Raw genomic sequence first — 57,671 nt, 5'->3', positions numbered from 1 at the left:
ACTGGCGCGGCTACCAGCAGGTCGAGGTCTTCTCCGGCACCAAGTCCAACGCCGCCTCCACCTACTACTGGCTCTACCGCGGCCTGGACGGCGACCGCACCTCCAAGACGGACTCCTCCGCCACCCGCAGCGTCTCGGTCACCGACGGCTACGGCACCTCCTGGACCGACTCCGCCTGGCTGGCCGGCCGGAACCTCGAGTACTCCAAGCGCGACGGCGACGGCAACTCGCACCAGCGCGTCCGCCAGGAGTACTGGGTCCACGACACCGCCCACTACGACGGCCTGCCCGACGCCCGCTTCGTGCGCGAGAGCAAGACCACGACGGACGACCTGACCTCCACGGGCTGGCGCGAGCACGTCGTCAACAACGAGTTCGACGACACCTCCTCCACCAGCACCACCTACGGTCTGCCCCTGCGCACCAACGACTGGGGCGAGGTCAACGTCGACGACAACCGCTGCACGACCTACGGCCGCGCCTACAACACGGCCAACTTCCCCAACTCGGACGTCAAGCGCTGGATGGTCTTCGAGGACGAGGAGCGCCACTACGCGGCGGACTGCGCCTCGCGCGGCTCCGCCAACCAGGACTCGTACAAGGTCACCCTGTACGACGGCTCGACGTCGGTCGCGAACAACGACGCGGCCCTGGTGGACGGCAACCCGACGGAGAAGCAGGTCTACACCGACGCGAGCACCCACCGCTCGACCCGGTACGACTACGACGGCGCCGGCCGCGTCACCGCCTCCTACGACGGAAAGGGCCAGAAGACCACGACGGTCTACTCGCCGAACACGACCTGGCCGACCAGCGGCGTCACCGTCACCACGCCCGACCCGGACGGCAGCGGACCGGGCACCGCCGCGTCCTCGACCACCTACTCCTCCCGGCTGTGGGGCGTCCCGTACCGGATCCTCGACGCCAACGGCCACACCACCCGGATCGTCCTCGACTCCGTGGGCCGCACCAGCCAGGTGTTCAAGGCGACCGAGATCGGCAACTACCCCGACGGCAACCCGTCGATGAAGTTCACCTACACAATCCCCACCGCGACCAACAGCGACGGCGTGCCCGACTCGGTCACCGGCCCGCCGCTGGTGACGTCGAGCGTCCTTCAGTCCGGGACGACGTACGTGAACTCCTACGCGTACTCCGACGGCCTCGGCCGCGCCCGCGAGACCCAGACGACGGCGCCGGACGGCACCGGCCGGGACGTGGTCTCCACCCGCTACGACACCTCCGGCAACGTCACCGGTGTCTCCGGCGCCTTCTACAACTCCAGCGCGGCGGGCTCCGGGATGGTGCTGCCGACGGTGGCCGACCTGCCGTCGTACACCGACCCGATCATCGACTGGGCGGGCCGCACCACGCAGACCGAGATCCTGGTCAACGGCACGGCGCAGGCGACCGGTCACAGCCGTACGTACTACTACGGCGACCACACCACGACCGTGCCCGCCACCGGCGAGCGCAGCGACACCTACACGGACGTCTTCGGCCAGACCACCAAGGTGGTCCAGTACGGGCCGACCGGCCCGAGCAGCACGTCGTACACCTACACGCGCAGCGGCAAGCTGAAGACGATCACGGACGCCAAGGGCAACGTCACCACCTACGGCTACAACTGGGCCGGTGACCGGACCTCGGCGGTCGACCCCGACGCCGGATCGACCTCGACGACCTACGACGAGAACGGCAAGGAGAGCACCCAGACCGACAACGGCACCACGCTCACCTACCAGTACGACAACCTCCAGCGGCAGACGACCCTCTCGCAGGGCACGACCGTCCTGTCCAAGCTGGACTACGACACCGCCCCCGGCGGTGTGGGCCAGCTGGCCGCGTCGACCACGTACGCGAACGGCAAGGCGTACACCGAGAGCATCACCGGCTACGACGCCCGCGGCCGGATCACGGGCCGGAAGTACGTCATCCCGGACGACGGTTCCGGCCTGGCCGGCACCTACACCTTCGGCTACGGCTACGACCTCGCCAACCACATGACGTCCGTCAGCTACCCGCAGATCGGTGACGCGGCGGCCGGGCAGCTGCCCGCGGAGACGGTGACCACGACGTACTCGGCCCAGGGCCTGCCGTCCAAGGTCTCCTCGCCGCTGGCCACCTACCAGTCGAACATCGGCTACGACCGTCTCGGCCGCCTCAACGGCCGCGCGTTCGGCGCCGGCGGCTCGGACGCCACGGTGAACCGCGCCTACGCCTACAACGACACCGACGGCAGCGGCCTGCTGTCCAACATCAAGACCACGGTCACCAGCGGCAGCACCACCAGCACCGCGCAGGACGACACCTTCACGCGCGATCTGGGCGGCCAGGTCACCGGTGTCACGGACGGTGTGGCCAAGCAGAGCGAGTGCTTCACGTACGACGAGCTGAACCGGCTCGGCCACGCGTGGACCACCGAGGCCACCGACGGCTGCACCGGCGCGGCCACGCCCGACCCGAGCAGCAGCCTCGACCCGTACAACCAGTCGTACACCTACGACGAACTGGGCAACCTGATGTCCGTCACGGACACCACGGCGAGCGGGTCGACGACCAAGCAGTACGGCTACCCCGGTTACAGCGCCGACGGCACCACGTACACGGCGGGCCAGGCCCACCCGCACGCGGTGACCAAGGCCGGCTCCGACAGCTTCGGCTACAACGCGGCGGGCCAGATGGAGACCCGCACGGTGAACGGCGTCAGCTCCACCATCGGCTGGGACGCCCAGAAGCGGGTCAGCCAGATCACGGTGCACAAGTCCACCGGCGACCAGGTGTCCGGCTACGTCTACGACCCGGCCGGCAACCTGCTGCTGCGCACCTCGCACGACGAGAACGTCCTGTACCTCGACGGCCATGAGCTGCACAAGGCCGCCGGCCAGGGCGTGAAGGCGACGCGGCTGTACTCCGCGGCCGGCACCACGGTCGCGCTGCGCGAGGGCGACGGCTCGGCGAACGGCAAGCTGACCTGGCTGGCCGACGACGCCCAGGCGTCCACGTCCCTGCTGATCGCCATGGGCGGAGCGGTGATCCGCCGCCGCTACACCCCGTTCGGCAAGCAGCGCAGCGTGGGCGGCACCCTGCCGTCCGACCTCGACCGGGGCTTCCTCGGCAAGCCGGAGGACGACAGCACCTCGCTGTCGATCCTCGGCGCGCGGATGTACGACCCGGCACTGGGCCGGTTCATCAGTCCCGACGAACTGATCAAGCCGTACGACCCCCAGGCGCTGAGCGGCTACAGCTACTCGGGCAACAACCCGGTCAACTACAGCGACCCGTCCGGGCTGATGCACATGCCGGACTTCGATCCCCCGGAGCAGCCCAAGGGCAGCTGGGCCCTGGTGGACACCGGGCCCGACGAGCCGCAGGGCAGCTGGGCCCTGGTGGACACCGGCTCGGTCGCGAAGCAGGACGCCGTCCGCAAGGCCGAGGAGCTGATCAAGAAGATCATCCCGACCATCAACACGTCCGTGCAGAACGCCATCACCCTGTCGCCGGGACAGATGGGCAAGGGCCCGGATCTGCTGGGTGCCATCAAGAAGATCGGCAACTACCTGGGGAGCTACACCAACACCACGGGTATCTGCGGAACCGCCGGTGCCGCGATCGCCTTCGGCAAGTCCCGCAGTATCTGCCTGGTCCGGACCACCTCGGCCAAGGGCAAGACGGCGTGGGCCTTCACCTACACCAAGGAGGACACGGTCGGTCCGAAGGCCGCAGCCGGTCTGAGCCTGAGCGGTCTGTTCAGCAACGCGGACTCCCTCAACGAGCTGCGCGGCATGGGGTCCGGCATCGACGGTCAGTTCGGTCCGTTCAGCGGTGGCTGGCGCGGCACGTACGCGACGAAGAACGCCCGCGGTGACACGGTGAATTCCTTCTCCGGCGGCTGGGGTCTCCAGATGGGACTCGGCGCGAGTTTCGGATCGGGAACCACCGGTATCACCAGAGTCGCCGACATGCCGAAGCTCGTGGGGTCGCTGACCCTCGGAAAGCTCTGGCACGCCCTCTGGTAGCCCTCTGGTAAAGGCATCGGCGGAATTCGCTGATCAATGCGATCCAGCCCCCTGTTCCCCCTGGTCGGGGGGGCAGGGGGCTGGTACGTTGTGCGGGTTCACCACCGGCGGTCAGGGAGGATCCGCATGCCCGAGATCATTCGGATTCTCTGTTCCGCGGTCCCGGCTTTCTTCTTCTTTTTCGTGGCGATCGATTACCGCAACTTCGGGCTCCGGGTCTACGATCGTCTGGAATCCATGACCTCGGCGGTACGGAATCCGAGAATGACACCCGACCGGTTCAGGATCGTCGCGGGAATCGGGTCGCTCATCGGTTTCGGTGCGCTCGTCAACGACCTCGCCCACCTCTGACCGCCGGTCCGCTCAGTGGACCGTCCGGGCACGCTCCGTGCACATCGCGTAGATTGCTACGGCCACGCCCGACGGGACGTGGGCGCGAGGGTGGAGGGAAGCACGTGTCAGCGGCAAGGCATCAGGTCGCCAGGGCCCGCAGGATCGTCGTCAAGGTCGGCTCCTCCTCGCTGACCACCGCCGCCGGCGGCCTCGACGCCGACCGGGTCGACGCGCTCGTCGACGTCCTCGCCAAGAGCCGCAGCGGGGGAGAGCGGGAGATCGTCCTGGTCTCCTCCGGCGCCATCGCCGCCGGTCTCGCCCCCCTCGGGCTGCGCCGCCGGCCCAAGGACCTGGCCCGCCAGCAGGCCGCCGCCAGCGTCGGCCAGGGGCTGCTCGTCGCCCGCTACACCGCCTCCTTCGCCCGTTACGGCGTCCGCGTCGGACAGGTGTTGCTGACCAGCGACGACATGAGCCGCCGCGCCCACCACCGCAACGCCTCCCGCACCCTGGACAAGCTGCTGGCGATGGGCGCCTTCCCGATCGTCAACGAGAACGACACCGTGGCCACGGACGAGATCCGCTTCGGCGACAACGACCGTCTCGCCGCCCTCGTCGCCCACCTCGTCCACGCCGACCTGCTCGTCCTCCTCTCCGACGTCGACGGCGTCTACGACGGCGACCCCGGCAAGCCCGGCACCTCCCGGATCGCCGAGGTGCGCGGGCCCGAGGACCTGGCCGGCGTCGAGATCGGCAGCGCCGGCAAGGCCGGCGTCGGCACCGGCGGCATGGTCACCAAGGTCGAGGCCGCCCGGATCGCGGCCGCCGCCGGCATCCCGGTCGTCCTCACCAGCGCCGTGCACGCGGCCGACGCCCTGGGCGGCGGCGACACCGGCACCTGGTTCCACCCCACCGGCAAGCGCTCCGCCGACCGGCTGCTCTGGCTCCAGCACGCCTCCACCCCGCAGGGCGCGCTCACCCTGGACGACGGCGCGGTGGACGCGGTCGTCAAGCGCCGCAAGTCGCTGCTGCCCGCCGGAATCGCCGCCGTGGAGGGCGAGTTCAGTGCGGGCGACCCCGTCGAGCTGCGTGACGCGGCCGGTCACGCGGTGGCCCGGGGGCTGGTCAGCTTCGACGCCAAGGAGATCCCCCGGCTGCTCGGGCGCTCCACCCGTGAGCTGGCCCGCGAGCTGGGACCGGCGTACGAACGCGAGGTCGTACACAGGGACGACCTGGTGCTGCTGCACTCGTAAACCGGGGCGTAACGACGGCCCCCGGTGGGGGACGTTCCGTAAAACCGCCCCACAAACCCATAGGGCCTGCTCAACTGTGAACTCAGGAACATGTTCCCGAGCGGTTGTGAAGGAGGCCGTCGTGAGACGAGTGCGCCCTGGGCAGGCGGCGTCCCGCGGTGCTCTGACGAGTGTCGCGGCCGGGGACGCCTACGACGAGCCCGTGGACCTGCCCCGCCTGTGGCATGTCACCCTCAGCGTCTCCGGCGAGCAGGTCCCGCTGGCGGAGCTGCGGCGGGCCCTGGAACAGCTCGCCCACGACCACCCCTTCCTGCTGACCAGCAGATACGCGACCGATCACGCGGAGATCCGGTACTGGGAAGAGGCCCGCGACCTGCACGACGCCGCCGCGGTGGCGCTGCGCCTGTGGGGCGAGCACCGGCACAGCGCCGGACTGCCGCCCTGGGAGATCGTCGGCCTGGAGGTCATCGACCGCGAGACCTACCACCAGCGCATCGCCAAGGGCTACGGCCCCGCACCCGCGACCCCGGTGGGCGTGCACCCCTTCTGAGGGGTTTCGTCCCGTCTCGGGGTGTGGGACGGTCCCCGGACCGCCCGGCCCGGCGCACTACCCTTCCCTCATGACCACGCTCTCGCCGTACGACTCGATGTCCCCGGTCACCCAGGCCGCGTACCGGGCCAAGGCCGCCGCCGCCGACCTCGCGCCGCTGCCGCGTGCCGTGAAGGACGACGCGCTGCTCGCGATCGCCGACGCCCTTGAGGTCCGGACCGCCGAGATCGTCGAGGCCAACGCCAAGGACGTGGCCAAGGCGCGGCAGAACGGCACCAGCGAGGCCATCGTCGACCGGCTCACCCTCACCCCCGAGCGGGTCCGCGCCATCGCCGCCGACGTCCGCGACGTCGCCAAGCTGCCCGACCCGGTCGGCGAGGTCGTCCGCGGCTCCACCCTGCCCAACGGCATCGACCTGCGCCAGGTCCGGGTCCCGCTCGGCGTCGTCGGCATCATCTACGAGGCCCGCCCCAACGTCACCGTCGACGCCGCCGTCCTCTGCCTGAAGTCCGGCAACGCGGTCCTGCTGCGCGGCTCCGCCTCCGCCTACGAGTCCAACACCGCCCTCGTCCGGGTGATCCGCGACGCCGTCGGCGGCGCCGGGCTGCCCGCCGACGCCGTCCAGCTGGTGCCCGGCGAGAGCCGCGACTCCGTCCGCGAGCTGATGCGCGCCCGCGGCCTGGTCGACGTGCTGATCCCGCGCGGCGGCGCCTCCCTCATCCAGACGGTGGTGAACGAGTCCACCGTCCCCGTGATCGAGACCGGCACCGGCAACTGCCATGTCTACGTCGACGCCCAGGCCGACATCGACACGGCGATCGAGATCCTGATCAACTCCAAGGCGCAGCGGGTCAGCGTCTGCAACGCCGCCGAGACCCTGCTGGTCCACCAGGACATCGCCGCCGAGTTCCTGCCCCGCGCCCTGGACGCCCTCGCCGAGGCCGGCGTCACCGTCCACGCCGACGAGCGGGTCATGGCCTACGGCAAGGACTCCAAGGCCACCGTGGTGGAGGCCACCACCGAGGACTGGGAGACCGAGTACCTCTCCTACGACATCGCCGCCGCCGTCGTCGACTCCCTGGACAAGGCCGTCGAGCACATCCGGCTGTGGACCTCCGGCCACACCGAGGCGATCGTCACCACCTCGCAGGCGGCCGCCCGCCGCTTCACCCAGCTGGTCGACTCGACCACCGTCGCCGTGAACGCCTCCACCCGGTTCACCGACGGCAGCCAGTTCGGCTTCGGCGCCGAGATCGGCATCTCCACCCAGAAGCTGCACGCCCGCGGCCCGATGGGCCTGCCGGAGCTGACCAGCACCAAGTACATCGTCACCGGCGACGGGCACGTACGCCCCTGAGGTTTCACCCGTTCGGCCGTATGTCCGTAAAAGGCGGCACACGGCCGAAAAGGTGTCTCACCAGTCAGACGAACTTCCATACCGTCTGCCCAAATTGACCCCCCAGGTCTACTCTGGAGCCGTGCCGGAGGACGTGGGGGGCACGCCGTTCCCTGACGGCTGGGAGCCCGACGACGACCACGACCACGGGGTGTCGGACGAAGAGTTCGCCTCCGTGGTCTTCGACGAGGCCTTCGTCCAGGCGGCCACGGTCCATGAGCCGACCGCCGTGGAACGCCTCGTGGCCGCCGCGCAGGCCAGAGCCGAGGCCTCCGAGGCGGAGGCCCGCCGCGCCCGCGCCCGAGGCGAGCGCTACGAGGAGCGGTACGCCCCCGACGGCACCGCCCTCGGCCACGACCCGGACGACGACGACCTGGAGGACACCTTCCTCCTCGACCGTCACTACGCCCCCTTCGGCCACGGCAAGCAGGTCCGCTGGCACCGCCCCGTCGCCTGGGTGCTCGCCGTCGTGATGGGCATCGGCATGGTCGCGCTGGCCTTCGCCGCGGTCTACCGGGGCTCCTCCGGCGGGACCCGCGACCGGGTGCCCGCCCACGCCCCCACCGGCCTGGAACAGGGCGCCGCCGCCACCCCCTCCGTCTCCGCCGACTCCGACCGGCCCGCCATCTCCGCCGTTCCGCGCTCGCCCTGAACCCCGGCCCCGCCGCCCGCGGAGAACCGGCCCTCGGCACCTGTTGAGAACCTGTCAGAAGTTGTCGGTACCAGGGCGTTTACCCGAGGCTCCCGAGACCTACTCTGAAAGTATGGGCGGGCCTGGAGACCCACCGGAGGGGACACCCGAGGGCGGCCCCGGAGGTGCGGAGGACGAATACCGATCCGTCGTCTTCGACGAGTCGTTCGTCCGCGCTGCCCGGCTCCGGGAGTACTCCGCCGAGGAGCGGATGGCCGACCACGCCCCCGCCGTACGCCGCCGCCCGCCGCTGTCCCGCGGACTCACCCGGCAGCTCCTGGTCCTCGTGGTGCTGATCGCCGTCGCCTTCGCCACCGCGGTCTACATGGGCGTCCGCCACCCGTACACCCCCGAGGCCCGGCGCCCGGTGCAACCGCTGCGGATGACGGTCGTCCCGCTCGCCCCCCAGGGCACGGTGCCCGGAGACCCCGACGCCGAGCACCTGTACGCACACAGCCCGGCAGCGCAGTTCGAGATCGGCGCGGAGGGGATACCGCTGCCCGCCTCCCGCGCCACCGCCCACTTCTCCGACAGCCAGATCGTGGCCGCGCTCAGCATCGCCAAGGACTACCTCGTCCGCTCCTCGCTCTACCCCGAGGTGCTCACCGGCCGGCAGACCGGCCCCGCCCGCGCCCTGATCGACCCCGACCAGCTCGACCAGTTCGAACAGAGCTTCGCCCGCCCGGCGGCCGACGGACGGCACGCCCCGACCGGCTGGCTGGTCCGGCTCGACCCCTCCCGCGTCCAGCTGGCCGACGACCGGATCCGCGTCCAGGGCGACCTCACGGCTGTCGAGACCGACTCCGCGACGCTGGAGGTCACCGCCGACCACCTCTTCGTCTACGCCCTGCGCCCCGCCCACGCCGCCGCCGACGCGCCCGCCTCCCTCTTCATGGTCCGCCGCGAGCTGACCTTCCGCTTCGACCGCGACGACCTGCGCACCCGCCAGGCCCAGCTGGTCACGGCCCACACCCAGGCCGGCCCGCTGTCCTGCGCCGACGACTCCACCAGCTACCTGCGGCCCCTGCTGGCCGGCCAGACGGCCAGGGCGGGCGGCCCCGCGGGCACCAACCTCTACGACACGGACAACCCCCCGGCACTGTGCGGAACCCTGGCGCAGAGCACCCGCCCGACCGGCTGAACGGCTACTCGCCGTCCTCCGGCGGAGCGTCCGCGCCCTTGGCCGGGGGCGGGCTGGTGAAGCCGTTGAAACCGCGCCGGAACCGGCCGCCCAGCTCCCCCGCGCCGCCCGCGAGATCCGTGACCAGCTTCATCAGCGGGTCCTTGGAATCCTTCACATCGCTGGCGTAGCTCGCCGCCGACTCCCGGAAGGAGTCGCTGACCGAGGCGTCCGCATCCTCGCTGCGCCGCGGGTAGTGACCGTCCATGAGCCGCTGGTAGTCCCGCGACTCGGACCACTTCTTCAGCTCGGCCGCCCGCACGGTGGTGAACGGATGCGAGCGGGGCAGCATATTGAGGATCTTCAGCACCGAGTCCCGCAGATCGCCCCCGGAGTCGTACTCCTCGGCCTGCTCCAGGAACGCGTCCACGTTCATCTCGTGCAGATGATTGCCGCCCGCGATCTTCATCAGGCCCCGCATCGAGGCCTGGACGTCCTGGCCCACCAGCAGCCCGGCCCGGTCGGCGGACAGCTCCGACTTGCGGAACCACTCCCGCAGCGCCGTGACGATCGCCATGACCGCCAGATTGCCGAGCGGGATCCAGGCGACCCGCACCGCCAGGCTCGTCAGGAACAGCAGGATCGTGCGGTACACCGAGTGGCCGGACAGCGCGTGGCCCACCTCGTGGCCCACGACCGCCCGCATCTCCTCCTCGTCCAGCAGCTCCACGAGCCCGGTCGTCACCACGATGACCGGCTCGTCCAGCCCGATGCACATCGCGTTGGGCTGCGGATCCTGCGTGACGTACATCGGCGGGACCTTCTGGAGGTCCAGGATGTAACAGGCGTCGAGCAGCATGTCGTGCAGGTGCGTGAACTGCCGCTCGGAGACCCGCACCGAGTCGGACAGGAACAGCAGCCTGATGCTCCGCTCCGGCAGCAGCCCGCTGAGCGCCTTGAACACCGTGTCGAACCCGCTCAGCTTGCGCAGCGCGACCAGCGCCGAGCGGTCGGCCGGATGCTCGTACGCACGCGAGGAGATTCCCGGGAAGCGCCTGCGCTGCCGGCTGGGCACCCGCTCGTGCCCCGTCTGCTGGTGGCCGTCGTCGGACATGTCTTCCCCCATGTGCGTGTCAGAACCCGGTGCGCCCCCGAGGCAGGGCCCAGCCTAGGCCGAGTTACGGTGGACGGGCAGTACAGCCGAAGGAGTCCACGTGATGGAGCACCACCCCGCAGCCACCTGGCTGACCGAGGCCGCCGCGAGCGCCGTCCAGCAGCACGGGGCGGGGAATCTGCTCCGCATCGTCCTCGTCGTCATGGTCCTGGGCTGTGCACTGACCGCCTGGTTCCTGCTGCGCGGCTACAAGCGGAAGGACGACTGATCGCCGGGGAAAGTTCCCCGCCGCCGGCCCCGGGACGGGCACCGCTCCTCCCCAACGGCGGAGTCGGCGTGATCGCCTCGGGACCGCCCGCTTACGATGGGCCGACATCTTTATCCCGCCCACACGCGATAGGTCCTGCCGAAGATGAGCCTTCACAGCGCCGCAGCCCAGCTGGTCACCCTCGCCGAGAGCGAGGGCGGCAACCACAACAGCCTCAACCCGGCCGTCACCGGTGGCAGCGCCCTCGTCATCCTGCTGCTTCTGCTGTGGATCACCACCCGCTTCAACCGCGACCGCTGAGCCGCGAGGCCGTCCCCGGCAGGGAGCCCGAGGCCGGGCCGGTAGGGTCTGCACGCATGGGAGAGCAGGACATGCCTACCGGTCCGGCGCACGCGAGCGCCGAGAACGCCGAGACCACGGTCGAGCATCCGCAGTACCGGCAGTACCAGCCGGGCCACGGCCCCGCCCACGAGGGCAAGCGACGCCTGGGCGTCATGGGCGGCACCTTCGACCCGATCCACCACGGGCACCTGGTGGCGGCCAGCGAGGTCGCCGCGCAGTTCCAGCTGGACGAGGTGGTGTTCGTCCCCACCGGCCAGCCCTGGCAGAAGTCCCACCGCAAGGTCTCCCCGGCCGAGGACCGCTATCTGATGACGGTCATCGCCACCGCCGAGAACCCGCAGTTCTCCGTCAGCCGCATCGACATCGACCGCGGCGGTCCCACCTACACCGTGGACACCCTGCGGGACCTGCGCGCCCTCAACCCCGACACCGACCTCTTCTTCATCACCGGTGCCGACGCCCTCGCCCAGCTGCTGACCTGGCGCGACTCGGCGGAACTCTTCTCTCTCGCGCACTTCATCGGCGTCACCCGCCCCGGCCACCACCTCACCGACCCGGGCCTGCCGGAGGGCGGCGTCTCGCTCGTCGAGGTGCCGGCGCTGGCCATCTCCTCCACCGACTGCCGCGCGAGGGTCGCCAAGGGCGAACCCATCTGGTACATGGTGCCGGACGGGGTCGTGCGCTACATCGCCAAGCGCGAGCTGTACCGCGGCGAGTGAGCCGAGAGGGGCACCGGTGAACGAGCGATACGACGCGGGGTACGGGGACGGCCCTTACGAACTCGTCGGCTACGACGAGTACGGACAGCCCGTGTACCGGCAGGTCCCGGCACAGCAGGCACCGCAGCAGACCTACGACCCGTACGCCCAGCAGGGCGGCTACGGCTACGACCCCTACGCCACGGACCAGCAGCAGAACCCGTCGTACGGGTCCGGGCACCAGCCGTACGACCCCTACGGCTCGTCCCCGTACGACCCGTACGCCCCGCACGGCACCGGCGCCGGAACCGCCGCCGGCCCGCAGGGCGCGCCCGGTCACGACCCCTACGGGCAGGCCGCGAGCAGCGGCCAGCAGCCCCGGGTCGCCGAACAGACCCCCTATATCCCGCAGCAGGCCGGCCCCGCGGAGGACCCGCCGGCCCCCGCTCAGACCGGGGACGCCCGCGGTGAACCGGACTACCGCACCGAGCAGTTCGCCTTCGTCGAGGAGCCGGACGGTGACTCCGAGGACGTCATCGACTGGCTGAAGTTCACCGAGAACCGCACCGAACGCCGTGAGGAGGCCCGCCGCCGCGCCCGCAGCCGGATCGTCGCCCTGCTCGTCGTCCTCGCCCTCGTCGCCGTCGGCGGCGTCGGCTACCTCTGGTACGCCGGAAAGCTGCCCGGCCTGTCCTCCTCCGGCGGCACGGCCGGCACCGGCACGCCCGTCGCCGCGCAGAAACGCGACGTGATCGTCGTCCATCTGCACAACACCGGCAAGGGCGGCACCTCCACGGTGCTGCTGGTCGACAACACCACCACCAAGCAGGGCACCACCGTCCTGCTGCCCAACTCCCTCGCCCTGACCGACGGCGACGGCTCCACCACCACCCTCGCCAAGTCCGTGGCCGACGACGGCTCCAGCGGCACCCGCGACCAGCTCGACACCGTCCTCGGCACCAGCATCCAGGGCACCTGGCGACTGGACACCCCCTACCTCCAGAACCTGGTCGAACTGGTCGGCAACATCGACATCGACACCAACACGGACGTGCCCGACCCGGACAGCAAGAAGAAGGGCGCCGAGCCGCTCGTCCACAAGGGCACCGGCCAGACCCTCAGCGGCAAGATGGCCGTCGCCTACGCCACCTACCGCGCGCCCGGCGAGTCCCAGACCGCCCAGCTGGAGCGGTTCGGCCAGGTCGTGCAGGGCGTGCTGCGCAAGATGTCCTCCGACCCCTCCTCGGCCACCACGACCGTGCAGACCCTCGCGCAGATCCTCGACCCCTCGCTCACCGACAAGGACCTCGGCGCCTTCCTCGCCAAGCTCGCCGACCTCGCCAAGACCGGTGCCTACAAGACCGCCCTGCTGCCCGTGCAGGCCGACGGCACGCTGAGCGCCAGGACCAGCGACAGCGTGGTCAAGGACATCCTCGGCGGCGCCGCCAAGAGCCCCGACGCCGGCTCCGCGGTCCGGGTCTCCGTCCAGGACGCCACCGGTGTGAAGGACGACACCCAGAAGGCCCGCGTGGTCCTCCTCAACGGCGGCTTCACCTTCCTGGAGGGCGGCACCGCCGCCGGCACCGAGGCCGCCTCCAAGGTCGTCTACGCGGACGCCGCGGACAAGGACAACGCCGCCGAGGTCGCCAAGACCCTCGGCCTGCCCGCCGCCTCGGTGACCAAGGGTTCCGTCTCCTCCGGCGCCGACGTCTCGGTGGTCCTCGGCCAGGACTACAAGCCGTCCGCGTCCTGAGCACGAGCGGGGGCACCCCGGGTGACGCGGTAATCACCTGGGTGCCCCCGGCGGTCCGTGAGACCCTTGAGGTTCAGTGACCGCCGACGGAAAGCCATGTAGTGACCGCCACCGACCGTTCCCTTGAGCTCATCAACACCGCCGCCCAGGCGGCGGCCGACAAGCTCGCCCACGACGTCATCGCCTACGACGTCAGCGACGTCCTGTCGATCACGGACGCCTTCCTGCTGGCCTCCGCACCCAACGACCGCCAGGTCAAGGCCATCGTCGACGAGATCGAAGAGCGCCTTCAGAAGGAACTCGGCGCCAAGCCGGTACGCCGCGAGGGCGACCGCGAGGCCCGCTGGGTCCTGCTCGACTACGTCGACATCGTCGTCCACGTGCAGCACAGCGAGGAGCGGGTCTTCTACGCCCTGGAGCGGCTGTGGAAGGACTGCCCCGAGATCGAGCTGTCCGCCGACGCCAAGGCCACCCGCGGCAAGGCCGAGGAGCACGCCCGGCTGCAGGCCGCCGAGGCCGACCAGGAGCCGGGCGGGGAGTGGTGATGAGCGCCACAGGTGAGGTGACCGACCGCACCGGCCGCGGCCGCCGCATCATCCTGTGGCGGCACGGCCAGACCTCGTGGAACGTGGAGCGCCGCTTCCAGGGCTCCACGGACGTCGAGCTGACCGAGGCCGGGCTCGGCCAGGCCCGCCGGGCCGCCCGGCTGCTCGCCTCCCTGCGCCCCGACGCGATCGTCTCCTCGGACCTCCAGCGGGCGGCGCGGACCGCCGCCGAGCTGGCGGCCCTCACCGGTCTCGACGTCACCCACGACGAAGGCCTCAGGGAGACGTACGCGGGCGTCTGGCAGGGGCTGACGCACGAGGAGATCCTCGCCCGGTACGGCGAGGAGTACACCGCCTGGAAGCGCGGCGAGCCGGTCCGCCGGGGCGGCGGCGAGCTGGAGACCGAGGTCGCCGACCGGGCGGCCCCCGTCGTCCTGCGGCACACCGAGAAGCTGCCCGAGAACGGCACCCTGGTCGTCGTCAGCCACGGCGGCACCATCCGCACCACCATCGGCCGGCTCCTCGGACTGGAGGCCAAGCACTGGGAGAGCTTCGGCGGCCTCTCCAACTGCTGCTGGTCCGTGCTCGGCGAGGGCGGCCGCGGCTGGCGCCTGCTGGAGCACAACGCGGGCACCCTCCCGGAGCCCGTCCTCGGCGACGACGACTGAGCCTCAGGAGCCTCCCGGACCCCGGATTTCACTTTCTGGCAGGTCGCAGGCTAAAGTTCTTCTTGTTCGCCCCGCCGAGCGGGAAGAACGCAAGGGGCTATAGCTCAGTTGGTAGAGCGCCTGCATGGCATGCAGGAGGTCAGGAGTTCAATTCTCCTTAGCTCCACAGTGAAGAAGATCCCGTCCCTCAGGGGGCGGGATCTTCTGCTGTCCGTGCCTGATTGAGCCGCCCGGGTCCCGTGCCCGTATACCTCCGCGGCGGCGCTCGCGGCGGGCGCCGTGTCCGGACCGGTACTGAGGCGTCGCTGACCGTATTGGCCCGGCCGTGGCAGAATCAAACGGCCGGAAGGGGGCGCGGCCCGACGGGAGGGAGTGGCGATGCCTGCGAGCATCCTTGAGGAGGGCGGCGACCTCCTCGGTGCGGCGTTGATACGGAACACGGCCACCCGGCTCGGCCGCCCTTCCTGGAGCTGATCGATGGGTGCACACAGGCGGAAGTGCGACTGGTGCGGCAGCGGCACGCCCATCGTGCGGGACATGGAGCCGATCAACCCCGACTACCAGTACTGGTGCGAGGAATGCGCGCGGGCGCTGATCATAAAAGGCGACCCCATCGAGACGTACCGGGAGCTGGAGGGCGAGCCGATCTACGGCCGCCTCCTCGAGGAGCACTGCACGCTCAAGAGGTTCTACTCGTTCGTCACGGCCTGACCCGCACGGCCCGGCAAAACGGACATCGGTGGCCTAATGGGGGCGCGGAAGGAACGGATTTGGCGCTGCGCCCCAGGGCCTGTAATGTTTACGACGTCGCCGGGGGAACCGAGAGGGAAACCGGGCGGACAAACTAAACAAGGGGCTATAGCTCAGTTGGTAGAGCGCCTGCATGGCATGCAGGAGGTCAGGAGTTCAATTCTCCTTAGCTCCACAGAAATCGAAGGCGGATCATCCGATGGATGGTCCGCCTTCGGCGTGTTGGGGAGTCGTGGCGTGTCGGGAAATCGTCACGCGCGCGCGTACGACGACGGCGGGCCACCCGATCCGGGTGACCCGCCGTTCGTCGCTCAGCGGCCGAGCGCGCGCCGGCCGCGGCCCTGCGAGAGCACCGGCAGATTGCGCGCCGGCGCCTGCCCACGCGTGTCCTCCTCGATGCGCAGGGCCAGCGCCGGACAGCGGCGCACCGCGCGCAGCGCCTTCGCCTCCGCGTAGCGCGGCACCTGGGCCTGGGCGACGGTCGGGAAGCCGTCGGCGCCGAGTTCGAACACCTCGGGCAGGATGTCGGCGCACAGGCCGTGGCCCCGGCACAGCGTCCAGTCGACGTAGATCTTCTGGCGGCTGGCGCCGGTCTCCTGGGGCTCTCCGCCGCCCGGGATGCCCGTGGGGGCCCTGCCGCCCTCGAAGAGCGGCAGAACGCCCTCCACGGGCCGTCCGCAGCCGTTGCCGAGGACATGGGCGGCCAGGTCGTCGGTGAACGCCTTGATGGTCGACTCCAGGAACATCGCCGAGCCGTCCGGGTGCGAACAGGCGCCGCGCCGCTTGACGTTCTTCGCGACCTGCTTGAGCGCCTCCAGGGCGGCCGGTCCGCCGCCGTTCAGGATGTCCTCCATGCCGCGCGCGGCGGCGGGCAGTCCGAGGTAGCAGGGGCCGCACTGGCCGGCGCTCTCCTCGGCCAGCCACTGCGCCACCCGCAGCGACTCGCCCAGCGGACAGGTCTCCTGGCTGATCGGCAGGATCGCGCCCGCCCCCAGTGAACCGCCCACCTGGTCCAGCGAGTTGCGGGAGACGATCGCCTCGTCGACGGTGGCCGCGTCGATCCACTTGCCGTGGTAGCCGCCGGTCAGCACCCCCTGCGGCACCGGCGGGGCGCCCGCCAGCTGGAGCACGTAGCGCAGCGGCACCCCGGTGGGGACCTCGATCACCATCGGGCGGGCAACCGCGCCGGAGACCGTCAGCATCACGGTGCCCGGTTCGTCGTACAGGCCGGTGTTGCCGTAGCGCTCCGGGCCGATGCGGGCGGCGATGGCGAGCTGGGCGAACGTCTCCGCGTTGGACAGCAGGGTGGGTGCGCCGCCGACGCCGCTCTGCGAGGCGCTGATCTTGCGGCCGGGCGGGATCGCCGGGCCGCCGTCGATCGAGCGGATCAGCGAGGCGGCGGCACCGGTGACCATCCGGACGGGATTGCGCTGCACCCATGCGCGCAGCGCCGATCGGCGGCTGTTGTTCAGACCCCGTTCGGCGAGCGCGGCCTCCATGGAGCGCTGGGTGGACTCCCGGGTGACGCCGATGACGAGGGTGCGCGCGCCCAGCGCCTCGGCGCACAGCAGCGCGCCGTCCAGGATCAGGTGCGGGGCGCGGTTGATCAGCACCGTGTCCTTGCGGCAGGCCGGTTCGTCCTCGCTGCCGTTGACGACCACGACCGGCCGTACCCCGCGCTTGATCGCCGACTCGGCGACCGAGCGCAGCTTCTTGTGGAAGGGGAAGCCCGCGCCGCCGCGGCCCCTGAGGTTGATGCGTTCGGCGAGCTGGGCGAGCTGTTCGCCGCCCAGCGGGTCGAGCGGCCCGTGCACCTTCAGGTGCATGGGCAGGTCGAGCCGTTCCACAAGGTCGAAACCCGATGTGAGCTGGGGAAGTCCGACGACGCGGACTTCGGGGACATCGGGCAGGGCCTCGTTCACTGGAAGCCTCCGGAAGGCGTGTTCCAAGGTTCGCCCGAACCCGGCGCGTCGAAGGACGTGCCGGAGAGTGTTTCGGTGGCGGGACCGCTGTCGTACGTGTTGTCCGCGTTGTACGTGCCGTAGCGGCCGTTTGTCTCACCGGTGTCGTACACATCACGTCCGCCGTATCCGGCAGCGCCCGGATTGCCATAGGCGGGGATGGTGTATCCCGTGTCCTGGAGCGGGTCGTACGCGGACGGCGGGGCCTCCCCGACCGGCGGCGGGGACGGGACCGGCCAGCCGCCCGGGGCGCCGGAGGGCGCGGCCGGCTCCGGCGGCAGATTCATGCGGGCGGTCCGGTCGGCCGCGAAGGACGCTTGCTGAGCCCCGAAGGGCTGCTCGGAGCGGCCGCCGGGAACGGACACCGCGCGGTAGGCCGCCGCGAAGCCGGGGGCGGACCCGGGGGCCGGGGCGACGGGGGTCTGGTAGAGCGGGGAGGCCGCCGTGGCGGCGTCGGACAGACCCGGCTCGCCGCGGCGCGGGAAGCCCGCGGGCGACTGCTCGGCCGCCCGGGACCGGCTCGCCTCCAGCTCCTCGATGCCGGGCGGTTCCGCGCTGCCGAACAGCGCCACCAGCCGGTTGGTGACCTTGCGCTTGAACGGGCGCGGGGCGGCGCGCAGCGCGAGGGCGGCCATGACCACGATCAGGGACAGCGCGTACAGGTAGGTGAAGAGCGGGCTCTTGACCGGGCGGCCCGCGTACAGGCCGTGGACCAGCGCCGCGCACCAGGCCGGGTAGGCCAGCATGTGCATCGCCCGCCAGCGGGCGGCGACCGGGGCGGGGGTGGCGAAGTTGCTGCGCAGGGCGCCGGTGACGCCCACGAAGATCATCAGCAGGCCGGCCAGCGAGCCCAGGCCGATCAGGCCGCCGATCCCGGTGACGCCCAGCGAGAACGGGATGATCGCGCCGATCAGCTGCGTGTGGTCGAGGGCGAGCTTGATGGTGATGTGCAGCAGGAGGAAGGCGATCGAGGCGACCGCGGTCGTGCGGTGCACGGCTTGGCCGATGATCCGCTGCCGGGTGTTCAGGAAGATCCGGTCCTGTGCGAACAGGCCCCAGATCACCGAGCAGCTCAGCGAGACCAGGCACATCACGCCCGCGCCGAAGTTGAGGAAATCGCGGAACTGGCTGCCTCCGACCAGCACGCTCACAGGTATCAGCAGCAGGACGACAGCCGTTGCCACCCCATAGGCCGAGCGGCCCGGTTTGGGGAGGGAGCTGGTACTACGACGAGGGTTCATGGGGGCAACTCCGAGCAGTTTCGGGAAAGCGGTCCCGCTGCCGAACTCTAGGTGGCGCCATACCGATCAGTACGGGGTTTCGGTTATTGCGCTGTTATCAACGGACAATCTGATGGGGTCGGCGTGGATGTATGGCATGTCCACAAGGGATACGGAAGCGCGTCGCGGCTTGCTCAAGGGCTGCGGTACCCTAGCGCCATGCGTGCCGTACGCCTTCTGCTTAGCGGGCCGCGCTGATCAGTACCGACCCCCGGTCGAACCCGTGAGGTCGGCATCGGCGCGGCGTCCCCTCCTGTGCGAGGGGTTTTTTCGTTTCTTGGATGTCGCAGCCGCAGGCAGAGACGATCGATGGAGCTTTGAGGATCATGAGCGAGACGAACCCCGCCGGCACCGCCGAGGTGGCCGCGCCGCACCGCTACACGGCCGCCCTGGCAGCCGAGGTCGAGGCACGCTGGCAGGACTTCTGGGACGCCGACGGCACCTACGCGGCACCGAACCCCAAGGGTGATCTGGCGGGCGACCCGGAGCTGGCCGCCCGGCCCAAGAAGTTCATCATGGACATGTTCCCGTACCCCTCCGGCGCGGGCCTGCACGTCGGCCACCCGCTGGGCTACATCGCCACCGACGTCTTCGCCCGCTTCCAGCGCATGACCGGCCACAACGTCCTGCACACCCTGGGCTTCGACGCCTTCGGCCTGCCCGCCGAGCAGTACGCCGTGCAGACCGGCACGCACCCGCGGGTCTCCACCGAGGCCAACATCGAGAACATGAAGGCCCAGCTGCGCCGGCTGGGCCTGGGCCACGACAAGCGCCGGTCCTTCGCCACGATCGACCCGGACTACTACAAGTGGACCCAGTGGATCTTCCTCCAGATCTTCAACTCCTGGTACGACACGGAGGCCAAGAAGGCCCGCCCGATCTCCGAGCTGGTCGCCCAGTTCGAGTCCGGTGAGCGCGCGATCCCGGGCACCACGCGCGCGTGGGGCGAGCTGACCGCCGCCGAGCGCGCCGACGTCCTGGGCGAGTACCGGCTGGCCTACGCCTCCGACGCGCCGGTCAACTGGTGCCCCGGCCTGGGCACCGTGCTGGCCAACGAGGAGGTCACCGCCGACGGCCGCTCCGAGCGCGGCAACTACCCGGTCTTCAAGTCCAAGCTGCGCCAGTGGAACATGCGCATCACGGCCTACGCCGACCGGCTGCTGGAGGACCTGGAGGAGCTGGACTGGCCCGAGGCCATCAAGCTCCAGCAGCGCAACTGGATCGGCCGCAGCGAGGGCGCCCGGATCGACTTCCCGATCGACGGCGAGCACATCACGGTCTTCACCACCCGCCAGGACACCCTGTTCGGCGCCACCTACATGGTGCTGGCGCCCGAGCACCCGCTGGTCGAGAAGTTCACCCCGGAGGCCTGGCCCGAGGGCACCCACCCGGTGTGGACCGGCGGTCACGCCACCCCGGCCGAGGCCGTCGCCGCCTACCGCGCGCAGGCCGCCGCCAAGTCCGACGTCGAGCGCCAGGCCGAGGCCAAGGACAAGACCGGCGTCTTCACCGGCGCGTACGCGACCAACCCGGTCAACGGCGAGCAGGTCCCCGTCTTCATCGCCGACTACGTCCTGATGGGCTACGGCACCGGCGCGATCATGGCCGTCCCGGCGCACGACACGCGTGACTTCGCCTTCGCGCGCGCTTTCGAGCTGCCGATCCGCTGCGTGGTCGAGCCGAGCGACGGCCGCTCCACCGACCCCTCCACCTGGGACGACGCCTTCGCCTCCTACGACGCGAAGATCGTCAACTCGGCGAGCGACGAGGTGTCCCTGGACGGCCTGGGCGTCGTCGAGGCCAAGGCCCGCATCACCGAGTGGCTCCAGGACAAGGGCATCGGCGAGGGCACCGTCAACTTCCGCCTGCGCGACTGGCTGTTCAGCCGCCAGCGCTACTGGGGCGAGCCCTTCCCGATCGTCTACGACGAGGACGGCGTCGCCCACGCGCTGCCCGAGTCGATGCTGCCGCTGGAGCTGCCCGAGGTCGAGGACTACAGCCCGCGCACCTTCGACCCGGACGACGCGGACACCCAGCCCGAGACGCCGCTGTCGCGCAACGAGGACTGGGTCAACGTCACCCTGGACCTGGGCGACGGCCCGAAGAAGTACCGCCGCGAGACCAACACCATGCCCAACTGGGCCGGCTCCTGCTGGTACGAGTTCCGCTACCTGGACCCGCACAACGCCGGGCAGCTGGTCGACCCCGAGATCGAGCAGTACTGGATGGGCCCGCGCGAGGGCCGGCCGCACGGCGGTGTCGACCTGTACGTCGGCGGCGCCGAGCACGCCGTGCTGCACCTGCTGTACGCGCGCTTCTGGTCCAAGGTCCTCTTCGACCTGGGGCACGTCTCCTCCGCGGAGCCGTTCCACAAGCTGTTCAACCAGGGCATGATCCAGGCCTACGTCTACCGCGACAGCCGGGGCATCGCGGTGCCCGCCGCCGAGGTCGAGGAGCGGGACGGCGCCTACTACCACCAGGGCGAGCAGGTCAGCCGGCTGCTCGGCAAGATGGGCAAGTCCCTGAAGAACGCGGTGACGCCGGACGAGATCTGCGCCGAGTACGGCGCCGACACCCTGCGCCTGTACGAGATGGCCATGGGCCCGCTGGACGTCTCCCGCCCGTGGGACACCCGCGCGGTGGTCGGCCAGTTCCGGCTGCTCCAGCGGCTGTGGCGCAACATCGTCGACGAGAACACCGGCGAGGTGACGGTGGTGGACTCGGCGCCCGACGAGGACACGCTGCGCGCCCTGCACAAGGCGATCGACGGCGTCCGCCAGGACCTGGAGGGCCTGCGCTTCAACACCGCCATCGCGAAGATCACCGAGCTGAACAACCACCTGACCAAGGCGGGTACGGCCGTGCCGCGCGCGGTCGCCGAGCCGCTGGTGCTGATGGTCGCCCCGCTGGCCCCGCACATCGCCGAGGAGCTGTGGCGCAGGCTGGGCCACACCGACTCGGTCGTCCACCAGGACTTCCCGGTCGCCGACCCGGCGTACGTCGTGGACGAGACCGTGACCTGCGTGGTGCAGATCAAGGGCAAGGTCAAGGCGCGGCTGGAGGTGCCGCCGGCCATCTCCGAGGAGGAGCTGGAGAAGGTGGCGCTGGCCGACGAGAAGGTCGTCGCGGCACTGGCCGGCGCGGGCATCCGCAAGGTGATCGTGCGCGCGCCGAAGCTGGTGAACATCGTTCCGGCGTAGCGCAGGGAACGCGGCGGCTCGGGTCTTCCGGAGCGAGACGGAGGGCTCCCGCTCGCTCCGGCCCGGCGTGACGGCCGGGGCGCCGGCCGACTCGGGGTAGTCCCCTACGGGCAGGTTCGGGGTTTTTCTGGAACTCCGGGCCTGCCCGCTGCGTTTACCGTGGAGAGCGCAGCGGCTTGCGTCGTGCCAGCCGTACCGGTCGGAGGAGGAGCGTCATGGAAGCAGTGTTCGCCGTGTTGGCCCTGCTCTTCCTGCTCTTCGTGGGTCTGGGCACGTACGCCACGGTCAAGGCGGTGGGCGCGGCCAAACGCGGAGTGGACAGGACCCTCGCACAGGCCCGCCGCACGGTCGAGGACCACACCCTGCGCGCCAAGTCCTTCGCCCAGATCGGACCGGCCGGCGAGATCGCCCAGCTGCGGCTCGCCCTGCGCACCTCGATGCGCGCCACCCAGGACGCGCTGGCGGCGGGCGTGGCCGAGGACGAGTCGCTGAAGGAGTCCGTGGGCCTCTTCGAGCGGCTCAGCGGACACGGACAGGTCCTGGACGCCGATCTCAAGCGCCTGGAGTCCGAGCCGGACCGGGCCACGCTCGCCGCCCGCCTGCCCGAACTGCGCGCCCGCACCGAGCGCATCACCACCTCCGCGGACTCGCTGCGCTGGGCGGTCCGGGACCGGGCCCGCCGGTTCGCCGAGGACGACCTCGACGCGCTCAGCAGCCAGATCGGCATCGAAGCGGACGCCCTGCGCCACTGGGCGCCGGCCGAGCCCGCGCAGAACTCCACGCCACGGCGCGAGGCGCCCGAGGTCACCCCGCCGACGCCGCGGCCCACCTATCCCTGGCAGAAGAAGCAGCCCCGCCCGGAGAGCACCGCATGAGCGGCCCGCTGCAAAGGCACACGAAAGGGGCCGGGCTGCCGCGTGCCCGCCACGCCAGGTAACCTCCAGCTCATGTCCCGCCATGTCGCGATCGTCACCGATTCAACGGCCTACCTGCCGCCCCGGACGATGGAGCACCATGGCATCACCGCGGTACCCCTGACCGTGGTCCTCGGCGACCAGGCGCTCGAAGAGGGCACCGAGATCTCGACCCGTTCGCTGGCCCAGGCGCTTCAGAAGCGGCGCCCGGTCACCACCTCCCGCCCGGGCCCCGAGGTGTTCGCGGAGACCTACCGCAGGGTCGCCGAGTCCGGCGCGGGCGGCATCGTCTCCCTGCACCTGTCCGCCGAGCTGTCCGGCACCTACGACGCGGCGGTCATCGCGGCCCGGGAGGCGCCGGTGCCCGTGCGGGTCGTTGACACCGGGATGGTCGCGATGGCCCTCGGCTTCTGCGCGCTCGCCGCGGCCGAGGTGGCGGAGTCCGGCGGCACGGTGGACGAGGCCGTCACGGCCGCCGAGAAACGGGCCGCGGGCACCTCCGCCTACTTCTACGTCGACACGCTCGACTATCTGCGCCGCGGCGGCCGCATCGGAACCGCCCAGGCCCTGCTCGGCTCCGCGCTCGCCGTGAAACCCCTGCTCCAGCTGGACGGTGGCCGCATCGACCTGCTGGAAAAGGTCCGTACGGCCTCCAAGGCGATCGCCCGGCTGGAGGAGATCGCCGCGGAGCGGGCGGGCACTGCCGTGGTGGACATCGCCGTCCACCATCTCGCCGCCCCCGACCGCGCCGCCGCCCTCGCCGACCGGCTGCGGGCCCGGGTCCCGGGCCTGGCCGACCTGCATGTCAGCGAGGTCGGTGCGGTGATCGGGGCACACACCGGCCCCGGACTGCTGGGAGCGGTGGTCTCACCTCGCTGATCCCGGTTGCGCACCGGGTTTCCGGCCCGTGTCCGCGGGTTCCGGCCCGTGCCCACGGGTTCCGGTTCACTCGTGCGGGTGGCGGAGTTTTCCACAACGGGGTGGTTTTCCCCGGGAATTGACCGAGATCATCGCGAATCGGCGGGATGACCCATCCTCGTCGCATGGCACTTCGATCACGCTCCCGCAGCACTCGTGCGACCAGCGGTCCCGGCCGCGCTCCCGGCTCCGACGGCCGGCACGGCGACTGTCTCCGCCACCGCCCCGGCACCGACCGACGCCGCTCCCGCCACCGCCCGCCGGCACCGGCCGAGGAACTGCGCCGCCGGGCGGAACTCCTCTTCGACGAACGAGCCGCGCACTGGCGGGAGTCGGGCAACGCACCACCGGACACGGAGGCGCCCGCGCAGCCGGCGGCAGCGACCGCGACGGCCACCGGCTCGGTGTCGGGGATGGGCCGGAAAGGGAAGGTCCTCACGGCTGACGCCGAACAGGTGGGCCCGGAGCCCGGGTTGGCGCCGGAACAACCGCTGCCTGTGCGGCTGCGCGAGCGCCTGGGGCCGGCGGTGCGGGAGCGGATGCCGGTCTGGTTGCAGACGCGGTGCGCGGTGGAGCGCAGGGGAGTCATGGCCCTCGCGGTGGTGCTGGTGGCCGCGGTCGGGTTCGCCGCGCAGCAGTACTGGACGGGGAGGACCGAGACCGTCAGCGCCCCACAGGTGGTGCGCGCCGAGACGCCCTCCACGAGGGGGAGCGACGACGTGAAGCCTGCTCGCGTCACCGGCGTCCCGGCGACGCCGGGCGGGCAGATCGTCGTGGACGTCAGCGGAAAGGTCCGCAAGCCGGGCATCCAGTGGCTGCCGGCGGGCTCCCGGGTGGCCGACGCGCTGCGGGCGGCCGGCGGCGTCCGCCCGGGCACGGACATCGCAGGGCTCAACCGGGCCCGCTTCCTGGTCGACGGCGAACAGGTCGCCGTCGGGGCACCAGCCGCGCCGCCGGTGCCCGCGGGGCCGCCCGGCGGAGCGGCCACGAGCCCGGCGGGCGCGGGACCGGCGACCCCCGTCTCCCTCAACACGGCCACGGCGGACCAGCTCGACACCCTGCCCGGCGTCGGTCCGGTGCTGGCCCGGCACATCCTCGACTACCGCACCCAGCACGGCGGTTTCCGCTCGGTGGACGAGCTGCGAGAGGTCAACGGCATCGGCGACCGCCGCTTCGGCGATCTGCGGAATCTGGTACGGCCGTGATCCGGACGCACAGCTGCGGACCGCCGGACCCCGAGGGGCGGGGCACCGCGGGCGTCGGACAGGGGCGGAGGGCATCGCGGGGCACGGCGGGCGCCGGACATGAGCCAGGCGGGCCGGTGGACGGCGAGCGGGGCGGGCCGGTGGGCGGCGAGAGGTGCGGGCCGGCGGACGGCGATCCGGCGGGCCCCATGGATCTGCGCCTGGTGCCGCCCGCACTCGCGGCCTGGCTGACGGCGGCCCTGACGCTGGACGCGCCGGCGGGCTGGACCGCCGGGATCGTGGCGGGCTGTCTGATCGGCGGAGCCGTGCTGCTGGCGGCGCGGCGCATCGGACACAGGGGAGCCGCCCGGCCCGGCCAGAGGGCCGAAGCGGCGCCGAGGGGACGGGGGCGGCGCGCCTGGGCCCGGACCTCGGCCGCGGCGGTGCTGCTCTGTGCCGCCGCCGCTGCCGCCTCCGCCGGGCTGCACGGGGCGGATGTACGGCGGGGGCCGGTGCCGGAGCTGGCCCGGCGGTTCGCGACCGTGACCGCAGAGGTCGAGGTGAGCGGCGACCCCTGGCTGAGCAGGCCCCGGGTGCGCGGCGACCACACGGCACCGGTCGCGGTGCTGGCCCGGGCCGAGGTGCTGTATGTCGAGGAAAGGGACGGGAGGAGGACACGGACCCGGAGGACACGGACCCGGAGTCCGGTGCTGCTGGTCGTCGACGGAGGTGTCCCGGCACCGACGCGGAGCGGCGGACGGGAGGTGCCGGAAGGAAGAGACGGGCGGAGTTCCGGGTGGCCGGCGGGTCCGGCCGGACCGGGCGTCCAGCGCGGGCGTGCCGGGTGGCTGGGGGTGCTGCCGTCCACGCGGCTGCGGGTGACCGGGCGGCTGGCGCCGGCTCTGGCGGGCGGTGACCGCACCGCGGCCGTGCTGCGGGTGCGCGGCCGGCCGGGGCCACGGATCGTGGCGGGCCCGAGCGGGCCGCAGCGGCTCGCCGGGCGTCTGAGGGCCGGGCTGCGGGAGGCCACGGACGGCCTGCCGGGGGATGCGCGGGCGCTGCTTCCCGGGCTCGTCGTCGGGGACACCTCGCGGATCACGCCGGAGCTGGAGGCGGCCTTCGAGGAGACGGACCTGGCGCACACCCTCGCCGTCTCCGGCAGCAACCTCACCGTCCTGCTCGCCCTGCTCGTCGGGCCGCCCGGCCTGGCCCGGCTGGCCGAGCGCCGCGGTCTGGCCCCGCGGCTCGGCCTCTCCCTGCGGACGACCGCCGTGCTCGCCGGGGGACTCACGCTGGGGTTCGTGATCGTGTGCCGCCCCGACCCCAGCGTGCTGCGGGCCGCCGCCTGCGGGGTGGTCGCCCTGCTGGCCCTGGCCACCGGTCGCCGCAGATCCCTGGTCCCGGCGCTGGCGGCGGCCGTCCTGCTGCTGGTGCTGTACGACCCGTCGCTGGCCCGGAGTTACGGCTTCCTGCTCTCCGTACTGGCCACCGGGGCGCTGCTGGTCCTGGCGCCGGGCTGGTGCGAGGCGTTGCGCCGGCGCCGGGTGCCGCCGCGGCTCGCCGAGGCGCTCGCGGCGGCCGCCGCCGCGCAGATGGTGTGCGCGCCGGTCGTGGCGGTGCTGTCGGCCCGGGTGAGCCTGGTGGCGGTGCCGTGCAATCTGCTGGCCGAGATGGCGGTGGCACCGGCCACGGTGCTGGGGTTCGCGGCGCTCGGCATGGCGCCGGTGGCGATGCCGGTGGCCAAGGCGCTGGCCTGGTGCGCGGGTTGGCCCGCCGGCTGGATCGCCGGGGTGGCGCGCAGCGGAGCGGCGCTTCCGGGCGCCGGGGTGGACTGGCCGGGCAGCTGGGCCGGGGCGCTGTTGCTGGCGGTGGTCTCCGGGGCGGTCGTGCTGGCCGGGCGGCGTCTGCTCCGGCACCCGTGGTGGTGCGGGCTGCTCGGGCTGGTGCTCGTGCTGGTGGTGGTCCGGCCGGTGCCGCTGACCCGGGTGATCACGGGCTGGCCGCCGCCCGGCTGGCGGTTCGCGATGTGCGACGTCGGGCAGGGCGACGCGACGGTGCTGGCGGCGGGCGACGGAGCCGGAGTGGTGGTGGACGCCGGACCCGATCCCGCGGCCGTGGACCGGTGTCTGCGCCGGCTCGGCATCACCCGCATCCCGCTCCTCGTCCTCACCCACTTCCACGCCGACCATGTGACGGGGCTGCCCGGGGTGCTGCGGGGCCGCTCGGTCGCCGCCATCGAGACCACGGGGCTCGCCGAACCCGCGGACGAGGCCGAGTTCGTCCGCAGGGAGGCGGCCGCACGGCACATCCCGGTCACCCGGGCGGCGGCGGGGGAGGAGGGGCGCACCGGCCCGCTCGCCTGGCGGGTCCTGTGGCCTCCGCCGGGCACCGGATCGCCGACAGGCCCATGGCCACCGCCGTCCTGGCCGGGCCCCGTCCCGGAACCGGACGGTCCCAACGACGCCAGCGTGGCGCTGCTCGTCCGCACCGGCGGACTGCGGCTGCTGCTGCTCGGCGACCTCGAACCCCCGGCCCAGCAGGCCCTGCTGAACTCCCCGGAGGCGGCCGAGCTGGCCGGGGTGGACGTCCTGAAAGTGGCCCATCACGGCTCGGCGTACCAGGATCCGCGGCTGCTCCGGCTGGCCGCACCCCGCCTGGCCCTCATCAGCTGCGGAACCGGCAACCCCTACGGCCACCCGGCCCCGTCGACCGTGGCCGCCCTACGGGCCGCTGGAGCGCTGGTGCTGCGCACCGACCAGGACGGCGCACTCGCGGTCGGCGGTCCGTCGGGGGCGGCCGGGGAGGTACGGGTGGTGCGGGGGTGAGACTGGGTGCATGAACTCACGCCAGGTCGATGCCTATCTCCACCGGATCGGTGCCTCCCGCCCGCCGCGGCCCACCGGGGCGGCTCTGCGGGAGCTGCATCTGTGCCATCTGCGGACGGTTCCCTTCGAGAACCTCTCGGTTCACCTCGGTGAGGAGATCGAGCTGGCGGAGGACCGGTTGCTGGAGAAGATCACCGAGAGGCGGCGTGGAGGCTTCTGCTACGAACTGAACGGCGCGTTCGGCGCGTTGCTCACGGCCCTCGGCTACGAGGTCGACCTGCTCGCCGCGCGGGTGTACGACGAGGAGGGGCGGCTCGGGATCCCGTACGACCATCTCGCGCTGCGGGTGCGGACGGCGGACGGCGAGGACTGGCTCGCCGACGTCGGGTTCGGGGCGCACAGCCACTATCCGCTGGCCTATCGGGAGCGCGGCGAACAGACCGACCGAGGAGGGGTGTTCCAGGTGGTGGCGGCCGGTGCGGACGCGGCCGGGACGCGCGGTGATGGTGAGTCGGGGGAGGGCGGTGACCTGGATGTCGTACGCGACGGCAGGGCGCAGTACCGGCTGGAGACGCGGCCCCGGGCGCACGCGGACTTCGCGGCCGGCGCCTGGTGGCACACCACCTCGCCGCTGTCGCACTTCACCCGGTCGCTGGTCTGCTCACGGGTCACCGAGGACGGGGGGAGGATCACGCTCGGCGGACGCACGCTGACGACGACGGCCGCGGACGGTACGCGCACGACACGGGAGTGGGAGACGGACGCGGAGGTGCTGGCGGTGTACCGGGAGCTGTTCGGGATCGAGCTGGACTCTGTGCCGACGGTGAGAAACCGGAACCGTACCTCTTAATTCGGCCCAGGCCCGGCGCATATGCCGGATTCCCACGATGTGGGTCCGTGTTGCCTCGAAAGCCGCATCAGTGATCGAATGAACCTTCGGCAACGGGTGGTGTCGAGGCGTACAGGGGTGTCGTGGATGGTCGGCCGCTGGCTGGGGAACCGGACGAACCGAGTGCAACCGACCGGTCCGCTGGCGGCGGTTCGGACCCCGCCCGACGCCGGGGTGCTCAGCTGCCGGGTGGTCGACCCGGTCAACGAGCCGGTGGTGGGCGCTGAGTTCGCGGTCAGCGACCTCACGGGGCGCACGGTGGTGAGCGGCGGCACGGATCCGTACGGGGCGTTCCTGGTGACGGTTCCGGCGGGGGAGTACCGGCTCGCCGTGTCCGCCGAGGGCTACCTGCCCTACCGCGCCCCCGCGCTGGTCGGCGAGAACTCCCTCGCCTCGCTGGGCGATGTGACCCTCCAGGTCGCGCAGCCGCCCCAGCCCCCGGCGCCGGGCGACTGGGAGATCGAGCCGCTGCACTCCTCGATCGGGTTCACCGCCCGGCACATCGGGCCGGCCCGGATCCACGGGCGGTTCAACTCCTTCGCCGGCGTGGTGCGGATCGGCGACCGGGTGGAGCGGTCGGCGATGCATGTCGTGATCGACGCGGCGTCCATCGACACCGGGGTGCGGATGCGCGACGACCATCTGCGGTCGGCGGACTTCCTGGACGTGGAGCGCTTTCCCACGCTGGAGTTCTACAGCGAGCGGTTCGTCCACAAGGGCGGCAGCCGGTGGGCGGTCGTCGGGGCGCTGTCGCTGCACGGGGTGACCCGGACCGTGACGCTCGACACCGAGTACCTCGGGCTCGGCAGCGGCATGCAGGGCGAGGCGCGGGCCGCCTGCCGCGCCACCACCGAACTGCACCGCGACGACTTCACGGTCAGCTGGCAGGCCATGCTGGCGCGCGGCATCGCGGCGGTCGGTCCGAGCATCCGGGTCGACCTCGACGTGCAGGTTGTGCCCAGGGGCTGACCTGCCCGTTCGCGTCCGGAGCGGTGCCGGAGAATGGGGCGCGTGAACGATGTGCGACATGTGCTGGTGCTGCCCGACCGGGACGCGGCAAAGGAGGTGGCCGAGGCGCTCGGTGAGCGGTTCGGCGTCGACGAGGAACCCCGGATCGTCCGGGACGCCCTGGCCGGGGAGGACGACGCCGAGGACGCCCAGTGGCTGGTCGTGCTGCGGGACGAGGGCGAGCGGCTGGACCCGGAGGAGTTGGACGCGTTCGCCGGCGAGTGGGACGGCTGGCGCGAGGAGCCGTGACCCCGAGACGCGCTCGGGGTGCGCTCCGGGACCGGTCAGGGTGAGCGAGCCGCTTCGATGTCGGTGCCGCGTGGGATGCTGTAGACGATGGCCAGGAAGACTGCGAATGACGACCCTCTCGCCCCGGTGACACTCGCCGTGGGCCAGGAGGACCTCCTGCTCGACCGTGCCGTGCGGGAGGTGGTGGCCGCCGCCAGGGCCGCCGACGCCGACACGGACGTACGCGACCTCACCCCGGACCAGTTGCAGCCCGGCACGCTCGCCGAGCTGACCAGCCCCTCGCTCTTCGCGGAGCGCAAAGTCGTGGTCGTACGCAACGCGCAGGATCTTTCCGCCGACACGATCAAGGATGTGAAGGCGTATCTCGGTTCCCCCGCGGAGGAGATCACCCTCGTGCTGCTGCACGCGGGCGGCGCCAAGGGCAAGGGGCTGCTGGACGCGGCGCGCAAGGCGGGCGCCCGCGAGGTGGCCTGCCCCAAGATGACCAAGCCGGCGGACCGGCTGGCCTTCGTCCGGCAGGAGTTCCGGGCGGCGGGGCGGTCGGCGACGCCGGAGGCCTGCCAGGCGTTGTGCGACGCCATCGGCAGTGATCTGCGGGAGCTGGCCGCGGCGGTCTCCCAGCTGGTCGCCGACGTGGAGGGCACGGTCGACGAGGCGGTCGTCGGGCGCTACTACACCGGGCGGGCCGAGGCGTCCAGCTTCACGGTCGCCGACCGCGCGGTGGAGGGGCGTACGGCGGAGGCCCTGGAGGCGCTGCGCTGGTCGCTGGCCACCGGAGTGGCGCCGGTGATGATCACCAGCGCGCTGGCCCAGGGGGTGCGGGCCATCGGGAAGCTGTCGTCCGCGCGGGGCGGCCGGCCGGCCGATCTCGCCCGGGAGCTGGGCATGCCGCCCTGGAAGATCGACCGGGTGCGGCAGCAGATGCGGGGGTGGACCCCGGACGGCGTCGCCGTGGCGCTCAGAGCCGTCGCCGAGGCCGACGCGGGAGTGAAGGGAGGCGGGGACGACCCCGAGTACGCCCTGGAGAAGGCCGTGGTGACCGTGGCCCGAGCCGCCCGCTCACGGGGCCGCGGATAACCCCTCGGCCGCGGACGGACAGCCGCTCGGCCGCGGACTAGCCCCCCGGCCGCGGACAGCCACTCGGCCGCGGGTACCCACCCGGTCGCCGGGTCGCGGTCGGCCGCGCACCCCGGTGCGCGAGAAGCCGGCCCTGGCAGTCGCCCGGCGCATGCCAATGCCGGACGCACGCCCGCCGAAGCCGCACGCACGCCGAAGGCCCCGGCGCTCGCCCTGGGGAAGGGAGAGTGCCGAGGCCTTGGGCTCAAGCTGATGGATCCGCACCCGCGTGGCGAACGCAGGCCGCGTACGGATCCGGGGTGCCGGACGGGAGCGGATGAGAGAGGGCCCGCTCTGGGTCCTTCCGGCGGTCAGATCAGAAGGAGGCTGAACCTCAGAGAGACGCGACCTTGGAAGCAAGCGCCGACTTCTTGTTGGCGGCCTGGTTCTTGTGGATGACGCCCTTCGAGACGGCCTTGTCGAGCGCACGCGCAGCAGCGCGCTGCAGCTCGGTGGCCTTCTCGACGTCACCCGCGGCAGCGGCCTCGCGGGCCTTGCGGATCGCGGTCTTCAGGGAGGACTTGACGGCCTTGTTGCGCAGCCGAGCCTTCTCGTTGGTCTTGATCCGCTTGATCTGGGACTTGATGTTCGCCACGAAGGAGCCTTTTCAGGTTCAGGCGCGGGGCCGCTCGGGTCCCGAACCGGTGATCCAAAAATTTTCTGACGTGCCTCGCGCTGAGAGGGCATGAGGCACAGCCATCTACAGTACCAGTGGCCCTGCGACCGGCCCAAAACGGCCGCCGGTCCCTTCGCGTGGGACCATGGAGACTACGTATCGATCCGACCCGAGGCATAAGGCGCCTCAAGAGACAGGACCCTGCGTGCCCGCGACCCCTAACCATGTGCCCGAGCCGAGCCGTACCGACCCGGCTCTGATCCGCAACTTCTGCATCATCGCGCACATCGACCACGGCAAGTCCACGCTCGCCGACCGGATGCTCCAGCTGACCGGTGTGGTCGAGCAGCGGCAGATGCGTGCTCAGTACCTCGACCGGATGGACATCGAGCGCGAGCGTGGCATCACGATCAAGTCCCAGGCGGTGCGTCTGCCCTGGGCCCCGACCGAGGGCCCGGACCAGGGCACGACGCACATCCTCAACATGATCGACACCCCGGGGCACGTCGACTTCACCTACGAGGTCTCGCGGTCGCTGGCCGCCTGCGAGGGGACCATCCTCCTGGTCGACGCCGCCCAGGGCATCGAGGCGCAGACCCTCGCCAACCTCTACCTGGCGATGGAGAACGACCTCACGATCATCCCCGTACTGAACAAGATCGACCTTCCCGCGGCCCAGCCGGAGAAGTTCGCGGAGGAGCTGGCCAACCTGGTCGGCTGCGACCCGGACGACGTCCTCAAGGTCTCCGCCAAGACCGGTCTCGGCGTCGACGCGCTGCTGAACAAGGTCGTCAAGGAGATCCCGGCGCCGGTCGGCGTGGCCGACGCGCCCGCCCGCGCGATGATCTTCGACTCGGTCTACGACTCCTACCGCGGTGTCGTGACGTACGTCCGTGTCATCGACGGCCAGCTCAACAAGCGTGAGCGCATCAGGATGATGTCCACCGGCGCCACGCACGAGCTGCTGGAGATCGGCGTCAGCTCGCCCGAGATGCTGCCGGCCGACGGCCTCGGCGTCGGCGAGGTGGGCTATCTCATCACCGGCGTGAAGGACGTCCGTCAGTCCAAGGTCGGTGACACCGTCACCAGCCAGAGCAAGGGGGCGACGGAGGCGCTCGGCGGGTACAAGGACCCGAAGCCGATGGTCTTCTCCGGTCTGTACCCGCTCGACGGCTCCGACTACCCGGAGCTGCGCGAGGCCCTGGACAAGCTCCAGCTCAACGACGCCGCGCTGGTCTACGAACCGGAGACCTCCGCCGCCCTCGGCTTCGGCTTCCGCGTCGGCTTCCTGGGCCTGCTGCACCTGGACGTCATCCGGGAGCGGCTGGAGCGCGAGTTCGGTCTCGACCTCATCGCCACCGCGCCCAACGTGGTCTACCGCGTGGTCATGGAGGACGGCAGCGAGCACACGGTCACCAACCCGAGCGAGTTCCCCGAGGGCAAGATCAACGAGGTCTTCGAACCGGTCGTGCGGGCCACCATCCTCGCGCCCACCGAGTTCATCGGCTCGATCATGGAGCTGTGCCAGACCCGGCGCGGCACCCTGCTCGGCATGGACTACCTGTCGGAGGACCGCGTCGAGATCCGCTACACGCTGCCGCTCGCGGAGATCGTCTTCGACTTCTTCGACCAGCTGAAGTCCAAGACCCGCGGCTACGCCTCGCTGGACTACGAACCCACCGGCGAGCAGACCAGCTCCCTGGTCAAGGTCGACATCCTGCTGCACGGCGACAAGGTGGACGCGTTCTCCGCGATCACCCACAAGGACCAGGCCTACGCGTACGGCGTGCGGCTCGTCGCCAAGCTCAAGGAGCTGATCCCGCGGCAGGCCTTCGAGGTGCCGGTGCAGGCCGCCATCGGCTCCCGGGTGATCGCCCGCGAGACCATCCGCGCCATCCGCAAGGACGTCCTCGCCAAGTGCTACGGCGGTGACATCTCCCGTAAGCGAAAGCTGCTGGAGAAGCAGAAGGAAGGCAAGAAGCGGATGAAGATGGTGGGTTCCGTGGAGGTTCCGCAGGAAGCCTTCATCGCCGTCCTGTCGAGCGATGACAGCGCGGGGTCGGCCAAGGGCAAGAAGTAACCGCTGGTAACACTCGGTTACGCCGAACCGGCTCCGTAAAAAGGGCACAAGGGGGCCCGTCGTGTGAAAGCGCGGCGGGCCCCTGTGCGTGCGTAGCGTTGCTCCGCATGGAAAGTGACAGCCCGATGCCCCTTACGCAGCGGCCGGTCGACCCTTACTCTGATGCCTGCTCGATAGTTACTCGCGAGTTAAACAAGAGCCTGTATCCCCACCGTGAGTAAACCCAGCCGCACCGAGTCAGCCGCACTGTCGCGGGCCCCGGAGGATGTCGTGAGCGACGCACAGACCCTGATCGAGAACCGTCCGCCCTCCGTGGCGGCCCTCTTCCTGGACCGCGTGGCGGCCACACCGGACGCCGAGGCCTACCGCTACCCCGTCCCGCCCGCCTCGGGCGAGGGCCCCGACGACTGGAAGTCGCTGAGCTGGGCCGAGGCGGCCGAGCGGGTCTACGCCATCGCGGCCGGCCTGATCGAACTCGGGCTGGAGCCCGAGCAGCGCGTGGCGCTCGCCTCCTCCACCCGGGTGGAGTGGATCCTCGCCGACCTCGGCATCATGTGCGCCGGCGGGGCGACGACCACGATCTACCCGCAGACCAACGCCGACGAGTCCGCGTTCATCCTCTCCGACTCCGAGAGCCGGGTGCTGATCGCCGAGGACGCCGGCCAGCTCGCCAAGGCGCTGGAGAAGCGCGCCGAGCTGCCCGACCTGATCAAGGTCGTGGTCATCGACCCGGCCGGGGTGGAGACCGGCGACTGGGTGACCACCCTCGACGAGCTCCAGAAGCGCGGCGCCGCCTATTTGGAGACGCACCCCGAGCTGATCAAGGAGCGGGTCGGTGCGCTCACCAAGGAGCAGCTCGCCACCCTCATCTACACCTCCGGCACCACCGGCCGCCCCAAGGGCGTCAGGCTCCCGCACGACAACTGGGCATACATGGCGAAGGCGATCGCCGCGACCGGTCTGATCAGCGACGAGGACGTGCAGTACCTGTGGCTGCCGCTGGCGCACGTCTTCGGCAAGGTGCTCACCTCCGGCCAGATCGAGGTCGGGCACGTCACCGCCGTGGACGGCCGCGTCGACAAGATCATCGAGAATCTGCCGGTGGTGCGGCCGACGTACATGGCGGCCGTGCCGCGGATCTTCGAGAAGGTCTACAACGGCGTCGCGGCCAAGGCCCGCGAGGGCGGACCGGCCAAGTACCGGATCTTCCAGTGGGCGGCCGAGGTCTCCCGCGAGTACGCCAAGGTCAGCCAGGACAACTTCCGCCGCACCGGCAACCGCAGCGTGCCGTTCGGGCTCGCCGCCAAGCACAAGGTCGCCGACACCCTCGTCTTCGCCAAGCTCCGCGAGGCCTTCGGCGGCCGGCTGCGCGCCTGTGTCTCCGGCGCCTCGGCGCTCGCGCCGGAGATCGGCTACTTCTTCGCCGGTGCCGGCATCCACATCCTGGAGGGCTACGGCCTCACCGAGTCCTCCGCCGCCTCCTTCGTCAACCCCGGCGAGGCCTACCGCACCGGCACGGTCGGCAAGCCGCTGCCCGGCACGGAGGTCCGTATCGCCGACGACGGCGAGATCCTGCTGCGCGGCCCCGGTGTCATGCAGGGCTACCACAAGCTGCCCGAGAAGACCGCGGAGGTGCTGGAGTCCGACGGCTGGTTCCACACCGGCGACATCGGCGAGCTGTCGCCCGACGGCTATCTGCGCATCACCGACCGCAAGAAGGACCTGATCAAGACCTCCGGCGGCAAGTACGTCGCACCCGCCGAGGTCGAGGGCCAGTTCAAGGGCATCTGCCCGTACGTCTCCAACATCCTGGTGCACGGCGCCGACCGGAACTACTGCACCGCCCTGATCGCCCTGGACGAGCTGGCGATCCTGGACTGGGCGAAGGAGAACGGCCTGGAGGGCAGGGCGTACGCGGAGATCGTCGCCGCCCCGCAGACGGTCGAGATGGTCGACGGCTATGTGCAGCAGCTCAACGCCGGGCTCCAGAAGTGGCAGACGATCAAGAAGTTCCGGCTGCTGCCGCGGGACCTCGATGTGGAGCACGGCGAGATCACGCCGAGTCTGAAGCTGAAGCGGCCCGTGGTCGAGCGGGAGTACAAGCACCTGATCGACGAGATGTACGCCGGGACCCGGGAGAAGTAGGGGACCGGTCCGGCGCGGGGGAACCGCGGGTCGGCCGTGGCGGCCCGTGGTTCCCGGCGCCCGGTGGGTGATTGTGCTCGCGTGCGTTCAAAACGCGCCCTCTTCTGTCCACTTCGGTAACTCGGCGCTTATGAGTGCCACCCCTCTGTCACCCTGGCCGCATGGACATGGCGGCCATACCCACGCAGCGGGAGAGTGCGGCCCACGCGCCTGAGGTGCGCGGCCGGGCCACCCTGCCCGGCAGCCCGCTCGCCCCCGGGACCGCCCGGGCCCTGGTGCGCGCGGCGCTGGCCGAGGTGCCCGGGCTCGCGCCACGGCTCCTGGACGACGCCATGGCGGTCGTCAGCGAGCTGGTCACCAACGCCGTCGTGCACGCCGGCACCGATGTGGAGGTGGACTGGCGGCTGGAGGACACCGGCGCCTTCGTGGTCGAGGTCCACGACCGGCACCCCTCCCGCGCCCCGCGCGACAACACCGCCGGCGCCCCGCCGTACGAGGCACCGGAGTACGGACGCGGCCTCCGGCTGGTCGGCACCCTCGCCGACTCCTGGGGCGTCACCTATCGCACCGGCGCCAAGACGGTGTGGGCGCGGCTGCCCGCCGGCGGCAAGACGGCCGAGGGGCCCGGACCGGAACCGGCCCTGGAGATCGCCGAGGTCCTCGCCCCCCAGGCCTACGGCGCCGGACGCGACCGGGACTGGCTCGGCCGGGGCGCGCTGTCCTTCCTGGCCGAGGCCTCCGACCTGCTCGCCGGGCAGCTGGACGAGAACCTGGTCGCCGCGCTCACCGGCCAGCTGGTGGTGCCCCGGCTGGCCGACTGGTGCGCGGTCTGGCTGGAGGACGAGGCGACCGCACGCGCCCGCGACGGCGGCGGCCCCGCCCGGGTGTGGCACGCGAGCGAGGACCGCATCGAGGAGCTGCACCGCGCCCTGGAGAAGGAGCCCCCACAGCCCCTGGACGGGCTCAGGTCCGGCCCGGAGCCGTACCCCTGGCCCGCCGCCGCGCTCGGCCCGCACGGCACCGCCCTCGCCTACCGGCTGATCGCCGGCGGCCGCCCGCTGGGCACGCTGGTCATCGGCCGGTGCGGCCCGGCCGGCTTCCCAGACGAGGTCACCGGGCTCGTGGAGGACCTCAGCCGCCGGGTCGCCCTCGCCATCGGTGCCGCCCGCCAGTACGCCCGCCAGGCCACCATCAGCGCCGTCCTCCAGCGCGGACTGCTGCCCGGCGCGGTCGCCGAGATCCCCGGGCTGCGCAGCGCCCTGGTCTACGAGCCCTGCGACAAGGGCGGCCCCAGCGGCGACTTCTACGACCTGTTCCCGGCCGGCGACGGCCGCTGGTGCTTCGCCGTCGGCGACGTCCAGGGCAAGGGTCCGGAGGCGGCCGTCGTCATCGGCCTCGCCCGGCCCTGGCTCAGGCTCCTCGCCCGCGAGGGCTACCGGGTCGCCGACGTCCTCGACCGGCTCAACCAGCTCCTGCTGGACGACGCCACGGAGGCCGCCGACGCCGCCGCCCGCGCCCTGGTCGCCGCCGGCGGCCACACCCTGCTGGGCGGCGACGGCACCCAGACCCGCTTCCTGTCCCTGCTCTACGGCGAGCTGACCCCGTACGACGGCGGGGTCCGCTGCACCCTCGCCTCCGCGGGCCATCCGCTGCCGCTCGTCCTCGGCCCCGACGGCACCGTGCGCACCGTCGCCCGGCCGCAGACCCTGCTCGGTGTGGTCGAGGACGAGACCTACACCAGCGAGACCCTCGATCTGCGGCCCGGCGACAGCCTGCTGTGCGTCACCGACGGGGTGACCGAGCGCCGCTGCGGCTCCCGCCAGTTCGACGACGGGGACGGGCTGGCCACGGCCCTCTCCGGCTGCGCCGGGCTCGGCGCGGAGCAGATCGCCGAAAGGATCCGCCGCCTGGTGCACGACTTCGGTGAGGGCACTCTGCCGGAGGACGACCTCGCCCTGCTGGTGCTCCAGGCGGAGTGACCGCCCGGGTGCTGGACAATGGAAGGCATGCCTTCCGCACTCCCCGACGGCGAGCCCGTCCCCGCCGACGGCGCGCTGCCCGCGTCCGCGCTCGCCGGGGCCGCAGACCGCCCGCTCGGCTTCTATCTGCACGTCCCCTACTGCGCCACCCGCTGCGGCTACTGCGACTTCAACACCTACACCGCGACCGAGCTGCGCGGCACCGCAGGGGTGCTCGCCTCCCGCGACAACTACGCCGACACGCTGATCGACGAGATCCGGCTGGCCCGCAAGGTGCTCGGCGACGACCCGCGCGAGGTCCGCACGGTCTTCGTCGGCGGCGGTACGCCGACCCTGCTGGCCGCCGGCGACCTGGTACGCATGCTGGGCGCGATCCGGGACGAGTTCGGGCTGGCGGCGGACGCGGAGATCACGACCGAGGCGAACCCGGAGTCGGTCGACCCCGGGTATCTGTCGGTCCTGCGGGAGGGCGGTTTCAACCGGATCTCCTTCGGCATGCAGAGCGCGCGGCAGCACGTGCTGAAGGTGCTGGACCGCACCCACACCCCCGGCCGCCCCGAGGCCTGTGTGGCGGAGGCACGGGCGGCGGGCTTCGCGCACGTCAACCTCGATCTGATCTACGGCACACCGGGCGAGAGCGACGACGACTGGCGGGCCTCGCTGGAGGCCGCCCTGGGCGCGGGCCCGGACCACGTCAGCGCGTACGCGCTCATCGTGGAGGAGGGCACCCAGCTGGCCCGCCGGATCCGCCGCGGCGAGATCCCGGCGACCGACGACGACGTGCACGCCGACCGCTATCTGATCGCCGAGGAGATCCTGTCGGGGGCGGGCTTCGACTGGTACGAGGTCTCCAACTGGGCCACCTCCGAGGCGGGCCGCTGTCTGCACAACGAGCTGTACTGGCGGGGCGCCGACTGGTGGGGCGCCGGTCCCGGCGCGCACTCGCACGTGGGCGGGGTGCGCTGGTGGAACGTCAAGCACCCGGGGGCGTACGCGGCGGCCCTGGCCGCGGGCCGGTCACCGGGCGCGGGGCGTGAGGTCCTGTCGGACGAGGACCGGCGGGTGGAGCGGATCCTGCTGGAACTGCGGCTGCGCGAGGGCGTGCCGCTGGCGCTGCTGAAGCAGGAGGGCCTCGCGGCCTCCCGGCGGGCGCTCGCGGACGGACTCCTCCAGCAGGAGCCGTACGACGCCGGGCGGGCCGTACTGACGCTGCGCGGGCGGCTGCTGGCGGACGCGGTGGTCAGGGACCTGGTGGACTGACCGGCCGGCCCCGGGTCGGTGCGCCGCTCAGCCCACGGTCACATGGTCGATGAGGCGCTCGACACACCCCAGCAGCTCCGGTTCCAGGTCCTTGTAGGAACCCACCCGCTTCAGGATCGCCTGCCACACCGCCCCGGTGTTCTCCGCCGGCCAGCCCAGCGCCCGGCACACCCCCGTCTTCCAGTCCTGGCCGTGCGGGACCTTCGGCCAGCCCGGGATGCCCAGGGACGACGGCTTCACCGCCTCCCAGATGTCGATGTACGGGTGGCCGACGACCAGCGCGTGCTCGCTCGTCACCGACTCGGCGATGCGCCACTCCTTGGTGCCCGGCACCAGATGGTCCACCAGGACCCCCAGGCGTGCGTCCGGGCCGGGGGCGAAGTCGGCGACGATCGACGGCAGGTCGTCCACACCCTCCAGGTACTCCACGACCACGCCCTCGATGCGCAGGTCGTCGCCCCAGACCTTCTCGACCAGCTCGGCGTCGTGCCGGCCCTCGACGTAGATGCGCCCGGCGCGGGCCACACGCGCGCGTGCGCCGGGTACGGCGACCGAGCCGGAGGCGGTACGGGTGGGCCGTACCGGGGTCGCGGCGGACGGCCGTACGAGGGTCACCACCCGGCCCTCCAGCAGGAAGCCGCGCGGCTCCAGCGGGAACACCCGGTGCTTGCCGAAGCGGTCCTCCAGGGTGACCGTGCCCGCCTCGCAGCGGATCACCGCCCCGCAGAACCCGGTGCCGGGCTCCTCCACCACCAGACCGGGCTCGGCCGTCACCTCCGGCGCGGGCTGCTGCTTCTTCCACGGAGGGGTCAGGTCGGCGGAGTACAGACGGCGTCGTGGGCCCGAAGGGCCCTCGTTGGAGGGGTGGTGGCGGGAGACGGGCGGGCGCATTCGAGTGACGATAGGAGAAGCCGCGTGGTGATGCTCACGACACGCCGAAGCGGGCCGCCAGGGCGTCCCGTTGGCGACGGACGAAGGCTGCGTCCACCACCGCTCCGTGACCGGGGACGTACAGCGCGTCCTCGCCGCCCAGGGCCAGCAGCCGGTCCAGCGCGTCCGGCCAGCGGGACGGCACCGCGTCCGGTCCCGCCTGGGGCTCGCCGGACTCCTCGACCAGGTCACCGCAGAAGACCACCTCCGGCGCCCCGGGGACCAGCACCACGAGGTCGTGCGCGGTGTGGCCTGGGCCCACGTTGGCCAGCAGCGCCTGGTGCCCGCCGCCCAGGTCGAGGGTCCACTCGCCGGAGACCAGATGGCGCGGTGGGGTCAGGGCGTCCGCCGCCTCGGCCGCGTCGGCGGCCGGCAGGCCGTTGCCGACCGCGTCCGCGCGCAGCTCCCCGCGCCCGTGCGTCAGGGCCGCGTCCATGCCCACCGCCGCGTACACCTCGGCCCCGGCGAACGCGGGAGCGCCGAAGACGTGGTCGAAGTGGGGATGGGTGAGCGCGAGATGGGTCACACGGTGGCCGGCCAGTTCCCGCGCCTGCCCGTGCAGCCGGGCGCCCTCGGCCAGGCTCGAACCGGCGTCCACCATCAGCGCCGTGTCCGCCCCGAGGACCAGGCCCGCCGTGCAGTCCCAGCCCGGCAGCCGGCACCGCCCGACCCGGTCGGTCAGCCGCTGCCATCCCTGCTCTTCCCAAGCCACCGTCATACCGCGACGCTAGCTCCACAAGCGGTCACGACGGCACCGACCTTGCCCAGGCCGTACCCGACAGCCGTACACTGGGCCGGGGAAGGCTGGCACTCGCATGGGAAGAGTGCCAGGCCGACGACGAGGGCCCGAGGGGACGACGTGCTGGAGGTGCGCGCGCAATGCTGAGTGAACGCAGGCTTCAGGTACTGCGCGCGATCGTCCAGGACTACGTCGGAACCGAGGAGCCGGTCGGGTCCAAGGCCCTGACCGAGCGGCACAACCTCGGGGTGTCCCCGGCGACCGTCCGCAACGACATGGCGGCCCTGGAGGACGAGGGGTTCATCGCCCAGCCGCACACCAGTGCGGGGCGGATCCCCACGGACAAGGGCTACCGGCTGTTCGTCGACAAGCTGGCGGGCGTCAAGCCGATGACCGCGCCCGAGCGGCGGGCGATCCAGAACTTCCTGGAGGGCGCCGTCGACCTCGACGACGTGGTGGCCCGGACCGTGCGGCTGCTCGCGCAGCTCACACGGCAGGTCGCCGTCGTGCAGTACCCGTCGCTGACCCGGTCCACCGTCCGGCACGTGGAGCTGCTCTCGCTCGCTCCCGCGCGTGTGATGCTCGTGCTGATCACGGACACCGGACGGGTCGAGCAGCGGATGGTCGACTGCCCGGCGCCGTTCGGGGAGGCCTCGCTCGCGGATCTGCGGGCCCGGCTGAACAGCAAGGTCGCCGGCCGCCGGTTCGCGGACGTGCCGAAGCTGGTCGAGGATCTGCCGGAGGCCTTCGAGGCCGAGGACCGCGGTACTGTCTCCGCGGTGCTCTCCACCCTGCTGGAGACCCTCGTCGAGCAGAACGAGGAGCGGCTGATGATCGGCGGTACCGCCAATCTCACCCGCTTCGGACATGACTTCCCCCTCACGATCCGGCCCGTCCTGGAGGCACTGGAGGAGCAGGTCGTGCTCCTCAAGCTCCTCGGCGAGGCGAAGGATCCGGGCGTCACCGTGCGTATCGGGCACGAGAACGCCCATGAAGGACTCAACTCCACGTCCGTGGTGTCGGTCGGCTACGGTTCGGGCGGCGAGGCGGTTGCCAAGCTCGGCGTGGTCGGACCGACACGCATGGACTACCCGGGAACGATGGGAGCGGTACGCGCAGTGGCACGGTACGTCGGACAGATCCTGGCGGAGTCGTAAGTGGCCACGGACTACTACGCCGTTCTCGGCGTGCGCCGCGACGCGTCGCAGGATGAGATCAAGAAGGCGTGCCGTCGGCTCGCGCGCGAGCTGCACCCGGACGTCAACCCCGATCCGAAGACCCAGGAGCGGTTCAAGGAGATCAACGCCGCTTACGAGGTGCTGTCGGACCCGCAGAAGAAGCAGGTCTACGACCTCGGCGGCGACCCGCTCTCGCAGTCGGGCGGGGCCGGCGCGGGCGGCTTCGGCGCCGGCGGCTTCGGCAACTTCTCCGACATCATGGACGCGTTCTTCGGTACGGCCTCGCAGCGCGGGCCGCGTTCGCGCACCCGGCGCGGCCAGGACGCCATGATCCGGATCGAGGTCGAGCTGGACGAGGCGGCCTTCGGGACCACCAAGGACATCCAGGTCGACACCGCGGTCGTCTGCAACACGTGCAGCGGCGATGGCGCGGCGCCGGGCACCACCGCCCAGACATGTGACATGTGCCGGGGCCGTGGTGAGGTCTCGCAGGTCACCCGGTCCTTCCTGGGCCAGGTCATGACCTCCCGGCCCTGCCCCCAGTGCCAGGGCTTCGGCACCGTCGTGCCGACCCCGTGCCCGGAGTGCGCCGGTGACGGCCGGGTCCGCTCCCGGCGCACGCTCACCGTCAAGATCCCCGCGGGTGTCGACAACGGCACCCGGATCCAGCTCGCCGGTGAGGGCGAGGTCGGGCCGGGCGGCGGTCCGGCCGGCGACCTGTACGTGGAGATCCACGAGCTGCCGCACCCGATGTTCCAGCGGCGCGGCGACGACCTGCACTGCACGGTCACCCTCCCCATGACGGCGGCGGCGCTCGGCACCAAGGTGCCGCTGGAGACGCTGGACGGCATGGAGGAGGTCGACATCCGGCCGGGCACCCAGTCCGGGCAGTCGATTCCGCTGCACAACCGCGGTGTCACGCATCTGCGCGGCGGCGGCCGGGGCGACCTGGTCGTGCACGTCGAGGTGCAGACCCCGACCAAGCTGGACCCCGAGCAGGAGCGGCTGCTGCGCGAGCTGGCCGCGCTGCGCGGCGAGGAGCGCCCGCAGGGCCAGTTCCAGCCGGGCCAGCAGGGGCTGTTCTCGCGGCTGAAGGACGCGTTCAACGGGCGCTGATCCGGTGCCGGGGGCGGGGGTGAAGTGGCCCGCGAAAGTGGGCCTTCAGCCCCCTATGCCCCCGGCCTATGCCGCCGGATGCCCCGATTCGGAACTGTTCGAAGGACGTGACAACATGCGGTCATGTCCTCCGCGCTGACCGATCTCCTGCCCCACCCGATCGTGCAGGCCCCCATGGCGGGCGGTGTCTCCCTCCCGCGGCTCGCCGCCGCCGTTTCCGAGGCCGGCGGGCTCGGGTTCCTCGCCGCGGGCTACAAGACCGCCGACGGGATGTACCAGGAGATCAAGCAGCTGCGCGGACTCACCGGCCGCCCCTTCGGTGTGAACGTGTTCATGCCGCAGCCGGAGTACGCGGAGTCCGGCGCGGTGGAGGTCTACGCGCACCAGCTCGCCGGCGAGGCCGCCTGGTACGAGACGGAGCTGGGCGACCCCGACAGCGGACGGGACGACGGCTACGACGCCAAGCTCGCCGTCCTCCTCGACAACCCGGTGCCGGTCGTCTCCTTCCACTTCGGCGTGCCCGGCGAGGAGACACTCGAGCGGCTGCGCCGGGCCGGCACCGTCACCCTGGTCACCGCCACCACCGTGGAGGAGGCCCGCGCGGTCGAACGGGCCGGGGCGGACGCGGTGATCGCGCAGGGCGTGGAGGCCGGCGGTCATCAGGGCACGCACCGGGATCTGACGGAGAACGACGCCTCAGGCATCGGAGTGCTGTCGCTCGTCACCCAGATCCGCGAGGCCGTGCGCCTCCCGGTCGTCGCCGCCGGCGGCATCATGCGCGGCAGCCAGATCGCCGCCGTCCTCGCGGCCGGGGCCTGTGCGGCGCAGCTCGGCACCGCCTTCCTCGCCACCCCCGAGTCCGGTGCGCACCCCCTGCACAAGCAGGCACTCACCAACCCCCTGTTCGCGCGCACCGAGTTGACCCGCGCCTTCTCCGGCCGGCCGGCCCGTGGACTGGTCAACCGGTTCCTGCGCGAGCACGGCCCGTACGCCCCCGCCGCCTACCCGGAGATCCACCACCTCACCGTCCCGCTGCGCAAGGCCGCTGCCCAGGCCGGGGACGCGCAGGGCATGGCGCTGTGGGCGGGGCAGGGACACCGGCTGGCCCGGGAACTGCCGGCCGGGCGGCTGGTGGAGGTGCTGGCCGAGGAACTCGACGCCGCCCGGACAGCGTTGTCGGACGTCACGGACCATGGAGGTGACCTGCGATGACCGCCCCGGTTTTCGTGGTCGAGCATGTCGATGAGCACAGCCACCGCTGTGTCCTGGACGGGCCGGAGGGGCGGCACGCGGTCTCCGTCAAGCGGCTTCAGCCCGGTGAGGAGGTCGTCCTCACCGACGGCGCCGGACGGTACGGCGTCGGCGAGGTGATCGGCAGCGAGGGCAAGGACCGGCTGATCGTCCAGCTGGCGGACGTCCGTGAGGAGCCGGCGCCCAGCCCGCGCATCACCGTCGTCCAGGCCCTGCCCAAGGGCGACCGCGGCGAACTCGCCGTGGAGACGATGACCGAGGTCGGCGTCGACGCGATCGTGCCCTGGCAGGCGGCCCGCTGCATCACCCAGTGGCGGGGCGACCGCGGGCTCAAGGCGCTCGGCAAGTGGCGGGCCACCGCCCGCGAGGCCGGCAAGCAGTCCCGCCGGGTCCGCTTCCCCGAGGTCGCGGACGCGGCGACCACCAAGCAGGTCGCGGCACTGCTCGCCGGGGCCGACTTCGCCGCCGTGCTGCACTCCGACTTCGAGCACACCAGCGAGCCGCTGGCGACCGCCGAACTCCCCGCGCAGGGCGAGATCGTGCTGGTCGTCGGGCCGGAAGGGGGCGTCTCCAAGGACGAGTTGGCGCTCTTCGAGGAGGCCGGCGCCAGGACCTGTGTGCTCGGGCCCTCGGTGCTGCGCACCTCCACCGCCGGCACCGCCGCCGCGGCCCTGCTCCTCGGCCGCACCGGCCGCTGGTCCTGACCCACCGGGGGACACCATGGAACTCGCCCAGGTACGCCTGCTCGTCACCGACTTCGCCGCCTGCTACCGCTTCTACGCCGAGGTCCTCGGCCTCAAGCCGCAGTCCGGCGCGGCCGAGGGGCCGTACGAGAAGTTCAGCCCGCACACCGGGTCCGCCGGGATCGCCTTGCAGGACCGCGCGATGATGGCCGAGGTCCTGGCCGAGCTGGGCGCCATCGCCACCGGTCACCGCTCCCTGGTGGTGCTGCGCGTGGACGACCTCGACGCCTACTGCGCCGAGATCACCGCCCGCGGCGCCGCCCTGCTGCACGGCCCGGCCGCCATGACCGACCGCATGCGGGTGGCCCACCTCAAGGACCCGGAGGGCAACCTGGTGGAACTCCAGGAGTGGCTGCTGCTGCGCGGCTGACCGAGGCACCCTGACCGGGCACTGCCCCCGGCCCGAACGGGTGAGTGGCCGTATGTGCCCTTCCGGCGCGGGCGCGGTGGTGGGACGCTGCCTGTATGGGGGCGTTGAGACGGATTCTGCCGGTGTCGCTCGTGGTCGTGGCGGGCGGTGCCCTGGTGGGCTGCCAGCCCGGCGGGCTCGCTTCCGCGACGGCCGCCTACACCACCGGCACCACGGCGACGGCCAGGCTCAAGCAGCAGCACGTGGACGTCAGTTGGCTCACCTGCACCGGACGGTACGGCGGTCGGGGCGCCGGGGCGGCGACGCCCTCGCCGAGCGAGACCGACGTCGTCTCCGTCGACTGCCGGGGCCAGACCAAAGACGGCCGGAAGATCACCGTCACCGGGCGGGTGACCAAGGCGGTCGACGGGGCCTGTGTGCGTGGGGACCTGACCGGGAAGGTCGGCGGACGGCAGGTGTTCCACGTCAGCGGGCTCGGCGACTGCGACGCCACGCCCGGGCCGACGTACCGGCCGCCCACCTATGCGCCCGGCGGCCGGCCCACCGTGACGGTCACCGTCACCCGGACCCTGTGGTGCAAGGGCGACCCCACCTGCTGGCCCGTGCAGGGCAAATGAGACGGCGTGAAGTGATCCGAACCGGGAGCGGGGGACACCGGCCACTGCGTACAGTGACACGGTGACTCAGGGTGCTTCGACGGGGACCGCGGCGGTGCCGGGCTATCTCCGATTTCCCCATCTCCGCGGCGACTTGGTGACCTTCGTCGCCGAGGACGACGTCTGGCTCGCCCCGCTCGACGGCGGCCGGGCCTGGCGGGTCAGCGCCGACAACGTCCCGGTGACCCGGCCCCGGATATCACCGGACGGCGCCTTCCTCGCCTGGACCTCCACCCGGGACGGCGCCCCCGAGATCCATGTCGCCCCCGTCGACGGCGGCCCCGCCCGACGGCTGACCTACTGGGGCAACCGCCGTACCGAGGTGTGCGGCTGGACCGCCGACGGGCGGGTCCTCGCGCTCGGCGCGCACGGCCGGCCCAGCTCCCGGCACACCTGGGCGCACGCCGTCCCGCTGGACGGCGGACCGGCCGAGACACTCCCGTACGGCCCGGTCGGCGATGTGGCCACCGGCCCCGCCACCGTGCTGCTGTCCGTGCCGATGGGCCGCGAGGCCGCCCACTGGAAGCGCTACCGGGGCGGCACCGCGGGCAAGTTGTGGATCGACCGCGAGGGCGACGGCGAGTTCGTCCGGCTCCACGCCGACCTCGACGGGAACATCGAGTGCCCCGTCTGGGCCGGGGACCGCATCGCCTTCCTCTCCGACCACGAGGGCACCGGCGCGCTGTACTCCTCCCTCGCCGACGGCTCCGACCTGCGCCGCCACACCCCGGTCGAGGGTTTCTACGCCCGGCACGCGGCCGGTGACGGCACCCGGGTCGTCTACGCCTCGGGTGGTGAACTCCTGCTGCTGGACGACCTGGAGGGCGCCGAGCCGCGCCCCCTCGGCATCCGGCTCGGCGGACCCCGCCTGGACCTGCGCCCGTACCCGGTGAACGCGGCCCGCTGGTTCGGCGCCGCCTGCCCCGACCACACCGCGCGCGGCAGCGCCGTGTCCGTGCGCGGCGGAGTCCACTGGGTCACCCACCGCTCCGGGCCCGCCCGCGCCCTCGCCGCCACCCCGGGGGTCCGCGCCCGGCTGCCGCGCACCTTCCGCACCGAGGGCGAGGAGTGGGCGGTGTGGGTGACGGACGCCGAGGGCGAGGACGCCCTGGAGTTCGCGCCGGCCACCGGACTCGCCCCCGGTGCCACCCCGCGCCGGCTCGCCGCCGGCCGGCTCGGCCGGGTGCTGGAGCTGGCCATGGCCCCCGACGGCAGCCGGGCCGCCGTGGCCGCCCACGACGGACGGCTGCTGCTCGTCGAGCGGGAGACCGGCGAGGTCCGCGAGGTCGACCGCAGCGACGACGGCGAGGTCTCCGGGCTGGCCTTCTCCCCGGACTCCGCCTGGCTCGCCTGGTCGCACCCCGGCCCGCGCCCGCTCTGCCAGCTCCGCATCGCCCACACCACCGACCTCTCGGTCACCGAGGCGACCCCGCTGCGCTTCCAGGACTACGCGCCCGCCTTCACCCTCGACGGCAAACACCTCGCCTTCCTCTCCAACCGCGCCTTCGACCCGGTCTACGACGAACACGTCTTCGATCTCGCGTTCGTGGTCGGCGCCCGCCCGCACCTGATCACCCTGGCCGCCACCACCCCCTCCCCGTTCGGCCCGCAGCGCCACGGCCGCCCCTTCGAGGCCGCCGACAAGGACGAGACCCCGGACAGCGAGGGCACCCCCGCCACCCGGATCGACCTGGAGGGCCTCGGCGACCGGATCGTGCCCTTCCCGGTGGAGGCCGGCCGCTACTCCACGCTGCGCGCCGCCAAGGACGGCGTCCTCTGGCTGCGCCACCCCGTGCACGGCGTCCTCGGCGCCTCCCGCGCCCACCCCGACGACCCCGCCCCGCACACCGAGCTGGAACGCTACGACCTCGCCCAGCGCCGCCTGGAGCACCTCGCCTCCGACGCCGACCACTTCGAGGTGAGCGGCGACGGCAAGCGGGTCCTGCTGTGGACCGACGGCCGGCTCCGGGTCGTCCCCAGCGACCGCCGCACCGGCACCGACGACGACGGCGACAGCAGCATCACCGTCGACCTCGCCCGGGTCCGCCAGACGGTCGACCCGGCCGTGGAGTGGCGGCAGATGTACGAGGAGACCGGCCGCCTCATGCGGGACCACTTCTGGCGCCCCGACCTCGGCGGTGTCGACTGGTCCGGCGTCCTCGACCGCTACCGACCGCTCCTCGGCCGCCTCGCCACCCACAGCGACCTGGTCGACCTGCTGTGGGAGGTGCACGGCGAACTCGGCACCTCGCACGCCTATGTCATCCCGCGCGGCGGCGCCGGCGGCGGCGCCCGGCAGGGCCTGCTCGGCGCCGACATCTCCCGGCACCCCGACGGCAGCTGGCGCATCGACCGGATCCTGCCGGCGGAGACCTCCGACCCCGACGCCCGCTCCCCGCTGGCCGCGCCCGGCGCCGCGGTCCGCCCCGGTGACGCCGTCATCGCCGTCGCCGGACACCTTGTCGACCCGGTCCTCGGCCCCGGCCCCCTGCTGGTCGGCACGGCCGGCCACCCCGTCGAGCTGACGATCTCCCCGGCGGGCGGCGGCGAACCCCGGCACACCGTCGTCGTCCCCGTCGCCGACGAGGAACCCCTGCGCTACCACGCCTGGGTCGCCGACCGCCGCGCCCATGTCCACGCGGCCTCCGCCGGCCGCCTCGGCTACCTGCACATCCCCGACATGCAGGCCCCCGGCTGGGCCCAGATCCACCGCGACCTGCGCGTCGAGGTGGCCCGTGAGGGGCTGGTGGTCGACGTCCGGGAGAACCGCGGCGGCCACACCTCCCAGCTCGTGGTCGAGAAGCTGGCCCGCCGGATCGTCGGCTGGGACATCCCGCGCGGCATGCGTCCCACCAGCTATCCCGCCGACGCCCCCCGGGGCCCGGTCGTCGCCGTGGCCAACGAGTTCTCCGGCTCCGACGGCGACATCGTCAACGCGGCGATCAAGGCCCTCGGCATCGGCCCGGTCGTCGGCACCCGCACCTGGGGCGGCATCATCGGCATCGACAGCCGCTACCACCTGGTCGACGGCACCCTGGTCACCCAGCCGAAGTACGCGATGTGGCTGGAGGGGGCCGGCTGGGACGTCGAGAACCACGGCGTGGACCCGGACGTGGAGGTCGTACAGCGGCCCCAGGACTGGGTATCCGGCACGGATGCGCAGTTGGACGCGGCGGTCGCGCTCGCGCTGGAGGCACTGGAGGAGCGGCCCGCGAAAACTCCGCCGGGCCTGCCCGACTGAGCGGCGCGGCCGGCCGTGTGCGGCCCGCCGCCGAACGACTACGATGCCCACGGACTTGATCAACAGGAGGCGCGCATGCCAGGCGAACCCCAGGACGACTGCCTGTTCTGCAAGATCGTCGCAGGCACCATCCCCGCGACGGTCGTCCGCGAGACCGAGACGACCATCGCCTTCCGCGACATAAACCCCCAGGCGCCCACCCACGTCCTGGTGATCCCCAAGGCCCACTACGCGAACGCCGCCGAACTCGGAGCGCACGCCCCGCAGCTCGCCGCGGACGTCCTCGCCGAGACCCAGGCCGTCGCCGACGAGGAAAAGCTGGACAGCTACCGCACCGTCTTCAACACCGGCAGCGGCGCCGGCCAGACCGTCTGGCACGCCCACGCGCACGTCCTCGGTGGCCGCGGCCTCGAATGGCCTCCCGGGTGAGCCGGCGTGTCCGTACGTGAACTGGTGGTCCTCGGCACCGCCAGCCAGGTCCCGACCCGGCACCGCAACCACAACGGCTATCTGCTGCGCTGGGACGGCGAGGGCATCCTCTTCGACCCCGGCGAGGGAACCCAGCGGCAGATGCTGCGCGCCGGGGTGGCCGCGCACGACCTGAACCGGATCTGCGTCACGCACTTCCACGGGGACCACTCCCTCGGCCTCGCCGGGGTGATCCAGCGGATCAACCTCGACCAGGTGCCGCACGAGGTCACCGCGCACTACCCGCGGTCCGGGCAGCGCTTCTTCGACCGGCTCCGGTACGCGACGGCGTACCGGGAGACGGTCTCGCTGACCGAGGCGCCGGTCGCGGCCGACGGCGTCCTCGCGGACACGCCGTCGTACACCCTGGAGGCCCGGCGGCTGTCCCATCCGGTGGAGTCCTTCGGCTACCGGCTGACCGAGCCCGACGGCCGCCGGATGCTGCCGGACCGGCTCGCCGCGCACGGGATCACGGGTCCGGACGTGGGGGTGCTCCAGCGGGCGGGCCGGCTCGGGGACGTCACCCTGGAGCAGGTCAGCGAGGTGCGGCGCGGGCAGCGGTTCGCGTTCGTCATGGACACCCGGCTGTGCGACGGGGTGTATGCGCTGGCCGAGGGGTGCGACCTGCTCGTCATCGAGTCCACCTTCCTGGACGAGGACGAGGAACTCGCCGTGGAGCACGGTCATCTGACGGCGGGGCAGGCGGCGCGGGTGGCGCGGGACGGCGGGGTGCGGCACCTGGTGCTGACCCACTTCAGCCAGCGGTACTCCGAACCGGAGGAGTTCGAGCGGCAGGCCCGGGCGGCCGGCTTCGAGGGGGAGCTGACGGTGGCGTACGACCTTCAGCGGGTCCCGGTCCCGAAACGACGGTGATCCAGCCGTACGATGCTTTGATGCCCCTCCCCAAAGCAGAACTGCACCTCCATATCGAAGGCACCCTGGAGCCCGAGCTGGCGTTCGAGCTGGCAGCGCGCAACGGTGTCGCGCTGCCCTACGCGGACACGGACGAGCTGCGCAAGGCCTACCGGTTCGAGGATCTCCAGTCCTTCCTCGACCTCTACTACGAGCTGATGGCCGTCCTGCGCACCGAGCAGGACTTCGCGGACCTGGCCGACGCCTATCTCGCGCGGGCCGCCGCGCAGGGCGTGCGGCACGCGGAGATCTTCTTCGACCCGCAGGCCCACCTCGCCCGGGGCGTGTCCATGGGGACGGTCGTGGAGGGGCTGTGGCGGGCGCTCGGCCGCAGCGAGGAGAAACACGGGATCTCCACCCGGCTCATCCTGTGCTTCCTGCGCGACGAGTCCGCCGAGTCGGCCCTGGCCACCCTGGAGGCGGCCCGGCCGTACCTGGACCGGATCACCGGGGTCGGCCTGGACTCCGCGGAGGTCGGGCATCCGCCGGTGAAGTTCCGGGAGGTGTACGAGGCCGCCGCCGCGCTCGGGCTGCGCCGGGTCGCGCACGCCGGTGAGGAGGGGCCGCCGGAGTACATCACCGAGGCGCTGGACGTGCTCGGCGTCGAGCGGGTGGACCACGGCCTGCGCTGCATGGAGGACCCCGCGCTGGTCGAGCGGCTGGTCCGGGAGCGGATCCCGCTGACCCTGTGCCCGCTGTCCAACGTCCGGCTGCGCACCGTCGACACCCTCGCCGACCACCCGCTCCCGGCCATGCTCGACGCCGGGCTGCTGTGCACGGTCAACTCCGACGACCCGGCGTACTTCGGCGGCTACGCGGGCGACAACTTCGCGGCCGTGCACCGGACTCTGGGCCTCTCCCAGGACCGGCTGCGCGAACTGGCCCGCAACTCCTTCCTCGCCTCCTTCCTGGAGGACGACGAAGACCGCCGAACCCGCTACCTCGCCGAGGTGGCGGCGTACGAGTTCGGGGACGCCGTCTCGTAGGCCGTGCGCGTGGGTGCGGTCGGGGTTTCCAGCGGGACGTGCAGCACCGGCAGGGGGTGTCGGCCTGTATGGAGGGCGATTGCTGTCATCGGTGCCGCGGTGAGCAGCAGGCCGGTGCCGAGGAGCAGGCCCATGGCCGGGAAGCCGGCGCCGGCTGCCAGCAGGCTTCCGGCGAGGGGGCCCGCCGCCGTGCCCAGTGAGGACGCCGAGCCGACCAGGACCGCCCAGCGGCCGCGCGGGTCGAGGGCGGCGGCGAGGCCGATGAGGTACGACAGCACGACCGGGTAGAGCAGGTTCCAGGAGATCTCGCCCGCCGCGAAGGCCGGCAGGTCCCGCGCCGATGCGCTGAGCGCGACACAGCCCGCGATGAGCGCCGTACCCGCGCCGATGGGCACCGCCCGGCCCAGCCGGGGGCCGAGCGCGCCCGCGCCCACCGTGCCGACCAGGCCCGCGCCGAGCGCCACCGCGAACACCACGCCGACGGTGACCTCGGTCAGGTGGGCCTGGCCGGTGCCGATCCGGCCGCTGACCCCCCACAGCGCGTTCTGCGCGAGCGACCAGCACGGCATGACGGCGGCGAGCAGCGCTCCGGCGCGCGGGTGGGGTGCCCGCCCGCGGGTGGCCGTGGCGCGGGCCGGTGCGGTACGGGCGGACAGCCGGCCGGTGAGCGGCCAGACGGCGAGCGCGGTCAGCGCGAGGGCGGCCGGCGGGAGCCCATGGCCCGGGCCGAGCCGGGGCAGCGTCAGATAGAGGGCGCCGGCGAGCGCGGAGACGCCGAGCAGGCCGAGCGTGGTGACCCGGTGCGGATCGCGGTGGGCGGCGATGCCGGTGGTGGCGACCGCCGTGACCGTTCCGGAGCCGAAGCCGCCGACGACCGCGCCGGCGACGACGGCCGGGACGAGCGTGGTCAGGGCGGCGCCGCCGTAGCCGAGGACGGCGAGGGCCAGTCCGGCGCGGGCCAGGGTGCGCGGGCCGAACCGGTCCACCCGGGACGCCAGCAGAAAGCCCGCCGTCGCCGAACTCAGCAGCAGCGCACTGCCGATGGCGCCCGCCTCGGTGGCGGTGAGGGGGAGCCCGTCGGTGAGTCTGCCGACGACGGTCGGCAGCAGATAGGGGGCGAGGTACCCGGCCGTGAAGAGGGCGACGAGGGGCCAGGGCAGGGGGCGGCGGGCGGACACGGGCGTTCCCAGGGCAGGCGGAGCGGAGCGCTCGGGGGAGAGGAGGGAGGGGCGCGGCGGCCGTCTGTGGAACGGCAAGCGCGAGCAAGTTGTACCAAGCCGGCGGATCGGGAAAGAAGACGGGGGGATGTGATCCGGGTCACGTTCCGTTTGTGGAGGGATGCTCTGGGTATACGGGCGTGCTCCCGGCGCCTTTTCAGGTGCGCGCCATTGACGATCTCTCGTTCGCCTCCATAGCCTGAGTTCTCATACATGGACGGCGTTTGCCCGAGGAGTCGCCCCGTGAGCCGTGACCTGACCATCGCCGAGGTGCGACTGACCCCGATCCTGGTCGCCGACCCGCCGCTGCTGAACACCCAGGGCGTGCACCAGCCGTACACACCCCGGCTGATCGTGGAGGTCGTCACCGTCGACGGGGTGACCGGGCTCGGCGAGACCTACGGGGACACCAAGTACCTGGAGCTGGCCCGGCCGCTCGCCGAGCGCCTCACCGGCCGGTCGGTCATGGATGTGAACAGTCTCTTCGAGTTCGATCTCGGGGTCGACGTCTCGCGGGTCGACGGCGACGTCGACGCCGGCGGGCTGCGCGGCGTGCAGAGCGCCGACAAGCTGCGGCTGTCCGTGCTGTCCGCCTTCGAGGTCGCCTGCCTCGATGCCCAGGGCCGGGCGCTCGGACTGCCCGTGCACGCCCTGCTCGGCGGCAAGGTGCGCGACGCCGTCGACTACAGCGCCTACCTGTTCTACAAGTGGGCCGCGCACCCGGAGGGCGTCCGCGCCGAGACCGACGACTGGGGCGCCGCCCTCGATCCGGCCGGGGTCGTGGCCCAGGCCCGGCGGTTCAAGGAGCGGCACGGGTTCGGGTCGTTCAAGCTCAAGGGCGGCGTCTTCCCGCCCGAGGAGGAGATCGCCGCCGTACGCGCCCTCGCCGAGGCCTTCCCCGGCCACCCGCTGCGCCTGGACCCCAACGGCGCCTGGTCGGTCGCCACCTCGCTGAAGGTGGCCCAGGAACTCGGCGACGTCCTCGAGTACCTGGAGGACCCGACGCTCGGCACGCCCGCCATGGCCGAGGTGTCCGCCGCGACCACCATCCCGCTCGCCACCAACATGTGCGTGACCACCTTCGGCGAGATCAAGGAGGCGTTCACCCGCGACGCCGTCCAGGTCGTCCTCTCCGACCACCACTACTGGGGCGGACTGCGCAACACCCAGCGGCTGGCCGCGATCTGCGCCGCCTTCGGGGTCGGGGTGTCCATGCACTCCAACACCCATCTCGGCATCAGCCTCGCCGCCATGACCCAGGTCGCCTCGACCGTGCCGAACCTCCACCACGCCTGCGACTCGCACTACCCCTGGCAGTCGGAGGACGTCCTCACCGAGCGGCTGACCTTCACCGACGGCCGGATTATGGTCTCCGACGCACCGGGACTCGGCGTCGAACTCGACCGCGACGAACTGGCCCGGCTGCACCGCCGCTGGGCCGAGGACGACGGCTCGCTGCGCGACCGCGACGACGCGGCGGCGATGCGGGCGGCCGAACCCGGCTGGCGGACACCGGACATGCCCCGCTGGTAGCCGGCCACGGCTCACCGGTAGCGCACATCCCGGTACGTGATCTGGTGCACACTGGCCAGATCCGCACCACGTCAGGGAGCGCACCGTGACCCCGTCGCACACTCTTGCCGGAGAGGAACCGGAACACCTCACACAGGCGGCACGCTGTCAGGCCCAGGTCGACCCGCTCGCCGCGCTGCGCACACCCGGCGACCCGCCCTGGGACGTCTACCTCATGGGCACGGTCTTCCTCGACATCATCTTCACCGGCCTGGACTCGGCGCCCGTGCGCGGCACCGAGTCCTGGGCCCGGGGCATGGGTTCCAGCCCCGGCGGGGTCGCCAACATGGCCACCGCGCTGGCCCGGCTCGGCCTGCGCACCGCGCTCGCCGCCGCCTTCGGCGACGACCACTACGGCGAGTACTGCTGGGACGCGCTGGAGCAGGGCGAGGGCATCGACCTGTCCGCGTCCCGGACCGTGCCCGGCTGGCACTCGCCGGTCACCGTCTCCATGGCGTACGAGGGCGAGCGCACCATGGTGTCCCACGGGCACGAGCCGCCGCCCGAGGCCGCGCTCATCGAGGACGGGGCGACCGGCTGCCCGCCCCGCGCGCGTGCCGCCGTCGCCTCGCTCACCCCCGGCCACCGGGCGCCCTGGATCGCGGCGGCCGCCCGGGAGGGCACCCGGATCTTCGCGGACGTCGGCTGGGACGAGACCGGGGCCTGGGATCTGGCCGCCCTGCCCGACCTGCGGCACTGCGAGGCGTTCCTGCCCAACGCGGCCGAGGCGATGCGGTACACCCGCACCGACTGCCCCCGGCAGGCCGCGCACGCCCTCACCGAGCATGTGCCGGTGGCCGTGGTGACCCTCGGCGCGGAAGGGGCGTACGCGGTGGACCGGCGGACCGGGGAGGCCGCGGAGGTACCGGCCATCGCGGTGGAGGCGCTGGACCCGACCGGGGCGGGGGACGTGTTCGTCGCCGGGTTCGTGACCGGCTCGCTGGCGGGGTGGCCGCTGGCGGACCGGCTGGCCTTCGCGGGCCTCACGGCGGCGCTGTCGGTGCAGGAGTTCGGGGGGTCGCTGTCGGCGCCCGGGTGGTCGGAGATCGGGGCGTGGTGGCGGCGGGTGCAGTCCCTGCCCGGGCAGGACCGGGGGGCGCTGCGCAGGTACGAGTTCCTGGAGGGGCTGGTGCCGGAGCAGCTGGACCGGGCGTGGCCGCTGCGCCGGGCCGTGCCGACCATCGGGTTCCGGCGGTCCGGCTGACGTGGCCGCGGCCGCGCGCCCGGTCGAAAAGCCCTACGGCGTTGTCAGTCCACCGTCGTACCCTGGAAGCGCGAGGCCGCCCACAGCCAGGCGGCCGTGACGAGGAGGAAGCGCAGGCCTTCAGCGCCGGCCCATGACACAGACACCCACAGCTCACACCCCCGCGCAGGAGCAGGCGAGAGCGCAGTTCACCGTCCCCGCGCAGCACCCCATGGTGACCGTGCTGGGTTCCGGCGACTCCCTCCTGCGTGTCATCGAGAGGGCCTTCCCGGCGGCCGACATCCATGTCCGGGGCAACGAGATCAGCGCGGTCGGCGACCCCGTCGACGTCGCCCTGATCTCACGCGTGTTCGACGAGATGATGCTGGTGCTCCGCACCGGGCAGCCGATGACGGAGGACGCAGTGGAACGCTCGATCGCCATGCTCAAGGCGAGCGACAACGGCACGAGTGACGGCCCGGAGACCCCGGCACAGGTACTGACGCAGAACATCCTGTCCTCGCGCGGGCGCACCATCCGTCCGAAGACCCTCAACCAGAAGCGCTACGTCGACGCCATAGACAAGCACACCATCGTCTTCGGCATCGGCCCCGCCGGCACCGGCAAGACCTACCTGGCCATGGCCAAGGCCGTGCAGGCCCTCCAGTCCAAGCAGGTCAACCGGATCATCCTGACCCGCCCGGCGGTCGAGGCCGGCGAGCGCCTGGGCTTCCTGCCCGGCACGCTCTACGAGAAGATCGACCCCTATCTGCGCCCGCTGTACGACGCGCTGCACGACATGCTCGACCCCGACTCGATCCCGCGGCTGATGGCGGCGGGGACCATCGAGGTCGCGCCGCTGGCGTACATGCGCGGCCGCACGCTGAACGACGCCTTCATCATCCTGGACGAGGCCCAGAACACGAGCCCCGAGCAGATGAAGATGTTCCTCACCCGGCTCGGCTTCGACTCCAAGATCGTGATCACCGGTGACGTGACCCAGGTCGACCTGCCCAACGGGCAGAAGTCGGGTCTGCGGCAGGTGCAGGAGATCCTCGAGGGCGTCGAGGACGTCCACTTCTCCCGGCTGTCGTCCCACGATGTCGTACGGCACAAGCTGGTGGGCCGTATTGTCGACGCGTACGAGAAGTACGACAGCAAGCACGGCACCGAGAACGGCGCGCCCAAGGGCGGCCACGGCAGGACCGGGGCCAAGGGCACCAAGGGGAAGTAGACCAGCACGACCATGTCGATCGACGTCAACAACGAATCCGGCACCGAGGTCGACGAGCAGGCGATCCTCGACATCGCCCGCTACGCACTCGCGCGGATGCGCATCCACCCGCTCTCCGAGCTCTCGGTGATCGTCGTGGACGCCGACGCCATGGAGCAGCTGCACATCCAGTGGATGGACCTGCCGGGTCCGACCGATGTCATGTCGTTCCCGATGGACGAGCTGCGGCCGCCGTCGAAGGACGACGACGAGCCGCCGCAGGGCCTGCTCGGCGACATCGTGCTCTGCCCGGAGGTCGCCGCCCGGCAGGGGGCGGAGGCCCCGACCCAGCACTCCATGGACGAGGAGCTCCAGCTGCTCACCGTCCACGGGGTGCTGCACCTGCTGGGCTACGACCACGAGGAGCCGGACGAGAAGGCGGAGATGTTCGGGCTCCAGGCCGCCATCGTGGATGGCTGGCGCGCCGAGCACGGGCTGACCGGGCCGTCCCCGGCGCCGACCGTCTCGTAGCGGGACGAGCCCCGAATGTCCCCGCAGATCGTCCTCGGCGCGATCGCGCTCGTCGTCGTGGCCTGGCTCGCCGCCTGCGCGGAGGCGGGCCTGGCCCGGGTCTCCAGCTTCCGGGCCGAGGAGGCGGTCAAGTCCGGGCGGCGCGGCGGCGCCAAGCTGGCCCAGGTCGCCGCCGACCCCACCCGCTATCTGAACGTGGCCCTGCTGGTCCGGGTCGCCTGCGAGATGGCCGCCGCGGCCCTGG

The 57,671-nt window shown here is 72.1% G+C and carries 49 protein-coding genes and 2 tRNA genes (2 of these 51 cut by a window edge); 44 read left to right on the top strand and 7 right to left on the bottom strand.

Annotation, left to right across the window (positions count from 1 at the left end; all coding sequences use genetic code 11):
* The 7 genes from ACWCV9_RS19230 to ACWCV9_RS19200 all read left to right on the top strand — a co-directional run.
* Nucleotides 1–4,019, top strand: partial view of an RHS repeat domain-containing protein gene (locus ACWCV9_RS19230; RefSeq protein ID WP_450788062.1) — the 3' portion only. 2,341 nt of this gene lie to the left of the window's left edge; 4,019 of the gene's 6,360 nt are visible here — the last part of the coding sequence; the start codon falls outside the window, past its left edge; it ends in the stop codon at nucleotides 4,017–4,019.
* 126 nt (nucleotides 4,020–4,145) lie between these two features.
* Nucleotides 4,146–4,370, top strand: a complete 225-nt coding sequence (locus ACWCV9_RS19225) for a hypothetical protein (RefSeq protein ID WP_450788060.1) — start codon at nucleotides 4,146–4,148, stop codon at nucleotides 4,368–4,370.
* Between the two features lie 104 nt (nucleotides 4,371–4,474).
* Nucleotides 4,475–5,602 (top strand): glutamate 5-kinase, encoded by a 1,128-nt coding sequence (gene proB / locus ACWCV9_RS19220; RefSeq protein ID WP_450788059.1) that lies wholly within the window; start codon nucleotides 4,475–4,477, stop codon nucleotides 5,600–5,602.
* A 121-nt stretch (nucleotides 5,603–5,723) separates the two neighbouring features.
* Nucleotides 5,724–6,152 carry a hypothetical protein gene (locus tag ACWCV9_RS19215; RefSeq protein WP_385844593.1) on the top strand — a complete coding sequence of 143 codons (429 nt, stop codon included), beginning with the start codon at nucleotides 5,724–5,726 and terminating at the stop codon, nucleotides 6,150–6,152.
* A 70-nt stretch (nucleotides 6,153–6,222) separates the two neighbouring features.
* Entirely contained in the window at nucleotides 6,223–7,509 is a 1,287-nt protein-coding gene (locus tag ACWCV9_RS19210) for a glutamate-5-semialdehyde dehydrogenase (protein ID WP_450788057.1), read from the top strand.
* Between the two features lie 121 nt (nucleotides 7,510–7,630).
* Entirely contained in the window at nucleotides 7,631–8,200 is a 570-nt protein-coding gene (locus ACWCV9_RS19205) for an SCO2584 family spore wall biosynthesis protein (RefSeq protein ID WP_450788056.1), read from the top strand.
* A gap of 112 nt (nucleotides 8,201–8,312) precedes the next feature.
* Nucleotides 8,313–9,380 (top strand): SCO2583 family membrane protein, encoded by a 1,068-nt coding sequence (locus ACWCV9_RS19200; RefSeq protein WP_450788054.1) that lies wholly within the window; start codon nucleotides 8,313–8,315, stop codon nucleotides 9,378–9,380.
* Between the two features lie 4 nt (nucleotides 9,381–9,384).
* Here ACWCV9_RS19200 and ACWCV9_RS19195 read toward each other — a convergent pair whose 3' ends face one another.
* Complete coding sequence (locus tag ACWCV9_RS19195; RefSeq protein ID WP_450788052.1) at nucleotides 9,385–10,473, bottom strand: M48 family metallopeptidase; 1,089 nt, start codon at nucleotides 10,471–10,473, stop codon at nucleotides 9,385–9,387.
* A 103-nt stretch (nucleotides 10,474–10,576) separates the two neighbouring features.
* Between ACWCV9_RS19195 and ACWCV9_RS19190 the strand changes: the two genes are divergently transcribed.
* The 9 genes from ACWCV9_RS19190 (at nucleotide 10,577) to ACWCV9_RS19150 (ending at nucleotide 15,672) form a co-directional block, all read left to right on the top strand.
* Nucleotides 10,577–10,741 carry a hypothetical protein gene (locus ACWCV9_RS19190; RefSeq protein ID WP_385844601.1) on the top strand — a complete coding sequence of 55 codons (165 nt, stop codon included), beginning with the start codon at nucleotides 10,577–10,579 and terminating at the stop codon, nucleotides 10,739–10,741.
* A gap of 144 nt (nucleotides 10,742–10,885) precedes the next feature.
* Nucleotides 10,886–11,041, top strand: a complete 156-nt coding sequence (locus ACWCV9_RS19185) for a hypothetical protein (protein ID WP_385844602.1) — start codon at nucleotides 10,886–10,888, stop codon at nucleotides 11,039–11,041.
* Nucleotides 11,042–11,097: 56 nt separating this feature from the next.
* Entirely contained in the window at nucleotides 11,098–11,802 is a 705-nt protein-coding gene (gene nadD / locus ACWCV9_RS19180) for a nicotinate-nucleotide adenylyltransferase (RefSeq protein ID WP_385844604.1), read from the top strand.
* A gap of 16 nt (nucleotides 11,803–11,818) precedes the next feature.
* Nucleotides 11,819–13,534 carry an LCP family protein gene (locus ACWCV9_RS19175; RefSeq protein ID WP_450788049.1) on the top strand — a complete coding sequence of 572 codons (1,716 nt, stop codon included), beginning with the start codon at nucleotides 11,819–11,821 and terminating at the stop codon, nucleotides 13,532–13,534.
* 101 nt (nucleotides 13,535–13,635) lie between these two features.
* On the top strand, nucleotides 13,636–14,079 hold the full coding sequence (gene rsfS / locus ACWCV9_RS19170; RefSeq protein WP_450788048.1) for a ribosome silencing factor: 444 nt from the start codon (nucleotides 13,636–13,638) through the stop codon (nucleotides 14,077–14,079).
* Nucleotides 14,079–14,747 carry a histidine phosphatase family protein gene (locus tag ACWCV9_RS19165; protein ID WP_450788047.1) on the top strand — a complete coding sequence of 223 codons (669 nt, stop codon included), beginning with the start codon at nucleotides 14,079–14,081 and terminating at the stop codon, nucleotides 14,745–14,747. The genes rsfS and ACWCV9_RS19165 overlap by 1 nt, the downstream gene beginning before the upstream one ends.
* Nucleotides 14,748–14,840: 93 nt before the next feature.
* A tRNA-Ala gene (locus ACWCV9_RS19160) sits at nucleotides 14,841–14,913 on the top strand.
* Nucleotides 14,914–15,224: 311 nt separating this feature from the next.
* Entirely contained in the window at nucleotides 15,225–15,458 is a 234-nt protein-coding gene (locus ACWCV9_RS19155; RefSeq protein WP_006136074.1) for a hypothetical protein, read from the top strand.
* Between the two features lie 141 nt (nucleotides 15,459–15,599).
* A tRNA-Ala gene (locus tag ACWCV9_RS19150) sits at nucleotides 15,600–15,672 on the top strand.
* A gap of 136 nt (nucleotides 15,673–15,808) precedes the next feature.
* Here ACWCV9_RS19150 and ACWCV9_RS19145 read toward each other — a convergent pair.
* Together ACWCV9_RS19145 and ACWCV9_RS19140 are read right to left on the bottom strand one after the other, a co-directional pair.
* A complete protein-coding gene (locus ACWCV9_RS19145) occupies nucleotides 15,809–17,419 on the bottom strand; it encodes an NADH-ubiquinone oxidoreductase-F iron-sulfur binding region domain-containing protein (protein ID WP_385844609.1) in 1,611 nt (536 codons plus the stop codon).
* Nucleotides 17,416–18,699, bottom strand: coding sequence for a cytochrome b/b6 domain-containing protein (locus ACWCV9_RS19140; RefSeq protein WP_450788044.1), 1,284 nt, complete (start codon nucleotides 18,697–18,699; stop codon nucleotides 17,416–17,418). Before ACWCV9_RS19140 ends, ACWCV9_RS19145 begins: the two co-directional genes overlap by 4 nt.
* A 365-nt stretch (nucleotides 18,700–19,064) precedes the next feature.
* On the opposite strand from ACWCV9_RS19140, the gene leuS reads away from it, so the two are divergent.
* From leuS to holA, 9 genes are all read left to right on the top strand, one after another.
* The gene (leuS, locus tag ACWCV9_RS19135; RefSeq protein WP_450788043.1) at nucleotides 19,065–21,938 is read left to right on the top strand and encodes a leucine--tRNA ligase; all 2,874 of its coding nucleotides are present in this window, start codon (nucleotides 19,065–19,067) and stop codon (nucleotides 21,936–21,938) included.
* Nucleotides 21,939–22,153: 215 nt separating this feature from the next.
* Nucleotides 22,154–22,813 (top strand): hypothetical protein, encoded by a 660-nt coding sequence (locus ACWCV9_RS19130; protein WP_450788041.1) that lies wholly within the window; start codon nucleotides 22,154–22,156, stop codon nucleotides 22,811–22,813.
* Nucleotides 22,814–22,885: 72 nt separating this feature from the next.
* Nucleotides 22,886–23,731 carry a DegV family protein gene (locus tag ACWCV9_RS19125; RefSeq protein ID WP_450788039.1) on the top strand — a complete coding sequence of 282 codons (846 nt, stop codon included), beginning with the start codon at nucleotides 22,886–22,888 and terminating at the stop codon, nucleotides 23,729–23,731.
* A gap of 164 nt (nucleotides 23,732–23,895) precedes the next feature.
* Complete coding sequence (locus ACWCV9_RS19120; protein ID WP_450788037.1) at nucleotides 23,896–24,975, top strand: helix-hairpin-helix domain-containing protein; 1,080 nt, start codon at nucleotides 23,896–23,898, stop codon at nucleotides 24,973–24,975.
* A gap of 188 nt (nucleotides 24,976–25,163) precedes the next feature.
* The gene (locus ACWCV9_RS19115) at nucleotides 25,164–27,779 is read left to right on the top strand and encodes a ComEC/Rec2 family competence protein (protein WP_450788081.1); all 2,616 of its coding nucleotides are present in this window, start codon (nucleotides 25,164–25,166) and stop codon (nucleotides 27,777–27,779) included.
* 10 nt (nucleotides 27,780–27,789) lie between these two features.
* Entirely contained in the window at nucleotides 27,790–28,629 is an 840-nt protein-coding gene (locus ACWCV9_RS19110; protein WP_450788036.1) for an arylamine N-acetyltransferase family protein, read from the top strand.
* Nucleotides 28,630–28,755: 126 nt separating this feature from the next.
* Nucleotides 28,756–29,637, top strand: coding sequence for a YceI family protein (locus tag ACWCV9_RS19105; protein ID WP_450788079.1), 882 nt, complete (start codon nucleotides 28,756–28,758; stop codon nucleotides 29,635–29,637).
* A 42-nt stretch (nucleotides 29,638–29,679) separates the two neighbouring features.
* Complete coding sequence (locus tag ACWCV9_RS19100; RefSeq protein ID WP_450788035.1) at nucleotides 29,680–29,925, top strand: hypothetical protein; 246 nt, start codon at nucleotides 29,680–29,682, stop codon at nucleotides 29,923–29,925.
* An 87-nt stretch (nucleotides 29,926–30,012) separates the two neighbouring features.
* On the top strand, nucleotides 30,013–31,002 hold the full coding sequence (gene holA, locus ACWCV9_RS19095; RefSeq protein ID WP_385844620.1) for a DNA polymerase III subunit delta: 990 nt from the start codon (nucleotides 30,013–30,015) through the stop codon (nucleotides 31,000–31,002).
* A 373-nt stretch (nucleotides 31,003–31,375) separates the two neighbouring features.
* On the opposite strand, the gene rpsT is transcribed toward holA, so the two are convergent.
* Nucleotides 31,376–31,636 (bottom strand): 30S ribosomal protein S20, encoded by a 261-nt coding sequence (gene rpsT, locus ACWCV9_RS19090; RefSeq protein ID WP_208900914.1) that lies wholly within the window; start codon nucleotides 31,634–31,636, stop codon nucleotides 31,376–31,378.
* A gap of 226 nt (nucleotides 31,637–31,862) precedes the next feature.
* On the opposite strand from rpsT, the gene lepA reads away from it, so the two are divergent.
* From lepA to hemW, 4 genes are all read left to right on the top strand, one after another.
* Nucleotides 31,863–33,737 carry a translation elongation factor 4 gene (gene lepA / locus ACWCV9_RS19085; RefSeq protein WP_450788033.1) on the top strand — a complete coding sequence of 625 codons (1,875 nt, stop codon included), beginning with the start codon at nucleotides 31,863–31,865 and terminating at the stop codon, nucleotides 33,735–33,737.
* Nucleotides 33,738–34,007: 270 nt separating this feature from the next.
* Nucleotides 34,008–35,882 (top strand): AMP-dependent synthetase/ligase, encoded by a 1,875-nt coding sequence (locus ACWCV9_RS19080; protein ID WP_450788031.1) that lies wholly within the window; start codon nucleotides 34,008–34,010, stop codon nucleotides 35,880–35,882.
* A gap of 167 nt (nucleotides 35,883–36,049) precedes the next feature.
* A complete protein-coding gene (locus tag ACWCV9_RS19075) occupies nucleotides 36,050–37,861 on the top strand; it encodes a SpoIIE family protein phosphatase (RefSeq protein ID WP_450788078.1) in 1,812 nt (603 codons plus the stop codon).
* A gap of 27 nt (nucleotides 37,862–37,888) precedes the next feature.
* Nucleotides 37,889–39,121: a radical SAM family heme chaperone HemW gene (gene hemW, locus ACWCV9_RS19070; protein WP_450788030.1), complete on the top strand. Its 1,233-nt coding sequence runs from the start codon at nucleotides 37,889–37,891 to the stop codon at nucleotides 39,119–39,121.
* 27 nt (nucleotides 39,122–39,148) lie between these two features.
* Here the strand turns inward: hemW and ACWCV9_RS19065 are convergent, their stop codons facing one another.
* Together ACWCV9_RS19065 and ACWCV9_RS19060 are read right to left on the bottom strand one after the other, a co-directional pair.
* Complete coding sequence (locus ACWCV9_RS19065; protein ID WP_450788028.1) at nucleotides 39,149–40,012, bottom strand: DUF3097 domain-containing protein; 864 nt, start codon at nucleotides 40,010–40,012, stop codon at nucleotides 39,149–39,151.
* 34 nt (nucleotides 40,013–40,046) lie between these two features.
* Nucleotides 40,047–40,769: an MBL fold metallo-hydrolase gene (locus ACWCV9_RS19060; RefSeq protein WP_450788026.1), complete on the bottom strand. Its 723-nt coding sequence runs from the start codon at nucleotides 40,767–40,769 to the stop codon at nucleotides 40,047–40,049.
* Nucleotides 40,770–40,930: 161 nt separating this feature from the next.
* Here ACWCV9_RS19060 and hrcA point away from each other — a divergent pair, with 161 nt between their 5' ends.
* The 10 genes from hrcA (at nucleotide 40,931) to ACWCV9_RS19010 (ending at nucleotide 51,711) form a co-directional block, all read left to right on the top strand.
* Nucleotides 40,931–41,947, top strand: a complete 1,017-nt coding sequence (gene hrcA / locus ACWCV9_RS19055; protein ID WP_450788025.1) for a heat-inducible transcriptional repressor HrcA — start codon at nucleotides 40,931–40,933, stop codon at nucleotides 41,945–41,947.
* Nucleotides 41,948–43,084 (top strand): molecular chaperone DnaJ, encoded by a 1,137-nt coding sequence (dnaJ, locus tag ACWCV9_RS19050; protein WP_450788023.1) that lies wholly within the window; start codon nucleotides 41,948–41,950, stop codon nucleotides 43,082–43,084.
* A 123-nt stretch (nucleotides 43,085–43,207) separates the two neighbouring features.
* Nucleotides 43,208–44,296, top strand: coding sequence for a nitronate monooxygenase (locus ACWCV9_RS19045; protein WP_385844630.1), 1,089 nt, complete (start codon nucleotides 43,208–43,210; stop codon nucleotides 44,294–44,296).
* The gene (locus ACWCV9_RS19040) at nucleotides 44,293–45,039 is read left to right on the top strand and encodes a 16S rRNA (uracil(1498)-N(3))-methyltransferase (protein ID WP_450788022.1); all 747 of its coding nucleotides are present in this window, start codon (nucleotides 44,293–44,295) and stop codon (nucleotides 45,037–45,039) included. Before ACWCV9_RS19045 ends, ACWCV9_RS19040 begins: the two co-directional genes overlap by 4 nt.
* 16 nt (nucleotides 45,040–45,055) lie before the next feature.
* The gene (locus ACWCV9_RS19035) at nucleotides 45,056–45,448 is read left to right on the top strand and encodes a VOC family protein (RefSeq protein WP_450788021.1); all 393 of its coding nucleotides are present in this window, start codon (nucleotides 45,056–45,058) and stop codon (nucleotides 45,446–45,448) included.
* Between the two features lie 95 nt (nucleotides 45,449–45,543).
* The gene (locus ACWCV9_RS19030) at nucleotides 45,544–46,065 is read left to right on the top strand and encodes a hypothetical protein (protein ID WP_450788019.1); all 522 of its coding nucleotides are present in this window, start codon (nucleotides 45,544–45,546) and stop codon (nucleotides 46,063–46,065) included.
* Between the two features lie 61 nt (nucleotides 46,066–46,126).
* On the top strand, nucleotides 46,127–49,345 hold the full coding sequence (locus ACWCV9_RS19025) for a S41 family peptidase (RefSeq protein ID WP_450788018.1): 3,219 nt from the start codon (nucleotides 46,127–46,129) through the stop codon (nucleotides 49,343–49,345).
* Nucleotides 49,346–49,420: 75 nt separating this feature from the next.
* Entirely contained in the window at nucleotides 49,421–49,774 is a 354-nt protein-coding gene (locus tag ACWCV9_RS19020; protein ID WP_450788016.1) for a histidine triad nucleotide-binding protein, read from the top strand.
* A gap of 6 nt (nucleotides 49,775–49,780) precedes the next feature.
* Complete coding sequence (locus ACWCV9_RS19015) at nucleotides 49,781–50,686, top strand: ribonuclease Z (RefSeq protein WP_385844638.1); 906 nt, start codon at nucleotides 49,781–49,783, stop codon at nucleotides 50,684–50,686.
* A 20-nt stretch (nucleotides 50,687–50,706) separates the two neighbouring features.
* Nucleotides 50,707–51,711 (top strand): adenosine deaminase, encoded by a 1,005-nt coding sequence (locus ACWCV9_RS19010; protein ID WP_450788014.1) that lies wholly within the window; start codon nucleotides 50,707–50,709, stop codon nucleotides 51,709–51,711.
* On the opposite strand, the gene ACWCV9_RS19005 is transcribed toward ACWCV9_RS19010, so the two are convergent.
* Entirely contained in the window at nucleotides 51,663–52,889 is a 1,227-nt protein-coding gene (locus ACWCV9_RS19005) for an MFS transporter (protein ID WP_450788012.1), read from the bottom strand. The two genes, ACWCV9_RS19010 and ACWCV9_RS19005, sit on opposite strands and share 49 nt — an antisense overlap.
* 252 nt (nucleotides 52,890–53,141) lie before the next feature.
* Between ACWCV9_RS19005 and ACWCV9_RS19000 the strand changes: the two genes are divergently transcribed.
* The 5 genes from ACWCV9_RS19000 to ACWCV9_RS18980 all read left to right on the top strand — a co-directional run.
* A complete protein-coding gene (locus ACWCV9_RS19000; RefSeq protein ID WP_450788010.1) occupies nucleotides 53,142–54,461 on the top strand; it encodes a glucarate dehydratase family protein in 1,320 nt (439 codons plus the stop codon).
* Nucleotides 54,462–54,546: 85 nt separating this feature from the next.
* Nucleotides 54,547–55,704 carry a carbohydrate kinase family protein gene (locus ACWCV9_RS18995; RefSeq protein ID WP_450788009.1) on the top strand — a complete coding sequence of 386 codons (1,158 nt, stop codon included), beginning with the start codon at nucleotides 54,547–54,549 and terminating at the stop codon, nucleotides 55,702–55,704.
* Nucleotides 55,705–55,837: 133 nt separating this feature from the next.
* On the top strand, nucleotides 55,838–56,917 hold the full coding sequence (locus ACWCV9_RS18990) for a PhoH family protein (RefSeq protein ID WP_450788007.1): 1,080 nt from the start codon (nucleotides 55,838–55,840) through the stop codon (nucleotides 56,915–56,917).
* A gap of 12 nt (nucleotides 56,918–56,929) precedes the next feature.
* On the top strand, nucleotides 56,930–57,427 hold the full coding sequence (ybeY, locus tag ACWCV9_RS18985) for an rRNA maturation RNase YbeY (RefSeq protein ID WP_385844645.1): 498 nt from the start codon (nucleotides 56,930–56,932) through the stop codon (nucleotides 57,425–57,427).
* 15 nt (nucleotides 57,428–57,442) lie between these two features.
* Nucleotides 57,443–57,671: the start of a hemolysin family protein gene (locus ACWCV9_RS18980; RefSeq protein ID WP_385844647.1), read on the top strand. It continues 1,067 nt past the right edge of the window; 229 of the gene's 1,296 nt are visible here — the first part of the coding sequence; it begins with the start codon at nucleotides 57,443–57,445; the stop codon falls past the right edge of the window.

This window comes from Streptomyces sp. NPDC001606, assembly GCF_053596835.1.
Note: the sequence above shows the minus strand (reverse complement) of the source record. Positions and strands in the feature narration are given on the sequence as shown.

Bases quoted from the DNA above. Each gene is read 5' to 3' on its own strand.
- ACWCV9_RS19225 (WP_450788060.1), top strand. From the start codon at position 4,146: ATGCCCGAGATCATTCGGATTCTCTGTTCCGCGGTCCCGGCTTTCTTC.
- ACWCV9_RS19210 (WP_450788057.1), top strand. From the start codon at position 6,223: ATGACCACGCTCTCGCCGTACGACTCGATGTCCCCGGTCACCCAGGCC.
- ACWCV9_RS19200 (WP_450788054.1), top strand. From the start codon at position 8,313: ATGGGCGGGCCTGGAGACCCACCGGAGGGGACACCCGAGGGCGGCCCC.
- ACWCV9_RS19195 (WP_450788052.1), bottom strand. From the start codon at position 10,473: ATGTCCGACGACGGCCACCAGCAGACGGGGCACGAGCGGGTGCCCAGC.
- ACWCV9_RS19190 (WP_385844601.1), top strand. From the start codon at position 10,577: ATGGAGCACCACCCCGCAGCCACCTGGCTGACCGAGGCCGCCGCGAGC.
- ACWCV9_RS19185 (WP_385844602.1), top strand. From the start codon at position 10,886: ATGAGCCTTCACAGCGCCGCAGCCCAGCTGGTCACCCTCGCCGAGAGC.
- nadD (WP_385844604.1), top strand. From the start codon at position 11,098: ATGGGAGAGCAGGACATGCCTACCGGTCCGGCGCACGCGAGCGCCGAG.
- ACWCV9_RS19165 (WP_450788047.1), top strand. From the start codon at position 14,079: ATGAGCGCCACAGGTGAGGTGACCGACCGCACCGGCCGCGGCCGCCGC.
- ACWCV9_RS19155 (WP_006136074.1), top strand. From the start codon at position 15,225: ATGGGTGCACACAGGCGGAAGTGCGACTGGTGCGGCAGCGGCACGCCC.
- ACWCV9_RS19140 (WP_450788044.1), bottom strand. From the start codon at position 18,699: ATGAACCCTCGTCGTAGTACCAGCTCCCTCCCCAAACCGGGCCGCTCG.
- leuS (WP_450788043.1), top strand. From the start codon at position 19,065: ATGAGCGAGACGAACCCCGCCGGCACCGCCGAGGTGGCCGCGCCGCAC.
- ACWCV9_RS19130 (WP_450788041.1), top strand. From the start codon at position 22,154: ATGGAAGCAGTGTTCGCCGTGTTGGCCCTGCTCTTCCTGCTCTTCGTG.
- ACWCV9_RS19125 (WP_450788039.1), top strand. From the start codon at position 22,886: ATGTCCCGCCATGTCGCGATCGTCACCGATTCAACGGCCTACCTGCCG.
- ACWCV9_RS19120 (WP_450788037.1), top strand. From the start codon at position 23,896: ATGGCACTTCGATCACGCTCCCGCAGCACTCGTGCGACCAGCGGTCCC.
- ACWCV9_RS19115 (WP_450788081.1), top strand. From the start codon at position 25,164: ATGGATCTGCGCCTGGTGCCGCCCGCACTCGCGGCCTGGCTGACGGCG.
- ACWCV9_RS19110 (WP_450788036.1), top strand. From the start codon at position 27,790: ATGAACTCACGCCAGGTCGATGCCTATCTCCACCGGATCGGTGCCTCC.
- ACWCV9_RS19105 (WP_450788079.1), top strand. From the start codon at position 28,756: ATGGTCGGCCGCTGGCTGGGGAACCGGACGAACCGAGTGCAACCGACC.
- holA (WP_385844620.1), top strand. From the start codon at position 30,013: ATGGCCAGGAAGACTGCGAATGACGACCCTCTCGCCCCGGTGACACTC.
- ACWCV9_RS19075 (WP_450788078.1), top strand. From the start codon at position 36,050: ATGGCGGCCATACCCACGCAGCGGGAGAGTGCGGCCCACGCGCCTGAG.
- hemW (WP_450788030.1), top strand. From the start codon at position 37,889: ATGCCTTCCGCACTCCCCGACGGCGAGCCCGTCCCCGCCGACGGCGCG.
- ACWCV9_RS19065 (WP_450788028.1), bottom strand. From the start codon at position 40,012: ATGCGCCCGCCCGTCTCCCGCCACCACCCCTCCAACGAGGGCCCTTCG.
- ACWCV9_RS19060 (WP_450788026.1), bottom strand. From the start codon at position 40,769: ATGACGGTGGCTTGGGAAGAGCAGGGATGGCAGCGGCTGACCGACCGG.
- hrcA (WP_450788025.1), top strand. From the start codon at position 40,931: ATGCTGAGTGAACGCAGGCTTCAGGTACTGCGCGCGATCGTCCAGGAC.
- ACWCV9_RS19045 (WP_385844630.1), top strand. From the start codon at position 43,208: ATGTCCTCCGCGCTGACCGATCTCCTGCCCCACCCGATCGTGCAGGCC.
- ACWCV9_RS19040 (WP_450788022.1), top strand. From the start codon at position 44,293: ATGACCGCCCCGGTTTTCGTGGTCGAGCATGTCGATGAGCACAGCCAC.
- ACWCV9_RS19035 (WP_450788021.1), top strand. From the start codon at position 45,056: ATGGAACTCGCCCAGGTACGCCTGCTCGTCACCGACTTCGCCGCCTGC.
- ACWCV9_RS19030 (WP_450788019.1), top strand. From the start codon at position 45,544: ATGGGGGCGTTGAGACGGATTCTGCCGGTGTCGCTCGTGGTCGTGGCG.
- ACWCV9_RS19020 (WP_450788016.1), top strand. From the start codon at position 49,421: ATGCCAGGCGAACCCCAGGACGACTGCCTGTTCTGCAAGATCGTCGCA.
- ACWCV9_RS19010 (WP_450788014.1), top strand. From the start codon at position 50,707: ATGCCCCTCCCCAAAGCAGAACTGCACCTCCATATCGAAGGCACCCTG.
- ACWCV9_RS19000 (WP_450788010.1), top strand. From the start codon at position 53,142: ATGGACGGCGTTTGCCCGAGGAGTCGCCCCGTGAGCCGTGACCTGACC.
- ACWCV9_RS18990 (WP_450788007.1), top strand. From the start codon at position 55,838: ATGACACAGACACCCACAGCTCACACCCCCGCGCAGGAGCAGGCGAGA.
- ybeY (WP_385844645.1), top strand. From the start codon at position 56,930: ATGTCGATCGACGTCAACAACGAATCCGGCACCGAGGTCGACGAGCAG.